Origin of the sequence: Castellaniella sp., from assembly GCF_034007085.1 — a bacterium.
GTDB lineage: Bacteria > Pseudomonadota > Gammaproteobacteria > Burkholderiales > Burkholderiaceae_B > Castellaniella.
The window spans coordinates 1-40,587 of record NZ_JAVERO010000008.1 but is presented as its reverse complement, the minus strand read 5'-3'; the positions used below and the strand labels follow the sequence as shown (position 1 = coordinate 40,587).

General features: G+C 65.2%; 35 protein-coding genes. 24 read left to right on the top strand and 11 right to left on the bottom strand.

Annotation, left to right across the window (positions count from 1 at the left end; translation table 11 throughout):
• Positions 1-1,671 (top strand): AsmA-like C-terminal region-containing protein (locus RBR29_RS01850; protein ID WP_320346650.1); only part of this gene is annotated, 1,671 nt, incomplete at its 5' end.
• A gap of 56 nt (positions 1,672-1,727) precedes the next feature.
• Here the strand turns inward: RBR29_RS01850 and gdhA are convergent.
• The 3 genes from gdhA to trxA all read right to left on the bottom strand — a co-directional run bounded on the left by gdhA (position 1,728) and on the right by trxA (position 4,763).
• Entirely contained in the window at positions 1,728-3,068 is a 1,341-nt protein-coding gene (gene gdhA, locus RBR29_RS01845) for an NADP-specific glutamate dehydrogenase (RefSeq protein ID WP_320346648.1), read from the bottom strand.
• 13 nt (positions 3,069-3,081) lie between these two features.
• Positions 3,082-4,338, bottom strand: coding sequence for a transcription termination factor Rho (rho, locus tag RBR29_RS01840; protein WP_320346646.1), 1,257 nt, complete (start codon positions 4,336-4,338; stop codon positions 3,082-3,084).
• 98 nt (positions 4,339-4,436) lie between these two features.
• The gene (trxA, locus tag RBR29_RS01835) at positions 4,437-4,763 is read right to left on the bottom strand and encodes a thioredoxin TrxA (RefSeq protein ID WP_320346644.1); all 327 of its coding nucleotides are present in this window, start codon (positions 4,761-4,763) and stop codon (positions 4,437-4,439) included.
• 149 nt (positions 4,764-4,912) lie between these two features.
• Between trxA and RBR29_RS01830 the strand changes: the two genes are divergently transcribed.
• The 13 genes from RBR29_RS01830 to RBR29_RS01770 all read left to right on the top strand — a co-directional run bounded on the left by RBR29_RS01830 (position 4,913) and on the right by RBR29_RS01770 (position 21,989).
• Positions 4,913-6,874 carry a DNA topoisomerase IV subunit B gene (locus RBR29_RS01830; RefSeq protein ID WP_320346642.1) on the top strand — a complete coding sequence of 654 codons (1,962 nt, stop codon included), beginning with the start codon at positions 4,913-4,915 and terminating at the stop codon, positions 6,872-6,874.
• 48 nt (positions 6,875-6,922) lie between these two features.
• Complete coding sequence (parC, locus tag RBR29_RS01825) at positions 6,923-9,229, top strand: DNA topoisomerase IV subunit A (protein WP_320346640.1); 2,307 nt, start codon at positions 6,923-6,925, stop codon at positions 9,227-9,229.
• A gap of 79 nt (positions 9,230-9,308) precedes the next feature.
• Positions 9,309-10,355 carry a CDP-6-deoxy-delta-3,4-glucoseen reductase gene (locus tag RBR29_RS01820; protein ID WP_320346638.1) on the top strand — a complete coding sequence of 349 codons (1,047 nt, stop codon included), beginning with the start codon at positions 9,309-9,311 and terminating at the stop codon, positions 10,353-10,355.
• A gap of 112 nt (positions 10,356-10,467) precedes the next feature.
• A complete protein-coding gene (locus RBR29_RS01815) occupies positions 10,468-11,721 on the top strand; it encodes a D-amino acid dehydrogenase (protein WP_320346636.1) in 1,254 nt (417 codons plus the stop codon).
• Between the two features lie 6 nt (positions 11,722-11,727).
• Positions 11,728-13,041 carry an extracellular solute-binding protein gene (locus RBR29_RS01810; RefSeq protein WP_320346634.1) on the top strand — a complete coding sequence of 438 codons (1,314 nt, stop codon included), beginning with the start codon at positions 11,728-11,730 and terminating at the stop codon, positions 13,039-13,041.
• 213 nt (positions 13,042-13,254) lie between these two features.
• On the top strand, positions 13,255-14,124 hold the full coding sequence (locus RBR29_RS01805; RefSeq protein WP_320346633.1) for a TcpQ domain-containing protein: 870 nt from the start codon (positions 13,255-13,257) through the stop codon (positions 14,122-14,124).
• Positions 14,121-15,722: a hypothetical protein gene (locus RBR29_RS01800; RefSeq protein WP_320346631.1), complete on the top strand. Its 1,602-nt coding sequence runs from the start codon at positions 14,121-14,123 to the stop codon at positions 15,720-15,722. Before RBR29_RS01805 ends, RBR29_RS01800 begins: the two co-directional genes overlap by 4 nt.
• Before the next feature lies 1 nt (position 15,723).
• The gene (locus tag RBR29_RS01795) at positions 15,724-16,992 is read left to right on the top strand and encodes a hypothetical protein (RefSeq protein WP_320346629.1); all 1,269 of its coding nucleotides are present in this window, start codon (positions 15,724-15,726) and stop codon (positions 16,990-16,992) included.
• Positions 16,976-17,494, top strand: a complete 519-nt coding sequence (locus RBR29_RS01790) for a hypothetical protein (protein ID WP_320346627.1) — start codon at positions 16,976-16,978, stop codon at positions 17,492-17,494. Before RBR29_RS01795 ends, RBR29_RS01790 begins: the two co-directional genes overlap by 17 nt.
• A complete protein-coding gene (locus tag RBR29_RS01785; protein WP_320346625.1) occupies positions 17,491-19,185 on the top strand; it encodes an ATPase, T2SS/T4P/T4SS family in 1,695 nt (564 codons plus the stop codon). Before RBR29_RS01790 ends, RBR29_RS01785 begins: the two co-directional genes overlap by 4 nt.
• Positions 19,182-20,297: a pilus assembly protein gene (locus RBR29_RS01780; RefSeq protein WP_320346623.1), complete on the top strand. Its 1,116-nt coding sequence runs from the start codon at positions 19,182-19,184 to the stop codon at positions 20,295-20,297. Before RBR29_RS01785 ends, RBR29_RS01780 begins: the two co-directional genes overlap by 4 nt.
• 44 nt (positions 20,298-20,341) lie before the next feature.
• The gene (locus RBR29_RS01775; protein ID WP_320346621.1) at positions 20,342-20,917 is read left to right on the top strand and encodes a type 4 pilus major pilin; all 576 of its coding nucleotides are present in this window, start codon (positions 20,342-20,344) and stop codon (positions 20,915-20,917) included.
• Positions 20,907-21,989 carry a hypothetical protein gene (locus RBR29_RS01770; RefSeq protein WP_320346619.1) on the top strand — a complete coding sequence of 361 codons (1,083 nt, stop codon included), beginning with the start codon at positions 20,907-20,909 and terminating at the stop codon, positions 21,987-21,989. The genes RBR29_RS01775 and RBR29_RS01770 overlap by 11 nt, the downstream gene beginning before the upstream one ends.
• A gap of 76 nt (positions 21,990-22,065) precedes the next feature.
• Here RBR29_RS01770 and RBR29_RS01765 read toward each other — a convergent pair whose 3' ends face one another.
• Together RBR29_RS01765 and uraH are read right to left on the bottom strand one after the other, a co-directional pair.
• Positions 22,066-23,292 (bottom strand): urate hydroxylase PuuD, encoded by a 1,227-nt coding sequence (locus RBR29_RS01765; RefSeq protein WP_320346618.1) that lies wholly within the window; start codon positions 23,290-23,292, stop codon positions 22,066-22,068.
• Positions 23,293-23,348: 56 nt separating this feature from the next.
• The gene (gene uraH, locus RBR29_RS01760; protein WP_320346617.1) at positions 23,349-23,702 is read right to left on the bottom strand and encodes a hydroxyisourate hydrolase; all 354 of its coding nucleotides are present in this window, start codon (positions 23,700-23,702) and stop codon (positions 23,349-23,351) included.
• A gap of 234 nt (positions 23,703-23,936) precedes the next feature.
• Here uraH and RBR29_RS01755 point away from each other — a divergent pair, with 234 nt between their 5' ends.
• From RBR29_RS01755 to RBR29_RS01720, 8 genes are all read left to right on the top strand, one after another.
• Entirely contained in the window at positions 23,937-24,707 is a 771-nt protein-coding gene (locus tag RBR29_RS01755) for a GntR family transcriptional regulator (protein ID WP_320346615.1), read from the top strand.
• 24 nt (positions 24,708-24,731) lie between these two features.
• Complete coding sequence (gene puuE, locus RBR29_RS01750) at positions 24,732-25,661, top strand: allantoinase PuuE (protein ID WP_320346613.1); 930 nt, start codon at positions 24,732-24,734, stop codon at positions 25,659-25,661.
• 112 nt (positions 25,662-25,773) lie between these two features.
• Complete coding sequence (locus tag RBR29_RS01745; protein WP_320346652.1) at positions 25,774-25,959, top strand: SlyX family protein; 186 nt, start codon at positions 25,774-25,776, stop codon at positions 25,957-25,959.
• Positions 25,960-26,111: 152 nt separating this feature from the next.
• Complete coding sequence (yghU, locus tag RBR29_RS01740; protein ID WP_320346611.1) at positions 26,112-26,990, top strand: glutathione-dependent disulfide-bond oxidoreductase; 879 nt, start codon at positions 26,112-26,114, stop codon at positions 26,988-26,990.
• 52 nt (positions 26,991-27,042) lie between these two features.
• On the top strand, positions 27,043-27,942 hold the full coding sequence (locus RBR29_RS01735) for a carbohydrate kinase family protein (protein WP_320346609.1): 900 nt from the start codon (positions 27,043-27,045) through the stop codon (positions 27,940-27,942).
• A gap of 125 nt (positions 27,943-28,067) precedes the next feature.
• On the top strand, positions 28,068-29,006 hold the full coding sequence (locus RBR29_RS01730; RefSeq protein WP_320346607.1) for a sulfurtransferase: 939 nt from the start codon (positions 28,068-28,070) through the stop codon (positions 29,004-29,006).
• A 7-nt stretch (positions 29,007-29,013) separates the two neighbouring features.
• Positions 29,014-30,093: a YeeE/YedE thiosulfate transporter family protein gene (locus RBR29_RS01725; RefSeq protein ID WP_320346605.1), complete on the top strand. Its 1,080-nt coding sequence runs from the start codon at positions 29,014-29,016 to the stop codon at positions 30,091-30,093.
• A gap of 13 nt (positions 30,094-30,106) precedes the next feature.
• Positions 30,107-30,271, top strand: coding sequence for a hypothetical protein (locus RBR29_RS01720; protein ID WP_320346603.1), 165 nt, complete (start codon positions 30,107-30,109; stop codon positions 30,269-30,271).
• 71 nt (positions 30,272-30,342) lie between these two features.
• On the opposite strand, the gene RBR29_RS01715 is transcribed toward RBR29_RS01720, so the two are convergent.
• The 5 genes from RBR29_RS01715 to RBR29_RS01695 form a co-directional block, all read right to left on the bottom strand.
• On the bottom strand, positions 30,343-31,494 hold the full coding sequence (locus tag RBR29_RS01715; RefSeq protein WP_320346601.1) for an FAD-dependent oxidoreductase: 1,152 nt from the start codon (positions 31,492-31,494) through the stop codon (positions 30,343-30,345).
• A 110-nt stretch (positions 31,495-31,604) separates the two neighbouring features.
• On the bottom strand, positions 31,605-33,047 hold the full coding sequence (locus RBR29_RS01710; protein WP_320346599.1) for a TolC family protein: 1,443 nt from the start codon (positions 33,045-33,047) through the stop codon (positions 31,605-31,607).
• Entirely contained in the window at positions 33,047-33,256 is a 210-nt protein-coding gene (locus tag RBR29_RS01705; RefSeq protein ID WP_320346597.1) for a DUF2892 domain-containing protein, read from the bottom strand. Before RBR29_RS01705 ends, RBR29_RS01710 begins: the two co-directional genes overlap by 1 nt.
• Positions 33,253-36,459, bottom strand: a complete 3,207-nt coding sequence (locus RBR29_RS01700) for an efflux RND transporter permease subunit (RefSeq protein ID WP_320346595.1) — start codon at positions 36,457-36,459, stop codon at positions 33,253-33,255. Before RBR29_RS01700 ends, RBR29_RS01705 begins: the two co-directional genes overlap by 4 nt.
• Positions 36,456-37,529, bottom strand: a complete 1,074-nt coding sequence (locus RBR29_RS01695; protein WP_320346593.1) for an efflux RND transporter periplasmic adaptor subunit — start codon at positions 37,527-37,529, stop codon at positions 36,456-36,458. Before RBR29_RS01695 ends, RBR29_RS01700 begins: the two co-directional genes overlap by 4 nt.
• 145 nt (positions 37,530-37,674) lie before the next feature.
• On the opposite strand from RBR29_RS01695, the gene RBR29_RS01690 reads away from it, so the two are divergent.
• Positions 37,675-38,046 (top strand): metalloregulator ArsR/SmtB family transcription factor, encoded by a 372-nt coding sequence (locus RBR29_RS01690; RefSeq protein ID WP_320346591.1) that lies wholly within the window; start codon positions 37,675-37,677, stop codon positions 38,044-38,046.
• Between the two features lie 11 nt (positions 38,047-38,057).
• Positions 38,058-38,255 (top strand): DUF2892 domain-containing protein, encoded by a 198-nt coding sequence (locus RBR29_RS01685; RefSeq protein ID WP_320346589.1) that lies wholly within the window; start codon positions 38,058-38,060, stop codon positions 38,253-38,255.
• A 133-nt stretch (positions 38,256-38,388) separates the two neighbouring features.
• Here the strand turns inward: RBR29_RS01685 and RBR29_RS01680 are convergent.
• The coding region (locus RBR29_RS01680) for a valine--tRNA ligase (protein WP_320346587.1) at positions 38,389-40,587 on the bottom strand (2,199 nt) is incomplete at its 5' end.

Genomic DNA, 40,587 nt, shown 5'->3' with positions numbered 1-40,587 from the left:
CTGGGGGGGGGCCAGGACACCGGGCTGGATTTCCAGGGGCGGATCGGCGCACGGGCGCTGGCCGATTACGTGGGTGTGCCGGGCATGCGGCGGATCACAGGGGCGCTGGACTATCGCGCGTCTCTGCGCATGCAGGGGCGCGCCACGGTCTTTGTCCTGGACTCGGACACCCGGGGGCTGGGGCTGGATTTTCCCGCGCCGCTGGCCAAGCCTGCCGCCCAGGCCCGTTCCCTGCATGTGCAGTGGTCGGATGCCGATCCTGTGGCAGACCGGCTGGATGCCCAGTATGGCGATGCCTTGCGCCTGGCCCTGCGGCATGATCGCAAGCTTCGTAGCGGGCCTTATTTCCGGGGAGCAGCCGTAGGGGCAGGCCGTGCTGCCGATGCCAGTGCGGATGGTTTGCGGGTCGAAGTCGCCTACCCATTGTTCGACCTGGATTTGTGGAATCGTATCGTCGACGAGTTTTCCATCCCGCGGCGGGGTACTGCCGTGCGACAGTCTGCTTCACGGCCGTTGTGGCCGGATCTGAGCCTGTTGAGCGTCCAGGCCGATCAGATGCGGCTCATGGATACGCGCCTGGATCAAGCCGTGCTGCGGGTATCGCGCACCCCGCAAGAGCAGTGGTCGATGAATGTGCGTTCGGAACAGACCAGCGGCACGCTCAAGTGGCAGGAACGTGACGGGCGGGTGTTGGGCCATATGTCGGCGCGTTTTGCCCGCCTGAGCCTGGGCGATGATCCGCGTGATGCCCGGTCCCTGCTGCCCGAGGCCGAACCTGACGAGGACGCCTCGTTCGACGACGATCTGGAAATTCCAGGCATCGTGCTGCAGGCCGATGAACTGCGCTTGTACGGACGTTCAATGGGGGCCTTGACCCTGGAGGGCGTGCGCGATGGCGCCCGCCATGTCTGGGAACTGCACAATCTGCGTCTGGGTGACGAGGATGCCCGGCTGCGCGGGTCGGGCCTTTGGCGGCTGCGAGGGCAGGATCGGGGGCTGGAACTGAATGCCTCGGTACAGGCGGACGATCTGGGCGCCTGGATGGACCGGGCTGGCTGGAAGGACGTGATGTCCGGCGGCAAAGGCACGCTCAAAGGGCGTTTCCAGTGGCACAATCTGCCTTGGACACGTGAAAAAGCGGATCTTCAGGGTACGCTTCACATTGAACTGGACAAGGGCCGGTTCCAGAAGCTGGGCTCGCACACGGCCAAATTGCTGGAATTCCTGTCGCTGCAGTCCATCGCCCGGCTGACGGACCTGGACCGCGGGCTGGCCGGCCTGCCCAAGGACGGCTTCCCTTTCGATCAGTTGCGCGGGGTACTGGACATGGACCGGGGCCAGGTGACGGTTCGCGACTACAAGGTGATCGGCCCCGTGGGCACGATCCTGCTGGATGGCAACACCAATATCGTGAACGAAACCCTGGACCTGCAGGCCGTCATCGTGCCTAACCTGGATGTCAGCGGTGCGGCGTTGGCCGCCGGCATCGCTATCAATCCGGTGGTCGGCCTGGGGGCTTTCGTGACCCAGTGGCTGCTGAAGACGCCGCTGGCCCACAGCATGACGGCACGTTATCGCATCACAGGTTCATGGGACGACCCCAAGGTCCAGGACGTGCCGGTGGACGTCGGCGCCGAACAGGCCACGCAGCCTGCTGCGACGGCGCAATGAAAAAAGCTCCCGAGGGAGCTTTTTTCAGGGATGAGGCCATTGGGCTGGGTGCGTCATCAGTAGACCCCCTGGGCCAGCATGGCATCGGCGACCTTCACGAAACCGGCAATATTGGCGCCGTTCAGGTAGTTGACAGTCTTGTCCACGCGACCGTAGCGCACGCAATTCTGGTGGATGTCGCGCATGATCGCATGCAGCTTGGCGTCGACTTCGTCCCGCGTCCAGGACAGGCGCTGGGCATTCTGGCTCATTTCCAGGCCGGATACCGCCACGCCGCCGGCGTTGCTGGCCTTGCCGGGGGCATACAGCACGCCTGCAGCGATGAAGGCTTCGGCGGCTTCGATGGTCGAAGGCATGTTGGCGCCTTCGGCCACGCAACGCACCCCGTTGGCGATCAGGGTGCGGGCGTCGTCGATTTCCAGTTCGTTTTGCGTCGCGCAGGGCAGAGCCACGTCCACGGGCACGTGCCAGGGGCGCTTGCCAGCTTCATAGGTCAGGCCGAATTGCCTGGCGTATTCCTCGACACGGCCGCGCCTTTCGTTTTTCAGTTCGATCAGGGCTGCCAGTTTTTCTGCCGTGAAGCCTGCGGGATCGACCACACAGCCATGGGAATCGGACACTGTGACGACTTTGGCGCCCAGTTGCAGGCATTTTTCGATGGTGTATTGCGCCACATTGCCCGAACCGGAGACCGAGACCGTGTAGCCTTCGAGCGATTGGCCGGCATGCTTGAGCATTTCTTCGGCGAAGTAGACCGTGCCGTAGCCGGTGGCTTCGGGGCGGATCAGGCTGCCACCGAAGCTCAGGCCCTTGCCGGTGAAGACGCAGGCGCCCTGGTTGGACAGTTTTTTCATCATGCCAGCCATGAAGCCGACTTCGCGGGCCCCCACGCCGATGTCGCCGGCCGGCACGTCCGTGTCAGGCCCCAGGTGTCGATGCAGTTCGATGATCAGTGCCTGGCAGAAGCGCATGACTTCGGCGTCAGACTTGCCCTTGGGGTCGAAATCGGATCCGCCCTTGCCGCCCCCCATGGGCAGGGTGGTCAGCGCGTTCTTGAAGGTCTGCTCGAAGGCCAGGAATTTCAGGATGGAAAGATTCACCGAGGGGTGGAATCGCATGCCGCCCTTGTAGGGGCCGATGGCCGAATTGTGCTGGATGCGGAAACCCCGATTGACCTGGATTCGTCCGGCGTCATCCATCCAGCTGATGCGGAACTGCAGGGCGCGTTCGGGTTCGACCAGGCGTTCGAGCAGGGCCTGGCTGGCGTAGCGCGGGTTCTGCTGGATGAAAGGCCACAGGCTGTGCATGACTTCTTTGACGGCCTGCATGAATTCGGGTTGATGCGGGTCCCGGGCCTGAATCCGGGAGAGAAACTGATCGACGGAAGGAAGTGTCATCAAAGGTGCTCGCTTATTTTTTCATCATGTCAAAAAACTCGGCGTTGTTCTTGGTGGCCCGGATTTTGTCCAGGATGAATTCCATCGCTTCGGCGTCGTCCATATCGTGGATGAATTTGCGCAGGACCCAGATCTTCTGTAGAAGTTCGGGTTTGATCAGGAGCTCTTCGCGGCGGGTGCCGGATTTGTTCAGGTTGATGGCCGGGTAAATGCGTTTTTCGGCCAGCCGGCGTTCGAGGTGGACCTCGGAATTGCCGGTGCCCTTGAATTCTTCGTAGATGACCTCGTCCATGCGGCTGCCGGTCTCGATCAGGGCGGTGCCGATGATCGTCAGGGAACCGCCTTCTTCCAGGTTGCGCGCCGCGCCAAAGAAACGCTTGGGGCGCTGCAGCGCGTTGGCGTCCACGCCCCCGGTCAGGACCTTGCCCGAAGTCGGCACCACGGTGTTGTAGGCACGAGCCAGGCGGGTGATCGAATCCAGGAGAATGACCACGTCCTTTTTCATTTCGACCAGCCGCTTGGCCTTTTCAATGACCATCTCGGCGACCTGGACGTGGCGCGTGGCGGGCTCGTCGAATGTCGAGGCCACGACTTCACCGCGCACGGTGCGCTGCATTTCGGTGACTTCTTCGGGGCGCTCGTCCACCAGCAGCACGATCATCACGGCGTCGGGGTAGTTGGTGGTGATGGCGTGCGCGATATGCTGCATGATCACCGTCTTGCCGGACTTCGGGCTGGCGACCACCAGGGCGCGCTGGCCCTTGCCGATCGGCGCGAAGATGTCCATGATGCGGCCGGTGATGTTTTCCTTGCTCTTGATGTCGCGTTCCAGTACCAGGGGTTCGTCCGGGTGCAGCGGCGTCAGGTTTTCGAACATGATCCGGTGCTTGATGGCTTCCGGGACCGTGCCGTTGACCTTGTCAACTTTGACTAGCGCGAAATAGCGCTCTCCATCCTTGGGGGTGCGGACCTCGCCCTCGATGGAGTCGCCCGTGTGCAGGTTGAAACGCCGGATTTGCGAAGGAGAAATGTAGATGTCGTCGGTGCTGGCCAGGTAGGATGTTTCGGGCGAACGCAGGAAGCCGAAACCATCGGGCAGGACTTCCAGGACGCCGTCGCCGAAGATCTGTTCGCCCTGTTTGGCCCGCCGTTTCATGATGGCAAACATCAGTTCCTGCTTGCGCAGCCGATTGGCGTTTTCGATCTCGAGACCGGCTGCCATTTCGAGCAGCTGCGAAACGTGCAGCGCTTTGAGTTCGTTCAAGTGCATGGGAAAGAGGGAGAGGGAAGAAAAGAGAAGGTCGTCGGATGGCCGGCGAACCCGGAACCGGGTTCGCGCGCGGGATCACAGCGGATGGACGGGATGCGTCAGAGGGCTTCGTCGAGGAAGGCCTGGAGCTGGGCGCGCGACAGGGCGCCGACTTTGGTGGCCACGGCCTTGCCGCCCTTGAACAGCATCAGGGTGGGGATGCCGCGGATGCCGTACTGGGCTGCGCTGCTGGGGTTTTCGTCCACATTGAGCTTGGCGATGGTCACGCGGCCCTGGTATTGGGCTGCGATCTCGTCGAGCAGGGGTGCGATCATTTTGCAGGGGCCACACCATTCAGCCCAGTAGTCGACCAGGACGGGCAGGTCGGATTGGAGCACGTCGCCCGAAAAGGACGCGTCGCTGACGTGCTTGATGGAATCACTCATGTCGTGTGCGCGGATGCGAGGATAAGGGAAGACGGCGGACCGGGATGAAATCGCCCCAGGAAAGGGCGCATCGATCCGATGGAGATAAGCATACCATTAATTCTCCGTAAAATAGGCCTCTTTTGAATCACACAGACGGACGGAAAACGTTGGGCACCACACGCTACGATGAATCGTCGATCCGCGTCCTGAAGGGGCTGGAGCCCGTGCGCCAGCGCCCTGGGATGTACACGCGCACCGACAATCCGCTGCACATCATCCAGGAAGTCGTCGACAATGCCGCCGACGAAGCGTTGGCCGGGCATGCCCGCAGCATCGCGGTCACGCTGCATGCCGATGGCAGTTTGACGGTCGAGGATGACGGGCGCGGCATTCCGGTGGGCGAGCACCCCGAGGAACACGCGCCCGTGGTCGAACTGGTCTTCACTCGCCTGCATGCGGGGGGCAAGTTCAGCAAGGCCGATGGCGGCGCCTATGCGTTTTCAGGCGGTCTGCACGGGGTCGGGGTGTCGGTCACCAACGCCTTGTCCACGCGGCTCGAGGTGACTGTCTGGCGCGACGGCGGCGAATGGCGCATCGTCTTTGCCGGTGGCGAGGTGATCGAACCGCTGGCCCAGGTGGCCACTGTCGGGCGCCGCCGCACCGGCACCCGGGTGCGGGCCTGGCCGGATGCGCGCTACTTTGACCATGCTCAGGTGCCGCTGGGCGAACTGGAACATGCGTTGCGCAGCAAGGCGGTGCTGTTGCCGGGCACGCGGGTGACGCTGGCGCTGGAAAAAACCGGTCAGCGGCGCGAATGGCACTATGAATCCGGGCTGCGCGGGTACCTGGACGAGGCTCTGGGCGGCACGCCGGTCCTGGCGCCACCGTTCGAGGGCAGTCAGTATGCGGACCAGGACGACGAGCAGTACGCGCCCGGCGAAGGCGCCCAGTGGGTCGTGGCCTGGACCGAGGAAGGGCCGGTGGTGCGTGAATCCTATGTCAACCTGATTGCCACGCCGGCCGGAGGCACCCACGAGTCGGGCCTGCGTGAAGGTCTGTTCGGGGCGGTCAAATCGTTCGCGGAACTGCACAATCTGCTGCCCAAGGGTATCCGCCTGCTGCCCGAGGATGTGTACGCGCGTGCCAGTTTCATCCTGTCGGCCAAGATCCTGGACCCGCAGTTCCAGGGCCAGATCAAGGAACGCCTGAACAGCCGCGATGCGGTCCGCCTGGTCGGTGGATTCCTGCGCAATGCGCTGGAACTGTGGCTGCACGCCAACGTCGAACAGGGCAAGAAGATCGCCGAACTGGCCATCGGCCAGGCACAGGCGCGTTCGCGTGCCGCGCGCAAGGTCGAAAAGCGCAAGGGCTCGGGGGTTGCCGTGCTGCCGGGCAAGCTCACCGATTGCGAATCGACCGATGTGAGTCGTACCGAGGTCTTCCTGGTCGAGGGGGATTCGGCCGGCGGTTCGGCCAAGATGGGGCGGGACAAGGAATTCCAGGCGATCCTGCCGCTGCGCGGCAAGATCCTGAATGCCTGGGAAGTCGAGCGCGACCGCCTGTTCGCCAACCAGGAAATACACGATATTTCCGTGGCCATCGGTGTCGATCCGCACGGTCCCGGCCAGCAGGCCGATCTGTCGGGCCTGCGCTATGGCCGTATCTGCATTCTGTCGGATGCCGATGTGGACGGCGCACACATCCAGGTCCTGTTGCTGACCTTGTTCCTGCGCCATTTTCCGCGCCTGATCGAGGCGGGCCACGTCTATATCGCCCGCCCGCCGCTGTTTCGCGTGGACGTGCCGGCAGCCGGCAAGCGGCCGGCGCGCAAGCTCTATTGCCTGGATCAGGTGGAACTGGATACGGTGCTGGAAAAACTGCGCGGCGAAGGACTGCGCGAAGGCGGCTGGCGCATCAGCCGTTTCAAGGGCCTGGGCGAGATGAATGCCGAACAGCTCTGGGACACGACGCTCAATCCCGATACCCGTCGCCTGGCGCGGGTGCGTCATGGGGATGATGGCCTGTCGGCTTCGGAGCGCATGTTCGACCTGCTGATGGCGCGTGGCGAAGCCGCCCAGCGGCGTGGCTGGCTGGAAGAAAAAGGCAATCTGGCCGATGTGGACGTTTAGGTTCCTCAGGGCCTGTTGGACGTTAATCAAGGTGTCGCGAAGACTGGAATGGATCTGAATCAGACTGAATTGCTGGATGGGGGTGACGATAGCCTGGTGCTGGCGCGCTATGCGGAGCAGGCCTATCTGGACTATGCCGTGTCGGTGGTGCGCGGTCGCGCGCTGCCCGAAATATCCGACGGCCAGAAGCCGGTGCAGCGCCGTATCCTGTATGCCATGGATGCGATGGGGCTGGGGCCCCAGGCCCGGCCCGTGAAGTCTGCTCGCGTGGTCGGCGATGTGCTGGGCAAATACCACCCGCACGGCGACCAGGCGGCCTACGATGCCATGGTGCGCATGGCGCAGGACTTCGTGCTGCGCTATCCGCTGATCGATGGGCAGGGCAACTTCGGTTCGCGTGACGGCGACAACGCCGCCGCCATGCGCTACACCGAGGCCCGCCTGACGCCGTTTGCCCGGCTGCTGCTGGACGAACTGGACGAGGGCACGGTCGATTTCACGCCCAACTACGACGGCAGCCAGCAGGAACCCGTCTGTTTGCCGGCGCGCCTGCCGATCATGCTGCTGAACGGCGCTTCGGGCATTGCGGTGGGCATGGCGACCGAAATTCCTTCCCACAATCTGCGCGAGGTCGCGCGCGCCTGCGTGGCGCTGTTGCGCAGGCCGAACCTGCCCGATGAAGAACTGTTCACGTTGGTACCGGGGCCGGATTTTCCCGGCGGCGGTCAGATCATCACGCCAGCCGAGGATATCGCCCAGATCTATGCCTGCGGCCGGGGCACCCTGAAAGCGCGTGCGCGCTGGCATTTCGAGGACATGGCGCGCGGCCAGTGGCAACTGGTGGTGACCGAACTGCCGCCTGGCGTTTCGGCCCAGAAGATCCTGGAAACCATCGAGGATCTGACCAATCCCAAGCCACGCGCCGGCAAGAAATCCCTGTCGGCCGAACAGCAGCAGACCAAGGCGCTGGTGTTGGGCATGTTGGACTCGGTGCGCGACGAATCCGGCAAGCAGGATCCTGTGCGGCTGGTCTTCGAACCCAAGACCAGCCGCATCGATCGTGATGAATTCGTCACCATGCTGCTGGTGCGCACCGGCCTGGAAGGCAATGTGCCGGTCAACCTGGTGTGCATCGACACCGATGGGCGGCCAGGCCAGCGCAGCCTGCGCCAGATCCTGGAATCCTGGCTGGCTTTCCGTGCGCAAACGGTCACGCGGCGCACCCGTCATCGCTTGGACAAGGTGCAGGACCGCATCCACATCCTGGAAGGCCGCAGCATTGTCTACCTGAATGTGGACGAGGTCATCCGCACCATCCGCGAGGCGGATGAGCCCCGTGCGGCGCTGATGGAACGCTTCCGGCTGACTGAACGCCAGGCCGACGACATCCTGGAAATGCGCCTGCGCCAGCTGGCCCGCCTGGAAGGCATCCGCATCGAGCAGGAACTGGCGCAAAAGCGCGAGGAACAATTGGCCCTGCAGGAACTGCTGGACGATCCCGCCGCGTTCAAGCGCCTGATGATTCGCGAGATCGAGGCCGACGCCAAGCAGTACGGGGATGACCGCCGCACGCTGATCGAGACGGCCGAAAGGGCCGTCCTGGAAACGGTAGTGGTCGATGAGCCTGTCACGGTGGTGGTGTCCCAGAAGGGCTGGCTGCGCACCCGCCAGGGCCATGGCCATGATGCATCGCAGTTTGGCTTCAAGACGGGCGATGCCCTGTACGACGCCATCGAATGCCGCAGCACCCAGGAATTGATGGCGCTGTCCAATACCGGCCGATCCTACAGCATCGCGGTTGCCAGCCTGCCCTCGGCGCGTGGCGACGGGCAACCGGTGACTGCGATGATCAGCCTGGAACCCGGCAGCCGCATCGTCCACATGCTGGCCGGCGAGCCCGATCGGCGGGTCCTGCTGGGCGTGGCCTCGGGCTACGGTTTTCTGGCGCGGATCGGTGATCTGTCCACGCGCCAGCATGCCGGCAAGCAGTTCATCACGCTGGACAAGGGCGACAAGCTGCTCAAGCCGCTGTTGTTGCGTCCGGACGACACGGCCGTGGCCCTGCTCAGCCGCAAGGGCAAGTTTCTGGTGGTGGCGCTCGATGAGCTGAAAACCTTGTCCAGCGGTGGGCGCGGCACCATCCTGATGGGGCTGGACGAGGGGGATGGCATCGAGCAGTGGGCCGGGGTGGGCGGCTCGGGCGTGGTGCTGCGCGGCGTGTATCGGGCGCGCGATACGGAACTGGTCCTGACGCCCGATGAACTGGCCCTGTATGCCGGCCGGCGGGCCCGCAAGGGGCGCTTGCTGGACGTCAAGATCAAGCAGCCCAGCCTCTGGCCCGGTGGCGAAAATTGATGTGAACGCAAGACCCAGGACCGGCACGGAGGGCTAGAATAGGACTCTTGCACTGCAACATGCCGATGGAATCCATATCATGAGCTTCAAGGTCACGGTGCTGCCGGCCGGCCGGGAATTCCTGGTCGAACCGGGGCAGACGGTCCTGGATGCCGCCCTGGCGGCGGGCATCGTTCTGCCCTACAGCTGCCGCAATGGGACGTGCTCCACCTGCCAGGGCCGGGTGGTGTCGGGTGAATATGACGCCGGGCAGGCGCCAGCCCGCATCCTCGATGCGGCCGATCTGGCACAGGGGCATACTCTGTTGTGCCAGGCGCGCCCGAACTCCGATCTGCTCATCGAGGCCCGCGAGGTGCGCATGGCCGACGATATCGTGGTGCGCAAGATGCCCGTGCGGGTGCTGTCCCTGGATCCGCTGGCTCCCGACGTGATGGAAATCTCGCTGCAGTTGCCCTCGGCAGAGGCCTTCCGTTTCCAGCCGGGGCAGTATCTGGAATTCATCCTCAAGGACGGTAGCCGGCGCAGCTATTCCATGGCTTGTGGCCAGCTTGAAGACCATCGGCTGCGCCTGCATGTGCGCCACATGCCGGGCGGGCTGTTCACCAGCCGGGTCTTCGGTGTGGGGGCCGAACCGCTCAAGCCGCGCGATATCCTGCGCATCGAGGGGCCGTTGGGTTCGTTCTTCCTGGATCCCGATGACTCCCGGCCCATCGTCTTTCTGGCCAGCGGGACGGGTTTCGCGCCCATTCAGGCCATGGTCGAAGGCATGCTGGCAAGGGGCGATACGCGCCCGGCGACGCTGTACTGGGGGGGGCGCCGTCCCGCCGATCTGTACCGGCAGGATCTGGCGCTCGGATGGCAAGACCGCCTGCCAGGATTCCGTTATGTCCCCGTCCTGTCCGAGGCGGCACCAGACGACGGCTGGGAGGGACGGACCGGGTGGGTGCATCTGGCCGTCATGGCGGATCTGCCCGATCTGTCCGGCCATCAAGTCTATGCGTGCGGCAATCCGGCCATGGTCGAGGCCGCACGCCGGGATTTCATCGAGCAGTGCGGATTGGCGCCCGAGGCGTTTCACGCCGATGCGTTCACTTCGGCGGCGGATCTGGCCAGGGTCGACGCATGAGTTCCATTTGTCATGCTGTGCCTGCGGCGGGCCGTCCATCCGACGGCTGGCATGCCGCTGCAGCTCCGTTTCGGGGCTGTGGACAGAGACCGTGCTGCGGAGCGGCGCCACGATGAAAATCGCCGTTTTCGGCGCGGGCATCATCGGGGTGTCCAGCGCATGGTGGCTGGCGCGTGCCGGCCACGAAGTCGAGGTCATCGAGCGGCGCCCTGGGGCGGCACTGGAAACCAGCCGGGCCAATGGCGGCCAGATCTCCGTCTGCTATGCCGAGCCCTGGGCCAGTGCCCATACGCTGCGCAAAGTCTTGCGCTGGATCGGGCGCTCCGATGCACCGCTGCGCGTGTCGCCGCGCCTGGAACCTCGGCAATGGCTGTGGTGCGCGCGATTCCTGAACGAATGCCGCGCCTCACGCTTCACGGCGAATCTGCGTGCCATGGTCAGCCTGGCGCGCTACAGTCGCGCCACATTGCGTGAAATGCGGGCGGAATTGGGGATCGAATACGACCATCTCGAACGCGGCATCCTGGCCTTCTATCGTGATCCGCAGGCATTCGAACATGCCCAGGTCAGTGCCGCGCAGATGCGCGAACTGGGGGTGGATCGGCGCATCGTCGATGCGGCCGAGGTCTTGCGCATCGAACCGGCGCTGGCGGCGTCCCGGGAGCCGATCATCGGCGGTGATTTCACGGCGGATGACGAATCCGGCGATGTCCATCAGTTCACCCGCGCCCTGGCTGAACGGGCACAAGGCGCGGGGGTGCGCTTTCGCTACGATACTCGGGTCAATCGGCTGATTCCCGTGGAAGGCCGCATTTCCGTGGCCGAACTGATCGGGCCCGATGGGACGTTCCAGTCCCTGCATGCGGACGCCTACGTGCTGGCCCTGGGCAGTTTCACGCCGCAGCTGGCGGCGCCGCTGGGCCTGTCCTGCCCAGTCTGGCCGGCCAAAGGCTATTCCGCGACTTTTCGTCTGCGGGACCCGGCGGCGGCGCCCATGGTCAGCCTGGTGGACCAGGAATCCAAGCTGGTCTTTTCGCGTCTGGGAGATCGGCTGCGCATGGCAGGGACGGCCGAGATCGGCGGCTATTCCCGCGTCCTGGACACTGGCCGTTGCAATCGCCTGGTCGAGCAGGCCCGTGCCCTGTTCCCAAGCGCCCTCGATTTTGCTAACGTTCAGTTCTGGTCCGGCCTGCGGCCCACGACGCCTTCCAACGTCCCCCTCATCGGTCGTACCCGGATACGCAATCTCTACCTGAACACGGGCCATGGCAGCCTTGGCTGGACCATGGGGGCGGGTTCAGGTAGGGTGTTGGCAGACCTGGTGTCCGGTCGGGCACCGGATATCGACTTTCCTTTTTTGGATTGAATCATCATGAATCTTCCTTCTGGCTCCGGCGCGCTGCGTCCAGGGGTGCGCCTTGTCTGGGCGCTGGTGGCGGCTTTCGCAGTCACTCCTGCCTGGGCTGCGACCGAAGTGCCGGTCTGGCATACTCTCAAGGGTCATAATGCCGAAGCTTTCCAGGACCTGATCAAGGCCTACAACCGCAGCCAGTCCGACGTCAAGGTCGTGGCGCGCGCCTTCGATACGCCGGAAGCGCTCGACAAGGCATTGGGTGCGGCGGCTCAGTCCAAGAATCTGCCGGCCTTGGCGCAGATTGGTGACAGCCATACCCTGGAAGACGTCGCTCGGCGCAGTTACGTGCAACCGTTCCACGTGCTGCAGAAATCCTCGGCGATGAAAAACACGCGCTGGTTCGTGTCCTCGGACAATGCCTTCGTCCATGATGCCAAGGGCCAGTTGATGGCCTTTCCGTACATGCTGGAAATCCCCGTCATGTACTACAACCAGGATGCCTTCAAGAAAGCCAATCTGGCGCCTGCCGTGCCGCAGCGCACCTGGATGGAACTGCAGGGGCAACTCGTGACCATGGCCAACAATGGCTCGCGTCAATGTCCGCTGACTTCCGATTTGCCGGTGTCCATCAACCTGGAAAACCTGGCGGCGGTCAACAATCAGTTCTACGCCAGTGCAGACAATGGCCTGAAGGCCAAGGGTCTGCCCAGCTTTTCCTTCGACTCGACCTACGTGCGCCACTTGTCGCTGATGATCAGTTGGGTGCGTTCCCAGATCATGGTGCGCCCGGATGCCGGCATGCATTCCATCGAGCGCTTCTCCAAGGGCGAATGCGCCGTGCTGATGTCCAGTTCAAGCCATATCGGCGAATTCAATGGCCAGCGCAAGCTGAACTACGCAGTCTCCGGCCTGCCGTATTATCCCGAGGTCACGCGCAAGCCCGGCAACCCTTTCGTCAGCGGTTCCGGCCTGTGGGTCATGAAGACCCCCAAACCCGTCACCGATGCCACGGCAGCCTTCCTGGGCTGGCTGTCGCAGCCCGAGCAGGCGTCGCGCTGGTATCAACAGACCGGCTTCCTGCCGCTGACTCAGGCGGCCTTTGACGCCACCCCCGCCAGCTACTACGCCAAACTGGGCCAATGGCGTGATCTGGTGGCGGTCTACAGTGGCAAGGCCGTCCTGACGGCCCAGGGGTTCCGCATCCACAATTATCCGGCCATCCGCTCGCGGTTCCAGCAGATCCTGGATTCTGCACTCAGTGGCCAGCAGCCGGCAGTCACGGCCCTGAACATGGCCTCGACCGAGGCCAACAAGCTGGTGCGCCAGCGCTGACCATGCGGCCGGCGGCGGGATGGTTCCCGCCAGATCGCCGCCGCGCCGCTCGATTTTCCTGATGTCCGCCGCCCCCGGGCGCCCGCCGATCTTACGGCGAGGCACCGGGGGTGGATCTTTTTAGCCGTTCGCATATCTCCGTCTGGCGGGCCAGACCCGGACGCGCCACCATGAGCGCTGTGATTCACGATTGCCGTGTCGCAGGGGAAAAACATGATCAGGCTGTTGGGCGCAGGGTTGTTGCTGGTGGGCTTGGGAGGCTGCGCTGCCACGGGCGATGGCGCCTGGTGGCGTGAATTGACGGGTTGGCCATCTGCGCTCGGCGTCTACCGTTTTGATTGGCATATCGCGGGCGATCCTGCGCTGGCGCCGCTGCAGGTCTTCGACGATGGGCGCGAGACCTGGCTGCAGTATCCCGCCGACCAGCCTGCGCCCGCTGTGTTCGAACGCTCTGCGCGGGGTGATCGGCTGTTGCGGCCCCGGCGTGATCGGGACTATCTGGTTCTGCGGGGCGTGCCGGCGCGTATCGTGCTGCGCGGTGGCCTGTCGCAAGCCGAAGTCTGGCGCGCCGGGGAAATGCCGCCAGGGATGGACGCCGCTCCGCCCGCGCCGCGCTCCTTGGCAAATGACGACGGGCCAAGCACGCATCTGCCGATGCCTGTGCCGCCGCCCCGGCCTGTGCCGTTGCCTATCCCGCCAGCACCACCCAAGCCGCTTGCCAGTGATCCAGCCAAGCCGGGGCCGGCGACGGCCGTGCCGATCGTTCAGCCGGTTGCAAAAAACCGGCTGGCCTCTTTCGATGTATCTCCGGCCGATGGCAACGTCCGTCGGGCGCTGGAACGCTGGGCGCGCGCTGCTGGCTGGACCTTCGAAGCGGAGCACTGGGATGTGGATGCCGACATTCCTCTGGCTGGGTCTGCCGCCTTTGGTGACGAGTTCCGGGAAGCGGTGCGTGGCCTGTTGTCCGCCACCGAACTTGGAGACCGGCCAGTCCAGCCCTGTTTCTATGCGAACCGGGTACTCAGGGTCGTGCCACTGGCGCAGCGCTGCGATCGGACTCAGGTCCCAGGAGACGCGCCATGACGGTTCGTTGCTGGGCGCCTGCCCTTGTCTGTCTGTGCCTGGGTTTGTCCGGCTGCGCCTTTTCTGAACGATTGCGCCAGTTGGCGGACGATTTTCGCCAGGCGGATGCCGCTGCGTCCAGGGAACACGGGCGCTTCGCCCGGGCTGCCGCTGATCCGGAAGCCGGCGCGCGTCGGGTTGCACAGGACATTGACCGGCCCTGGATCGCTGGCCGGGCACAGCCGCTGGCCAGGGAATTGACGCTGCCCGCGCCCCTGCGCGCCAATGTGCGCACAACCCTGTTGTTTGCCGACGGCACCGGGGATTTGCGTCGGATCGCACGACGTATCGCAGCGGTCACGGGGATTCCAGTGCATGTGCGGCCGGATGCCCTGCTGCCGCCTGGTTTTTTTCTGCCGCGCCTGGCGGGTGCGGCCGGGCAGGGTGTCGCACCTTCCGATCCGCCAGAGCCTTTCGATCTGGCTTCGGGGCCGGCGCCGTTGCCGCTCATCCTGGACCGCTTGTGCGCCCATCTGGGCGTGCGCTGGCGCTATGAACGGGACCGCATCGAATTTTTTCGCACTGATACCCGGGTCTTCGATGTCCAGGCGCTGACACTGGATGCACGCGTTCAGGCATCGCTGGGGCAGGGGCGGGATGCTTCGTCCGGGGGCTTCGTCAGTGCGTCCAGCACGCGCTTGAGCAGCGGGGAGCAGGACATGATGAAGGTGGTCCGCGCACGGATCGAGCCGTTTCTTTCACGGGCGGGGGTGCTGGCGGCCGAACCCGGTGCGGGCGCGGCGGTCGTCGTGACCGATACGCCCGATGTCCTGGACCGCATCGCCCGCTACCTGGATCGGGAAAATCGGGCGCTGACACGGCGAGTGCGTCTGGTCATCGAGGAGTTGACCGTGGCCCTGAGCGAACAGGCCCAGGCCGGCATCGACTGGAATCTGGTGTTTTCCGGCGCCCGCCTGGCTGCCGGGCTGGCCGTGCCGGCCCTGGCCAATGGCAAAGGCGGTCAGCTGGGGGTGGATATCGTCCAGGGGCCTTTTTCCGGCAGCGAAGCGGTGATCCGTGCCCTGGGCGAATCCGTTCAACTGGTGCGCCGCAGCAGCGTGCCGATCCTGGGCTTGAATCGCCGGCCAGTTTCGCATGCGGTGCGTACGACATTCTCGTACATCGACCGGATCGAGACCACGCCGATTTCCGGGACCAGTGGCCTGGCGGTGCCGGCCGTGTCTGTCAACCAGAAGTCTGAAACGGTCGGGTCTTTGCTGACTCTCGTTCCCGATGCCCAGGAAGACGGCCAGATCCTGCTGTCGCTGGCCTATGACAACACGGTGGCCCAGCCGCTCAAGACCATTACCCTGGGGGACAAGGATCATCCCTTGCAGTTGCAGCAGCTGACTATCGAGGGCAACGGGACGGTGCAGCAGCTGGCCCTGCAGCCAGGGCAGCCCCTGGTCGTGTCCGGGTTCGACCGGCAGACATCCGAGTCCGCCGAACGGCGCCTGAATCCCGGGATGCCCGCGTTGTTTGGCGGCGGCAATCAGCTCGATGTCCAGCGGCTGACCACAGTCCTGATCATCACCGCACGGGTCGAGGAAGGGCTCTGACATGGCGCGTGCCGCTCGTCTCGTCTGGGTCGGCCGGGTGCCACTGGCTTTCGGGTTGGATTGGATTCCATTGCTGGGTGACCCGGATGCAGCCCGGGCGCGGGCGCGAGGCCTGGGGGCGTCTCATCGCGTGCTGTCGGGTGATCCTCCTGCCGCGCTGGGCCTGGCGCGCGGCTTGCCGACGGGCCTGGTGTGCTGGTCGGCAGCGGATCTGCTGGCGCGTCGCCACCCGCGCGGGACCGTGGCCTGCTTGCTGCCGTACGAATCGGGGGGCTGGCATGTGCTGGCCGTCCACGAGGGTGTCGCGCTGTCGCGGGCCGACCGCAGCTATCCCGACGAGGCGCTGGCCCGCGCGGCTGTCGATGCCCTGCGCCAGGCGCATCCGGCACTGGAATTGCTTGCCGAACCTTCGGGTCCGGATGCGATCAGCCTGCTGCAGGCGCTGGCCGTTCAGGCAGCGGGCAGCCCACCCTTGGAGCCGGTCCGGCGACGTGGCCTGCGGCTGTTCATCCTGGCTGCAATCGCAGGCCTTGGCATCGCTGGCTGGCTGCATTGGGGCGGCGGATCTGATGCCATCGCCACGGTTGAACCCGATGCGCGGGCCCACTGGGATGCCGCATTGGAACGTGTTCTGGCGCATCGCCCGCTTCATGGCGAGGCTGGCACCCAGGCACTGTTGGATGCGCTGTACCGCCAACCGGCGCAGTTGGGTGGCTGGGCCCTGCATGCCCTGCGTTGCCGGCCGCAGCCGGATGGTGCGCACTGGCATTGCATGAGCGAATACCGCCGTCACGAGCGCCTGGCCGATAACCGGGCGCTGCTGCAGGATGCCCCAGCTGGCTGGCAACTGGATTTTCCATCCCTGGACATTGCGCGTGCCGCCTGGACGCTGTCTCTGCCTGGTCGGCAGGCTGATCCGCGCCATTTGCCGCGCGCGGGGTTGCTGGCGCGTGATTGGGCCAGTTCGCTCCAGGCGGTGCTGCCGGCGTTTGCTTCACTGCGGCTGGATACGGCCCGCCCGCTGGCGGTGCCGGCACCGCATGATGCTCAGGGGCGTGAGCTTCCCCGGCCAGAGGATTTTCCCAGCCTGTTCGTGCGCACGTTGCGGGTCGAAGGCCCCCTGCGTTCGGGACCATTGCTGGTGCCGCTGGCGGAATCTGTTTCCTGGCATCAAGCTTCTCTGTCGCTGGCGCCAAGCGCCCGTCCTGGGGTGCGCGCCAGCCGCCTGACCTTACTCCTTGAAGGAACCGTCTATGAAAACCGATCATGAATGCACGCGCCGGGCGGTGGGCCTGGCGTCGGCCTTGATGGCTGTGGGGGTTGCAGTCCAGGCCCAGGAAGTGATGTCGCCCGCTGTCGCCCAGGCCCGCGAGCCGGCACAGGCCAGTCCGGCATTCGAGGATCCGCAAACTCGCTGGGAAACCCAGTCGGTGCGCGAATTGATGCAGCAGGATCTGCGTGATGCGCTGCAGGTCCCGCCCGGTGGGGCCGCCCGCCGTGCGGACGCAGACTCCGGCATGAACGGTGTGCGCCCGGTATTGGAGCCTCGTCTGGTGGCCCTGTATGGCGTTGGCCGGGCCCTGATGGCCGAGGTCCAGGTGGGCCGCCGGGCGTATCTGTATGTGCGCGGCCAGGCATGGCCTGCAGGCCATGCGGGCGATCGGGGCGTTTATCAGCTGCGCGGCATGAACGGAGCCTGCGTCCAGCTCGAGCGCGGTGATGATCGTCATTCCCTGTGCCTGCGCATGCTGCTGGGCGAGGCACGGCCATGAAGCCCTGGTCCTCTGCCGTGTTGCTGGCCGAACCGCCACCGCCGTTCGACCCCGCGCGGGCGGGGGTCATCGACCATCCTGGTCAGCTGACGGCATTGCAGCCGGAGATCCGGCGGGTGCTGGCGCGAGATCTGGGCGTCCAGTCTTTGGCAGACCGGGTCTGCCCGGTGGAGCGGGCCGATGGCAGTGTGACGTTGCTGGCGCGGGCTGAATATGTCGGCAGTGACCAGGCGGATGCCCTGGAACGTCGGTTGCGGGCCGCTGGCCGGGTGCTGTCGGAACCCGCCCGCTACGTGCTGCCAGCTGCGTTATTGCTGGCCCTGTCGCGCGAGGACGGCGTCACGGGTCTGGTGCAGGTGGGGGATCGCACGCCCACAGCCCTGGCCGGGGTGTTTCAGGATCTGGTCGAATGGGGCGTGCGCCAGGGGGCGACGGACCTGCACTTGAATGTCCTCCGTGACGCCGAGGCATCCGAGGTCCGCTACACCGTGGCCGGCCGCTATGTTGCGCCGGAACGTTTCCGCCACATGCCCACCAGCCTGCTGCGCGATGTGCTTGCGGTAGCCTGGATGGACATCCAGGGGGGCAATGGGGCTGTGTTCGATCCCCTCCAGGAACAGCAGGGCAGTCTGCTGCGCCACGTGGATGGCCGGGCCTACACCTTGCGCTGGGCCTCCCTGGCGGCTGACCGGGGGCCCAGTGTGTGTCTGCGGTTTTTGTCGCGGGATGCCGAACCCGCTCCCGTGACGCTGGATGGGCTGGGCTATCGGGCCGACCAGGTTGCTCGTTTCGAACGAGTCCTCAGGTCCGAAGGGGGCGCTTTGGTGTTCTCGGGGACTGTGGGCTCAGGCAAATCGACGACATTGGCAGCCCTGATCCGCAGCTTGCCCGCGCATCGCAAGATCATCACCCTGGAAGAGCCGGTCGAATACCGGATCGATCGGGCCGTGCAGAACACCATTGGCCGTGACCTGGATCAGCAGGCCCACGGCCGCTACGCCGCCAAACTGCGGACCCTGAAACGTTCGGCCATGACTGATGTGTTGTTGGGGGAAATCCGCGATGTCGAAAGTGGGCTCGCGTTCATGGATCTGGCAGGGTCCGGCGTCAATGTCTACACCACCGTGCATGCGCCTTCGGCACGCGCCATCATCGATCGGCTGGCTTCCGATTTCATTGCCGTGCCGCGTGATTTTCTGATGACCCCTGGCATTCTGAAGCTGCTTGTCTACCAGGCATTGTTGCCGCGGCTGTGTCCGGATTGTGCAGTGCCGGCAGTGCCCGCCGAACTTGCGCGCCAGCAGCCAGGCAGTCACATCGCGGACTGGCAGCGGTGGCTGGACTGGATCGGGCTGGCCTGGGATGTCGATCCGGCTGGGCTGCGCCTGCGCCATCCGGCTGGCTGTGCGCGGTGTCGGCGTGTTGCGCTGCCGGAACTGTTCGGCTACGACGGCCGGACCGTTGCTGCGGAATGTCTGGAGCCCGGTTTGCCCGGCATGGAAAAAGGTGATGGTTATGTGCCGGATCCGCACACGAGCGCGATGGCGCACGCCATGGAAAAGGCCTTCTCCGGCCAGGTGGATCCGCGTGATGTCGAGGCGCGGTTCATGGCTTTCGAAACACTGCTGTTGCGTCAGGGGCGGCTGCTGGCTGGTGGCGCTGCGCCGCACCGCAAGGGGGCGCACCGATGATATGGGTCGCGGGGGTGCTGCCGCGCCTGCGCCTGCGCCTGGATGCCTGGCGCTTTTCGGGCCAGCGCGCGGATTACTTCGATTATCTCCAGGCGGTACTGTTGGGCGCGCAAGGCCGTCTGACCGTGCGTGAACTGTTTGACCGGGATGCGCTGCGCCATGGGTCCGGTACGGTGCGCGGCCGCTTGTCGCAGGCCTGGGCTCGGGCCTGCGAGGCCAGCGGCGGTGATCTGCGCGCCACATGGCTGGGCTGCTTTCCTGCCGATGAACTGGCACTCGTGCGAGTGGCCCAGGCTTGGGGCAATGCCCGGCTGCTGGCCTGCTTTCAGGCCTTGTCCAGCCACCTTGCATTGCTGATCCAGGCGCGCCGCATGTTGTGGACCACGCTTGGATCGGCTGCGGCTGCCCTGCTGGTGGCCAGCCTGCTGTTGCTGGCCTTGCCGCAATGGACGGTGCCTGCCTTGAGACAGTCCTTCCAAGGGCTTCCGCCTGCCTACCTGGGGGACTGGTCGCGTGCCCTGTTTGCCGGAGCAGATTGGTTGCGCATCTGGGGTGCCTGGCTGCCGGCCGGGATGGCTGCGCTGCTGGCGGCAGGGCTGTATTCCCTGCCGCGCTGGCGCGGATCGTTGCGCCAGCGCCTGGATCGTTTTGGGCCCTGGCGCTTGTATCGGCAGGTCCAGGCTTTGCGTCTGTTGGCGCTGATCTCGATTCTGCTGCAACCGGGGCACGGCGGGTCGACCCAGTTGCGCCCGGTGGTCCTGCTGTTTCTGGAAGATGCCGCACCTTGGCTGGGCGATCACCTGGAATGCATGGTCGAGCGCATCGATGATGGGCTGGCCGGTGCAGCGGCTTTCGACACGGGGCTGTTGGATCGCGATCTGTATTGGTTCCTGGAGGACATGGCTGCTGCGCGTGGTGTGCAGGCCGGGCTGCAGGCTGTGCATCAGCGGATGGCTGGTCGCTGGCTGGATCGCGTGCGGCACCAGGCTCTGGTGCTGCGCTGGGTGGTCTTGATGCTCGGGGTGATGGTCGTGCTGGGGATCGGTCTGTGGCATTACGCCGCGTTCGACGAATTGCGGCGCGGCTGGATGATGTTTCATGCCGGTTCCTGAGGACCGGCCCATTGGTGAGCCGGACATCCGGCAAAGGAGGCTTCATGCAAGTATTGGCACAATCGCGCGCTGTGCGCCGCCGGACGGGACAGGCGGGGTTTTCCCTGGTCGAAATTTCGATCGTGACCGCCATCGTGCTGTTGATTGCGGTGATCGGCATTCCCGCGATCGGTGGTTATGTGATGGAAAACAAGGTTCCCAAGGTCGGCCAGGAACTGGCTCGCTTCATCATGCATGTGCGCGTCAATGCGGGCACGTCCGGCGACATGCCCTACGAGAACATCGGCACCGCCAATCTGGCGGCCATGGTGGCGGATTCCACCGTGTTGACCCTGACGAATGATGGCTCGGTCTTGCACGGCCTGGGCAGTGGCGGTACGGTCGAAGTCGAGCCGGTGGATGCCGGCGCTGCGTTTCTGTTGCGCCTGAGACAGGTGAATCATGTGGCTTGTCCCTCGATTGCATCGGTGTTGCAACGTGTAGCCGACCGCATCACGGTAGAGGCTCGTGGCGCTGCTGCCCGGACGGTCAAGGACGAGTCCACGACCTACAACGCGCTGGCGGCGGAATCAGCCTGCGCCAAGGGGGACGTCAACCAGTTCGTGTTCCATGTCAGTTGAGCGCCTTCCGGATCGCGGGCACCAGCGCCAGCGCGGTTCGTTGCTGCTCGAATTCATGGTGGTTGCCATTCTTGGATTGGCACTGGCGGTCTGGGCCGGGCAGGAATGGGCGCAGCGCATCCGGGCGCTCCAGGCGCGTTCGCTGGCAGCCTGGATGCAGATCGCCGACGATGCGGCCGAGGGATTCCTGGCGCGTCATGCGGCCGCAATCGCCCTGGCCGAGGCGCCCGATGCGTTGGCGGGCCAGGGTTTTGCCAATTGGGCCGCGCCCAGCTGGGACGAGCTGCAGGCAGCGGGGCTGCTCGCCAGGGGCTGGCAGGCCCAGGGGCCGTTGCACCGGACCCTGGGCCTGAAGGTGATGCGCGACGGCGTATGTCCAGGGACAGCCTGCCGGGTGTGGGCATTGACGCATGCGCGGCCCGCACTGCGCACGGCGGCCGGTGGTGTGGACGAGGCGCTGGTGGCCGAATGGCTGCAGGCTGCCGAGGGGCGCGGGTTGGTGGTCTGGCCGCACCGGCCCGGCGCCCTGAGCGGTGCTGGCTGGCGTGTTCCGGTGCCGACAGAAGGCGGCGACGATTGGCAGCCGGGTGTCGTGGCGCTTGCGGCCCGACCCCTTGCAGGAGAACGCGGAGACCACACGCCTGGAGAGACCGACGCCTTTCTCCGGGTAGGGGACGCTCGGGATCCGGATTTTCAGGGCGTGCTCACGGTGCGGGGGGTGATTCGCAGCGGGACGCACCTGGCCGCGCGCGACAGTCTGCAGTTGGAACGCGGCTGGGGGATCGGTGAATTCTGTGCGCCGGAAGGCGCCTTGGGTCGCGCCCGGGATGGGTTGGGCATGCTGGCCTGCCGACAGGGTCTCTGGTCCTTGCTGGCGCGCCCGGCCGGGGGCGGCTACATGCTCAACAGTCGTCGGGGTTGTCGCAATGCGGCAGGCGATTCTTCGGCCAATCCCGTGACCGGCGCGTGTGCATGTCCGGCTGGCTATGTCATGGTACAGGTGGCCGAAAGCGGTTCCATCATGGCTCCCGAGGGCCTGAGCATGGGTTTCGTGTGTCTGGCGCAGCAATGAAACCGGCTGCTCAGGTTCGGGGCACAGGGCCGCGAGGCGGCCAGGGTCTACCCCTGGTGCAGCCTGTGACGACGTGCTACTTGCCGTTCCAGGCGGCAATCGTGGCGCGCTCTTCGTCGGTCATCTTCGTCAGGTTGGCCAGTGGCATGTACTTGCTGGCGACGACCTGCTTGATCTGCTCGGCGTGCTGCAGGGTCTGCTCGTTGGTGTCCAGCAGGATTCCCGCCGGCGCGGCGGCGAAGCCCGGCTGCGTGGGTTTGGCCGAATGGCATTCCGTGCAGCGGGCAGTCATGATGCCGTGGACCTGCTCCAGCGTAACGGCAGCCTGTGCGCTGCTGGCTTGCACGGCGGGATCGGAGGCACCGGCCGGCGCGGGCGCCGGGGCGGCGATCCAGCCGATGGTCGCCAGCATTGCGATGCCGGCCAGCGGGTAGCGCAGGTCGTTCTTGCCGGTGTGGCGCAGCACGAAATACTGGCGGATCACCGCGCCGGCGAAGATGAACAGGCTCATGATGACCCAGGCGTATTCGTTCGTGTAGGTAAACGAATAATGATTGCTGAGCATCAGGAAAATCACCGGCAGGGTGAAGTAGGTGTTGTGCACCGAACGCTGCTTGCCCAGGGCGCCGTCCAGCGGGTTCGGCTTTTCGCCGGCCTTCAGGGCCTTGACCATGCGACGCTGTCCGGGAATGATCCAGAAGAACACGCTGGCCGACATGCAGGTCGCCATCAGCGCGCCGGTGATCAGGAATGCGGCGCGGCCGGGGAAGATCTGCGTGGTCAGCCAGGCGACTAGTACCATCATCGCGCCCACGGCCACGCTCAGCAGTCCGTCGCGCTCGACGGTGGGGCTGATGATGCGGCACAAGCGCGAGTAGACGTTGTAGCCGATCACCAGAAACGCCACGGCCAGGATACCGGCCTCGGTGCCATTCATGTTGCGCGCCCATTCCCAGGGGCTGTCGGGATTGACCAGATAGATATCGGCGCGCAACAGGTACAGCAGCATGAACAGGCCGAAGCCCGACAGCCAGGTGGTGTAGGACTTCCAGAACGACCAGTGCAGGTCGTCAGGCAGTTCGGCCGGATTGGTCAGGTATTTCTGGTTGTGGTAGAAACCACCGCCGTGTACGGCCCACATTTCGCCGAACACGCCCAGTTGCTTGGCATGCTCGCCCTTGGGCGCACGCAGGCTCAGGTCGAGCATGACGAAATAGACGGATTCACCGATCCAGGCGATGGCGGCAATGACGTGCAGCCAGCGCAGCAACAGGTTGCCGTACTCAAGGAAAAAGCCTTCCATGAGAGTCTCCTCTTGGTTTCTTTGATCGTGGGGCTTGCCGGGTCGGAGCGTGAGGCTCAGCTGCCGCGGTAGGTGGACCAGGTCCACGGGGTCACGACCAGAGGGACGTGGTAGTTTTCGTCCGGGTTGGCGACGCCGAAGCGCAGCACGACCTGATCGACGAAACGGGGTTCGGGCAGCGGCACTCCTTTGCGAGCAAAATAGTCGCCAGCGTGGAAGACCAGTTCATAGATGCCCCGGGTCAGATCGGGGCCACTGAGCAAAGGCGCATCACATCGGCCGTCGTGGTTGGTGGCCGTTTGCGTGAGCAGGATGCGGGAATCGCCTTCGAGGCGATAGAGTTCAAGGGCAACGCCCTGGGCTGGCACACCATGCACGGTGTCCAGGACATGGGTGGAGAGTTTTCCCATGGGATGTCATGCCGGTCAGTATCCTGCCAATAGGCCCCCGGTATGGCCGGTCCCGGCGAGCGATTCGCCGGTTCGCGAAGTGCCGGACAGGCCGGCGGAATTCGGGGCAGGACGGATACGAATGATTGCCGACGAAGAATTGTCAACAATTTGTGTTGACGATTCTGGCGTGATTCCCCAATAATTGTCAACAATTTTTGTTGTCAATCCATCCTGTCGTTTTCACCTATGGCCATGCTCCAACTGAAGCCTGCCCCCGCTGCTCAGGATCTGAAGGCGCCACGCGCCTCGACCCTGCGCGATCCCAAACCGGTCGGGCAGCCGTCGGACGTCGATCGCGTCTATGGGGAAATCTTCGATGCCGCCATGGACCGTCGCTTGCTGCCCGGGGCCAAGCTGACCGAATCCGCGCTGTGCGCGGCTTTCGACTGTTCGCGCGGGACGGTACGGGCGGCGCTGGCGCGGCTGGCGCATGACAAGATCGTGGCGATCGAACCCAATCGCGGCGCCACGGTCTGGCAGGCGACACCCAAGGAAGTATGCGATGTGTTCGCCATGCGCCGTGCGCTGGAATGCATCGTGATCGATCAGCTCACGTCGCTGGACGACGTGGCGGATCGGCTGGCGCCTTTGCATGGCATGGTCGATCGCGAACAGCGCGCCTTCGAGCAGGGCGATCGCATCAGCTGGCTGCGCCTGTCCAACGCCTTTCATGTCGAACTGGCCCGCCTGCTGGACAATCAGGTGCTGACGGAGATGCTGGCCGGCCTGTGCGCCCGGACCACGCTGATCATCGCGCTGGGCGACGCCCCCCGAGACAGCACCTGCTCGTACCTGGAGCATCGGGATATTCTGGATCGTATCGCACGCCGCGACGCGCCGGGTGCGCGCGCCGCCATGGATCACCATCTCAAGGACTGCGAGCAGCGGATGGATGCGGCGGGCAGTGCAGACCTTGACCCCTGGGCGGCATTCCAGCGCCCGAACCTGACCCCATCGATCTGACTTCATTCATCAGGAGAACCTTTCATGGCAGACAAGCATTACCCCCGCGATCTGGCCGGCTATGGCCGCATCCCGCCACAGGCCAATTGGCCGGGCCAGGCACGCGTGGCCGTGCAGTTTGTCATCAACTACGAAGAAGGGGGGGAAAACTGCGTCCTGCATGGCGATCCGGGTTCGGAACAGTTCCTGTCCGAGATCATCGGCGCGGCTGCCTATCCGGCCCGCCACTTGTCGATGGAATCCATTTACGAATACGGTTCGCGCGCCGGTGTCTGGCGCATTCTGCGGGAATTCGAACGTCGCAACCTGCCGCTGACGGTCTTTGGCGTGGGCATGGCGCTGGAGCGCAACCCTGAGGTCGCGCGTGCCTTTGTCGAACTGGGCCATGAAATCGCCTGTCACGGCTATCGCTGGATCCACTATCAGGATGTGCCCGAGGATGTAGAGCACGAGCATTTCCAGCGCTGCGTGGAAGTCGTCTCGAATCTGCTGGGACGCCATCCGGATGGCTGGTATACCGGGCGCGACAGTCCCAATACGCTGCGCATCGTCGCCGAGGAAGGCCAATTCCTGTACGATGCCGATTATTACGGCGATGACCTGCCGTTCTGGACCGAAGTCGATCTGGGCGGCGGCAAGGTCCACCCCCAGCTCATCGTGCCCTATACGCTGGACGCGAATGACATGCGCTTTGCCTCGCCGCAGGGCTTCAACACCGCCGATCATTTCTTCACCTACCTGCGCGATGCCTTCGACGTGCTCTATGCCGAGGGCGAGACTGCACCGAAGATGATGTCGGTTGGCCTGCATTGTCGCCTGATCGGCCGGCCGGGGCGTTTCGCCGGCCTGCAGCGTTTCCTGGACCACATCCAGAAGCACGACCGGGTCTGGATCGCCACTCGCGCCGATATCGCCCGCCACTGGGTGAAGGAACACCCCTATAAACCCGCCTGATCTTTCAATGTCCGGAGCCTATCCCATGGTCTCTTCCAATCTGCCGGCTGGTACCGTCATCGAGGCCCCTGCCGTCGACCCGGAACCCGGCGCTCTGGTGGAAAAACGCCTGATGGACCTGGAGGTCAAGGCGGCCTATGCCGATGACCTGTTGGATCAGCTGAACCGCACCGTTTTCCGGCAACAGCAGCAGATCGAGTCCCTGGCGCGCGAACTGCTGGCCTTGCGACAGCAGTTCGCCGCCAGTGGTGTGCCCGGCACAGGCGGGGCCGCCGACGAGCGCCCGCCGCATTATTGATTTTGCGGCTGCTGCCCTGAGCGGCCTCGGGCCGGGCAGGATGCTCGTCCAGCGGCGTGCAGTGCCTGGAGTCCGGGGTGTTGCAGTTGGTTCACAGTGGCCGCCGATGCTGTTACTGTAGACGTTTTGCTTTTGCCTCAGGAGTATGCAGCATGAGTCAGACGACCGGATACCAGCCGCCCCGGGTCTGGGTCTGGGATCAGCCCAACGGCGGCCGGTTCGCCAGCATCAACCGCCCTGTATCGGGGACCACGCACGAGCGTGAACTGCCGATCGGTCGGCATCCGTTGCAGCTGTATTCCCAGGGTACGCCCAATGGGGCCAAGGTCACGATCCTGCTGGAAGAACTGCTGGCGCGGGGCTGTTCGGGGGCGGAATACGATGCCTGGCTGATTCGCATCGGCGAAGGCGACCAGTTCGGCAGCGGTTTTGTCGCCATCAATCCAAATTCCAAGATTCCGGCGCTGGTGGATCGCAGCGGTCCGGCACCCATCCGGGTCTTCGAGTCCGGGGCGATTCTGACCTACCTGGCGGAAAAATTCGGTGCCTTCCTGCCGACTGAACCCGCCGCCCGGGCTGAATGCCTGTCCTGGCTGTTCTGGCAGGTCGGCAGTGCACCCTATCTGGGCGGCGGATTCGGTCACTTCTACGCCTACGCCCCGGTGAAGATCGAATACGCCATCAATCGCTTCGCGATGGAGACCAAACGCCAGCTGGACGTCCTCGACAAGCGGCTGGCCGAACACGAATTCATTGCCGGCAGTGACTACACCATTGCCGACATGGCGATCTGGCCCTGGTACGGCGGCCTGGTCCTGGACCAGGTCTACGGCGCGGCGGAATTCCTGTCGGCGGGCGACTACCATCACCTGCTGCGTTGGGCACGGGCCATCGGCGAACGTCCGGCAGTGCGGCGCGGGCGGATGGTGAATCGCATGTCGGGCGATCCGGCCGGACAGCTGCGTGAACGCCACGATGCGTCGGATTTCGACACCCGGACCCAGGACCGGCTGCAGGGCAGCCCGTCCTGATCCGGCCAGGGGCCACCCGCATTTTCCAACCCCGTTTCCAGGTAGACGTTCCATGCAATTCACCACGATTGGCGCTGCCATCGTCGATATCGTCGTGTCCCGAGTCCAGCCCATGCATGCCGCCAAGCAGGATGTGGAACATATTGGCCTGTATGCAGGCGGTGGGGCGGTGAATGCCGCCCTGAACGTGGCCGCGCGCGGTGCCCGTGCGACCGTGCATGCCTGTGTGGGCCATGACCTGGAAGGCGACCTGTTGCGGGACATCCTCCGGCGTCACGGCATCCAGACCGCCATTCCCGATCATGCACTGCCTACGGGCAAGGCAGTGGTCATGGTCGACGATCGAGGTGCGGCGCGCGCCTATGCGCAGCGTGGCGCCAGCGCCTGGGTCGGGGAGCAGGGCTTTCCGGGTCTGGAGACGGCGGATGTCGTTTACGTGACGGGCCTGTCGCTGGAATCCCAGTCATGGCTGGAACAGGCCCTGGCGCGTATGGCGGTGTCGCGCCATCGGCTGGTCGTGACGCCAGGGGCACGGCAGTTGGCAGATCCTCAGGCGCTACGCGGTCTCTGGGAACGGGCCGACCTGCTGTGCGTCAATGCCCGCGAAGCTGCCCGCTTGTGTGGGGATGCATCCCTGGACACCGATGCGCCTGCACCGGATGTCGCTCAGGATCTGGCGCGGCGCTTGCTGCGTCGGCCTGGCCAGTCCGTTCTGGTGACGCTGGGGCAGGGAGGCGCCTTGTTCCACGACGGTCAACAGGGCCATTTCCATCCTGCGCGGCTTGTCGTGCCGCAGTCGACCATCGGCGCCGGCGATGCCTTCGCTTCCGCTTTCGTCCATGCCTGGGCAGGCGGGGCAGGGCCGATGGCGGCGCTGGCAGCGGCTACGGATAGCGCCGCCCGGGTGATCCAGGTGATTCCCGCAAACCTGGCCGGTCCGCTGCGGACCTGAGCGCCCCGGTGCGATGGCCGGGAGCCATTGAAACGCATATAACCTTCGGTTTTATGGGTATCGCTTGCCGTGCAATCGAATCTGGGAGAATGAGCGCTCGTTTCTGATCTCCCAAAGGCATTCTCATGAAATCCCTGTCCGCCCTCGTAGGGGCATTTCTTCTGGCTCTCGGTGCATCCCCGGCGGCCTGGGCGGCCCAGCCATTGCTGGCGCCGGCCGAACTGGACGCAGTCCGTCAGCAACCAGCGGTCCGCGTGATCGATATCCGGCCGCCTGATGCGTATGCGGCGGGCCATATTCCCGGCGCGGTGTCGGCGCCTTATGGCCAGTGGCGCGGGCCGGCCGACAATCCCGGCCAGTTGCCGCCGCTGGGCACTCTGACACAACGGGTGCGCGCCCTGGGACTGGATCAGGACACCCATGCGGTGGTGGTGTCCTCGGGGGCTGATAGTACCGACTTCGGTGCTTCGGCGCGGGTGTACTGGACGTTGAAATATCTGGGCCTGAAGGAATTGTCCGTTCTGAATGGCGGGTTCAAAGCCTGGGCCGATGCCGGTTTCACGCAGGACCAGATCGTGCCGCAGGTGGCTGCGTCGGCGTTCGAACCTACGCTGGATGAATCCATCATCGCCACCACCGAGCAAGTGGCCGCGCAGGTCGGCAACGATCAGGTTCAGCTGGTGGATGCCCGGCCGCTGGATTTCTACCTGGGCAAGGTCAAGGCGCCGACGGCCCAGATACCCGGTACGATTCCGGGCGCGGTCAATGTCGAAAACGGCCGCTGGTTCAAACCAGGGACCTCGATCTTCGTCTCGGCCGACGAGGCGCGCAAGATCGCGGCAGAACTCCTGCCCGACACCAAATCCGAGACGATTTCATTCTGCAATACGGGCCATTGGGCGGCGACCGACTGGTTTGCCCTGTCCGAAGTCGTCGGCCAGAAGCACGTGCGCCTGTATCCTGAATCGATGGCCGAATGGTCTCAGGACCCGAATCGGCCGATGGAGCATGTTCCGGGCCGGGGCCGCCAGATCCTGGACAAGCTGAAGGGCCTGTTTGGCTGAGGGACGCATGAAACGACTTCCTCTCGCATTCCTGATCCTTGCGTTCAGCGGTTTTCTGGCCTGGTCGGTGGCCTTGCGCCAGGCGCTGCTGTTTCTTGTCGGCATCGGCCTGGGGGCGGTGCTGGCCGGCGCGCGCTTTGGCTTCACGACTGGCTGGCGGCGGCTGATTGAACAGCGCGACCCGTCCGGCGTGCTGGCGCAACTGGTGCTGCTGGCGCTCGCGGCCGCCGTGTCCATGCCCCTGCTGGCGGCCTATCCGACCGACCTGGGCGCGGCTCTGGGTCCGCCCAGCGTCAGCCTGATCGTGGGGGCCTTTGTTTTCGGCGCCTGCATGCAGGTCGCCGATGGCTGCGGTTCGGGCACCCTGTACAAGGCGGGGCTGGGTATCCCACTGAACATGGCGATCCTGCCATTGTTTGCGATCGGCAGTTTCCTGGGTTCGGCCACGCTGGATCGTTGGCTGGCCCTGGGTGCTTTGCCGCCCTATGGGCTCGTGACGCATTTCGGCGCCCCCGTTGCGCTGCTGCTGACGCTGGCCGGCCTGTTTCTGGTCGGTTTCGGTGTGGTGCGCTGGGCCGGCCGTTCGGCGCCGCTGTGGAATCGCAAGCTGTTGTGGGGAGCAGTGCTGCTGGCGGCCCTGGCGGTGCTGAACCTGGTGATTGCCGGTCAGCCCTGGGGCATTGTCTACGGTTTTGGCCTGTGGGCAGCCAAGATCGCGACCGCTGCGCACCTGTTCGACCCGTCGGCCAATGCCTTCTGGAGCGAACCGGTCAATGCGGCGACCTTGGCGCAGTCGGTCTTCCTGGATGTGACCTCGATCACCAACATCGGTATTTTGGCGGGCGCCTTGTGGATCGCGGCGGGCCAGTCCTCTGCCGCCGCCAAGCCCATGAACGGGCAGCAGTGGCTGGTGGGCCTGGTGGCAGGCCTGCTGCTGGGCTACAGTTCGCGGTTGGCCTTTGGTTGCAACATCGGTGCCATGGTCAGCGGGATTTCCACCGGCAGCGTGCACGGCTGGATCTGGGTGCCCATGGCTTTTCTTGGGTCTCTGATTGGTGTGCGGGTGCGCCGCCGCTATGCGTTCTGAAGGAGTCGGCACCATGTCTTTTCGATTTCTGTCTGCCGTCTTCTGGATCGCCTTCGCAGGTTTTCTTGCCTGGGACTGGGCACACAGCGTGCCGGTCAATGTACGTGCGGAACCGCCGCTGATTGCGGTGGGTTCGGGTGTGGCCCCCAGCGGCGGGCACTGCGCCTCGACATTCTGAAGCGCTGCGCTCTGCAGCATGCGTCACGGCCTTTCAGGCCCAGAGGGGAATGGCCGTGACGCGCCCGGCGCCTATCGGGCTGCACCCTTGCGCAAATTGTCCAGATAATGGGATTCGAACCGTTTCTTGGCCCAGTGGAACAGGCGGGAACCGGGCAGCAGCCATGATTGGCGTGCGCTGCGGTAGACCAGCGTGCCGTTGTCCAGCGCATCGATCACGCACAGGAGTTCAGGCCGGGGCCGGGCGCGTGGCGCCGATCCGGCCAGTTCGGCCAGCAGATTGCGCGCGGCTGCGGTGGCCTGCAGTTCTGCCATGTGGGCCTGCTTGGGCAGCCAGTCGGGGCCGGGATAACTGCCGGCATCCCCGGCCACATAGACCCGTTCCGGACCCTGGATGCGGCAATGGGCGTCAGCCTGGAAAAAACCGCCAGGCGACAGCGGCAGGCCACTGGCCTCGGCCCAGTCGGGCCCGGTCATGCCCGGCATGAACAGAATCATATCGGCAGGAATCGGGCCGCCCGCCGTGTCCACGGCTTTGGGCGTGAAGCCCCGGGGCGGATGGCCCAGGGCGAGGCGGATGCTGCGAGCCCGCATTTCCGCAAGCAGTGCGGTGACGGCCCGTTCACCCAGCCGTTGGCCGGGACGTTCGCTGGCGTGAAAGAAACTCAGATCGAATCGTTCCCGGCAGCCCCGTCGCCGCAGCCAGGTGTCGATCCCGAACAGCAGTTCGAACAAGGGGCCGCCGCGCATGGCTGCCGGTTCGCGGGGATTGGTGCCGAAACCGAATGCCAGACGGCCCTGTTCCATGGCCACCAGCCGTTCGCGGACGGCCTGGACGGCCTCGGTGCCGGCGCATGGAATATGGGCGTGTTCGATGCCGGGCAGCGACCGGATGAAGCGCCCGCCGGTTGCGATGATCAGGCCATCGTTGAGGATGTCGCCTCGGTCGGTCTGCACGCAGCGCCCGCCATCGGCCAGGCCTGTAGCGCGTGCTGCCCGGAAATCCACCCGGTGCCGGCGCAGGAAATCGTCCAGGGGGATGCGCAGGGCATCCGGATCGCGTAGTCCCGTGGGGACCCAGATCAGGCTGGGCAGGTAGACGAATTCCGGCGCCGGGGCCACCAGGGTGATCCGGATGTTCGGCGCACGTCGGCGGATTTCACGGATCGCTTTCAGCGCGGCGAATCCTGCACCCAGGATGACGATGTGAGAATCAGCGGACATCTTCCAGGCTCCTTGAGGGTGTGGCGGATTAGACAGGCTTTAGCGCTGCAGGCGGCTGTGGTTCCAGGCGGACGATGCCGGTGGCCTTGGCGTGGCCTGCTGGTGGCGGTTCATTGGTGCTTTGTTGCAGGGCAGTGCGCGCCGCTCAGGGCGCAGTTGGCCGTGGCCATCGCCTGTTGATCCAGACTGCCGGCCAGTGCCTGCAGTTCCAGTCGGTCGATGACGAGATCGGCCATGGCCTGGTAGAGATCGAATTCGGATTGGGCCAGGGCCTGTTCGGCGTCCAGTTGATCCAGCAATGTGCGTTCGCCGGTCTCGACGCCCAGCCGGGTCGCATCGCGCCGCGACATGCCGGCTTGAAGCGCCTGACGCAGTGCCTGGATGCGGCCCGGTCCGGTCTCCAGGCTCAGCCATGCCGCCTGAGTTCTCAGGTTCAGGCCTTGCTGTGTCGATGCGATCTGGAAACGCGCGCCGTCGCGTTCCGCCAGGGCCTCGCGGTACCGGGCATCACGCATGCCGCCGGTGTACAGGGGGATTCGCAACTCCAGACCCACCGACCATTGTGTGGCCGCATATCCGGCGTCCCCGTATTGTCCGGTGCCGCTCTGGTACGTGCGGCCCGCCGCACCCACCAGGCTGAGCGTAGGCTGGGCGATGGCACGCAGGCCCTCTGCGCGTTCCGAGGCCATCGCGGCCGCTTCCAGCGCCTGGCGCAATTCTGGGCTGGCCTTGGCGACCCGGTCCAGCCAGGCTGCCAGCGGCTGGTCGGGCCGTGCCGTGATCGTGGGGGCGTCTTCCTGCAGCGGCACCAGGCCTTTTGCGGGCAGGCCCGAAGCCTGGGTGAAAGCGGAGCGAGCGAGTTCCAGGCGGGTCGTGGCCAGATCCACCAGGGTGTCGATCTGGCCCAGCCGGGCTTGGGCTTCGTGGGTGTCGAGGATGGATGCGTCGCCGGCCTGGTAGCGGGCCTGCGCCTGCGCCAGCAGTCTTTGGATGGCGCGTTGCTGGGATTGCAGTGTCTCGAGCCGCCGCATGCCCGTCAGGACATCGAAATAGCGTCGGGCAATGCGCAGCGCGGCCTGTTGTTCGGCGATGGTCCAGGCCGCTTCGGCCTGTCTGGCGGCATGGCGCAACTGCTGTGCCTGGGCGTCACGCCCCAGGTCGATCAAGGGTTGGCGCAGTTGGACGCCATATTCCGATCGGGAACCATTGCGGATCGATGTATCAAAGTTGGCGCCGTCCATGGCACCCAGTGCAGGCGCCGAGAAATGCGCACCCCGGGTCTGGCTTTCCTGGGTTGCGCGTCCCACGGAAGCCTGGGCGTCCAGGGTCGGGCGCCAGAGGCTGTCGGCCTGATCGGCACGCGCCTGGCCCGCGCGCAGGTTCTGGCGGGCGGTGGCGAGTTCCGGGTCGTGCGTCTGCGCGGCCTGCCAGGCCTGCAGCAGGTCGGTCGCCCAGGCGTGCGCAGTGCCGCTTAGCGCCAGCACGGTCGCCAGCGCCAGCACAGCGGCGCGTGTGCGCCACTGGCCCGTGGGCCGGTCGGCATGCGCTGTCATCAGTCGCCCCGGCGCGCGCCCAGGCGGTGCATGATGCGCTCCAGCAGGCACCATTTCGTCACGCCGCTTTGCAGGATGTTCAGGCCGACGAATGCCGTGAAGGCCAGCCACCACTGGCTGTGGAACCATGGGCTGGCAGGTGCTCCGAGCAGCAGCGACAGCAGGATGAAGCAGCCGGCGAAGACACGGACGAGTTGCCAGGAAGTCATGAGAGGTCTCCTTGAGGAACGAGGGTGTGGATGCGTTTGTGGAAGGCGCTGAAGAACAGGACCGGGATGACGAGCAGTGTCAGCGCCGTGGAGATGGCGATGCCCGAGATCAGGGCGATCGCCAGGCCATTGAAGATCGGGTCATCCAGGATGAAGAAAGCGCCGAGCATCGCGGCCAGGCCGGTCAGCAGGATCGGTTGGGCGCGAGTGGCGGCGGATTCCACGACGGCCTGGGCGAAATCGGAACCTTCGCGCAGGCGCATCAGGATGAAATCCACCAGCAGGATGGAATTGCGCACGATGATGCCGGCCAGGGCGATCATGCCGATCATGCTGGTGGCCGTGAACTGTTTGCCCAGCAGGGCGTGGCCCGGCATCACGCCGATCAGCGTCAGGGGGATGGGCGCCATGATGATGAGCGGCATCAGATAAGAGCCAAAGTGCGCGACCACCAGCAGGTAGATCAGCAGCAGGCCCACTGCATAGGCCAGCCCCATGTCGCGGAAGGTTTCATAGGTGATCTGCCATTCGCCGTCCCATTTGATGGCGTAGCCGCCATAGGCGTTTTCCGGCTGGCGGGTGAAGAATTCCGCCAGGGGGCGCCCGTCGGGCGTGTCCAGGCTCTGCAGGTCCGCTCGGGCGGCAAACATGCCATACAGTGGGCTGTCGATCTGGCCGGCCATGTCGGCAGTCACGTACTGGACCGGCAGCAGGTCTTTGTGATGGATCGGCTGTTCCCGGGTGGTGTGGATTTCCCGGACCAGTTCACCGATCGGCGTCATCGCGCCGTCTGCCGCACGAACGGGCAAGCGCAGGAGCGCGTCCGGGCTGCCCTGGTAGTCCGGTGGCAGGCCCAGCACGATGGCCGTGGGGCGGGAGTGCTCGTCATGCAGGATGCCGACATGCATGCCGCTCAGTCCGGTCTTCAGGGTCTGGATGATGGATTCCTGGGAAACGCCTGCCTGGGCCGCGCGTTCGCGGTCTACGGCCAGCACGATCCGTGGCGCGGTGGCCATGCGGCTGTCATCGATGTCCACCATGCCTTTGGTCTGTTCGAATACCTGGCGCACCGCACCGGCCAGAAACTGTCTGCCAGCGGGGTCCGGGCCGTAGATTTCCGCCACGATGGGCGCCTGGACCGGGGGGCCGGGCGGGACTTCGACGACCTGGATGTCGGCGCCGAGACGGGCGGCCGCTTCCTGCAGGAGCGGCCGGATGCGCATGGCAATGTCGTGGCTTTGCGCGTCGCGTTTGGATTTGTCCACCAGATTGACCTGGATATCGCCAAGCGCCGGGTCGCGCCGCAGGTCGTATTGGCGGACCAGGCCATTGAAATTGATGGGCGAGGCCGTGCCGGCGTAGGTCTGGATGTCGGTGACTTCGGGTTCGGCCAGGATCCGATCGCCGAGCGCCTGCAGGACTGCGTTGGTTCGCTCCAGTGGGGTGCCAGCGGGCATCCTGACCATGACCTGGAGTTCGGATTTGTTGTCGAACGGCAGCATTTTCAGTTCCACCCAGCCGAGGACAGGCATCAGCATCGACCCGAGGACCAGGCCCAGGATGGCCAGGCCCAGCCAGGCGCGGTTGCGCCTGGCGCGTTGCGTCGCCAGGAAAGGCGTCATCAGGCGCTGGAAGAATTGTGGCGCACGTCCGGGACCCGCATGTGGGCGAGCCGGCGCGCTCATGCGTTTGGCCAGCCAGGGGGTCAGCGTCAGGGCGATGCCCAGCGAGATCAGCATGCCCATACTGGCGTTGATCGGGATCGGGCTCATGTAGGGGCCCATCAGGCCCGTGACGAAGGCCATGGGCAGCAAGGCGGCAATGACGGTGAATGTGGCCAGAATGGTCGGGCCGCCGACCTCGTCCACGGCCCGGGGGATGCGGTATGCCGCAGGACGTTCGGGATGCAGGCCGGCATGCCGGTGGATGTTCTCGACGACGACGATGGCGTCATCCACCAGAATGCCGATGGAGAAGATCAGCGCGAACAGCGAGACCCGGTTCAGGGTGAATCCCCAGGCCCAGGAAGCGAACAGGGTCGTGGCCAGGGTCAGGCCGACGGCCAGGCCGACGATGACGGCCTCGCGCCAGCCCAGGGCCAGCAGAACCAGCAGGACGACCGACAGCGTGGCGAAGATCAGCTTGTGGATCAGGGTCTTGGCCTTGGCGTCGGCGGTCGCGCCATAGTTGCGGGTTTCCGTGACCTGGATGTCGGGCGGGATGACGGTGTTGCGCAGTTCGTCCACGCGCCGCATCAGGGCGTTGGACACATCGATGGCGTTTTCGCCGGGTTTTTTCGTGATGGCGAGCGTCACGGCGGTCTCGGCGTCTGCAGCGCGCCCGGCCGTGCGATGGCCGACGTAGCTGTCGGGAGGCGGCGGGCCTTCTTCGATACGGGCGATTTCCTGCAGGCGTACGGGACGCCCATTGTGGCGGGCCACGATCAGTTCGGCGACATCCTCGCGTGAGCGCAGGAACTGGCCTGCGTCCACTGTCAGGCTCTGGTTGGCGCTGATCCAGTCGCCGGCGTGCAGGCGATGGTTGACGTCACCCAGGACCCGGGCGACGTCCTGGGCGGTCACGCCGGCAGCGGTCATGCGTCCGGCATCCAGGTTGACGCGGATGGTGTGGTCGGCGCCGCCGATCAGCCAGACATCCCGTGTTCCGGGGACCCGTTTCAACTCGGTTTCGATGCTGCGGGCGATCCATTCCAGATCGCGGGGGGATTTGTCTGCGGCGTGCAGCGTCAACGCGACGATGGGGACATCGTCGACCCCGCGGGGCTGGATCACAGGGGGCTGGATGCCAAGCCCGGGCAGCAGCCACGAGGAGTCCTGAGTTCGCAATGTGTCGTGCAGGCGTACCAGCGCTTCGGTGCGCGGGACGCCGACCTTGAACTGGACGGTGAGCACCGCCTGTCCCGGTACGGACATGGATGTGACATGTTCCGTGCCTTCCATGCGGGCCAGGATGCGTTCCCCCGGAGTGGCGATGACCTGCTCGATGTCGGTAGCCGAGGCACCGGGCCAGGCCACCATGATCGTGGCCATGGTGACGTCGATCTGGGGTTCTTCTTCGCGGGGCGTGATGATGAGCGCGAACAGGCCGGCCAGCAGCAGGGCCAGCGCAAGCAAGGGCGTCAGGCGATTGTCCTGGAACAGGGCCGTGATCCGCCCGGCGATGCCCAGCGTCGTGGATTTCATGGCGTCTGGCCTTCCAGGGACAGCTTGCCTGGCTGTGACACGATGGTCTCGCCGGCATCCAGGCCGCTCAGGATTTCGGTCCGATCTCCTTGTTGGGGACCCGGCCGGACCTGACGCAGGCGCGGTGCGCCCTTGGCATCGAGCACGTACACGCCGCGCAGATCGCCGCGCTGGATGATGGCGCTGGTCGGCACCCACAGGTGCGTGCGCGTGGTGCCTTCCAGGTCGATTCCGATGCGCACGGGCGTGCCGGGTGCGGGGCCGGCCACGCCGGTCGGCAGGGCCAGCCGGATGATGCCGGTCAGGCTGGTGCCGTCCCGGGCAGGCAGTACCTGGATGGGCAGGGTGGGCGGCAGATCCGCATAGCCTGGAGGCCATTCAATGGACGCGTGCGAAGGCAGCTGGCTGATGTAGCGCTGCGGAACAGCGGCCTGGATTCGCAGTGCGCCGGGATCGAACAGTGTGGCCAGCGGCTGGCCTGGCATGACCATGTCGCCAGGATGAGCGTCGAGCCGACCGATCAGGCCGTCATGCGGCGCCTTGAGCGTGAAATAGCCCTGGTGGGCCAGGGCGGCGGCGGCCTGGGCGTGCCGGGCGGCCGCTTGCGCCTGAGCCGCTTTCGCCCGGGCCTGGGCCTGCTGGTAGGCCGCCTGGCTGATGTAGTGCTGCGCGTACAGGGCTTCACGGCGGCGCAGTTCGGCCTGCGCCAGGGCAAGTTCTGCATCCGCCTCGCGGATCAGGGCCTGGGCCGCGCGTTGTGTCTGCCCGGCTTCCTGGCTGTCCAGGCGCAGCAGCACCTGATCGGCGTGGACGGCATCGCCTGCCTGGATTTCCACGGTTGTGATCATCCCGGCAACCTGGGCCGCCAGCGTGGCTTCGCGGATGGCCTGGATCGTGCCGTCGAGACTCAGGCGGTCGGCGGCGGGCGTGGCGCTGACCTGAACGGACGGCGCCGGGGAGATGGCCGGGACGGTCAGCGGGATTCCGGCCCACAGCAGGCTGACTCCGACCCGGAGGGCAAGTCGGGAGAGAACGGGCCGGGCGGGCGAGGGCGTGCGGTGAATGAGCATGGCTCTCATGTTGACGGTGGCTGTGCTGGCAGATTGGTGCTATTATTTAACTAATCACGCAAATAGTCAATTAGTTGATTAATTGATCTGCCAAGACCAGCGAGCTACACTCATGGTTCATCCGTCATTCTGTGAGTTGTCAGGAATGGGACATTTGCCTCCCGAAGTGCTCGAGCCGGTTGCGGCCTATTTCCGGGCGCTATCCGAACCGACCCGGCTGCACATCCTGAGCCTGTTGCGCCAGGGCGAATACAACGTAAGCGATCTGGCGCAACAATGCGATTACACGGCGGCCAATATTTCTCGCCACCTGTCCGTGCTGAAAAAACACGGTCTGGTCGTGCGCGAGGCCCGTGGCAACAGCGTCTACTACCGGATTGCCGATTCTTCGGTCAATGCCTTGTGCGATCTCGTCTGTGGCAGCATTCTGCGGCAGATCGAGCAATCGGCTGCCCAGCGCGCAGCCTTTGCATCGCTGCGCGAGGGCCCATCCGATTCTTCCACCGACTTTTCCTGACAGGAGTCCCTATGAAACTCAATATTGGCACGATCGACCGCATCCTGCGCTTGATACTCGGCCTCGTCCTCATCGTGCTGGCCGCCAACGGCACCATCGGCTGGTGGGGCTGGATCGGCCTGGTGGCGGTGGCCACGGCCTTGTTCCGCTTCTGCCCCTTGTATGCCGTGCTGGGCATCAATACCTGCCCGCTGAAATCCCGGGATTGATCGCTGCGGCTCGCCGGTCTCCCGCCCCAGGGGGGGCAGAGCCGGGGAGCGATTGCTCTGGCCTCCCGGCTGCCAACGCAAATATATTGGTGGCCGTCGGGACCACCCGGTCCCGAAGCGAAGGCTGGCGGGTTCAGTCCCCCAGCCGCGCCCGTTGCGCCTGGACCCGTTCCAGGGTTTCGCCGAACTGAGCCAGGCGGGCTTTTTCCTGTTCGACTACTGCCGCCGGGGCGCGCTCGACGAAGCTGGCGTTCGACAGCTTGCCGGAAGCCTTGGCGATTTCCTTGTTCAGGCGATCGATTTCCTTGTCCAGGCGGGCACGTTCCGTGTCCAGATCGATTTCCACGTGCAGCATCAGCTGCGTGGTGCCAACCACCTGGACGGGGGCGCCCATGTCTGGTAGCTGATCCACCGCCTGGACGTTTTCCAGGCGGGCCAGCGCCACCAGATAGGGCGTCAGTTCGTCCAGTCCGGCCTCGGCGCCCTGGATCAGCAGGGGTACGCGCTGGCCTGGCGCCAGGCTCATTTCTCCGCGCAGGGCGCGGATTGCATCGGTCAGTGATTTCAGGGTGGCCATGCGCCCGGCGGCATTCGCGTCGCGCAGGTCGTCGCGGGCGGTCGGCCAGGGCTGGACGCTGATGCTGGCGGGGGTGTCCCCGGTGCGCACGCCGGCCGCCACCGAGACTTTCTGCCACAGTTCTTCGGTGATGAAAGGCATGATGGGGTGGACCAGACGCAGCAGGGTTTCCAGTACGTGGATCAGGGTGCGGCGTGTGGCGGCCTGTTGCACGGCGTTGCCTGCCTGCAGGCGGACTTTGGCCAGCTCAACGTACCAGTCGCAGTATTCGTCCCAGATGAAGTGATACAGGCGGTCGGCGATCTGGTCGAAGCGATACTGGCCAAAGCCGGCGTCCACCTCGTCGATCAGCCGCTGCAGGCCGTCGATGATCCAGCGGTCGGCAAAGGACAGATCGTCCGGGGCTGGCTGGCCCAGATCATGGCCTTCTACGTTCATCAGCACGAAACGCGTGGCGTTCCAGAGCTTGTTGCAGAAATTGCGATAGCCTTCGCAGCGTTTCAGGTCGAAATTGATGTTGCGCCCCAGCGTGGCGTAGGCCGCCATGGTAAAGCGCAGCGCGTCGGCGCCATAGGCCGGAATACCGTCGGGGTAGTCCTTGCGGGTGCGCTTGCGGATGGCGTCGGCCTGCTTCGGGTTCATCAGGCCGGCCGTGCGCTTGGCGATCATCGGGTCCAGGGCAATGCCGTCGATCAGATCCACTGGATCGATGGTATTGCCCTTGGACTTGGACATTTTCTTGCCTTCCATGTCGCAGACCAGGCCGTGGACATAGACCGTGCGGAAGGGCACTTCGCCGGTATGGTGCATGCTCATCATGATCATGCGTGCCACCCAGAAGAAAATGATATCGAAGCCCGTGACCAGCACACTGGACGGCAGGTAGCGCGCCAGGTCGGGTGTTTCGTCGGGCCAGCCCAGGTCGGTGAACGGCACCAGGGCCGATGAGAACCAGGTGTCGAGCACGTCCGGATCGCGCGTCAGCGGCCCGTCGATGCCTGCGGCGCGCGCCTGGCGTTCGGCGTCCTCGGCCGAGCGGGCGACGAAAATACGGCCGTCGGGCGCATGCCAGGCGGGGATCTGGTGGCCCCACCAGAGTTGGCGTGAAATGCACCAGTCCTGGATGTTTTCCAGCCACTGGTTGTAGGTGGTCGTCCAGTTTTCGGGGACGAACTTGACGCGGCCGTCGGCCACCACGTCCAGGGCCACCTGTGTGATGCTCTTGCCGGGGTGCAGGCTGCCTTCGGGGGCGGGCTTGCTCATGGCCACGAACCACTGGTCGGTGAGCATGGGCTCGATCACGCTGTTGGTGCGGTCGCCGCGCGGCACCATGAGCTTGTGGGGACGCACCTGTTGCAGCAGGCCCTGGGCCTGCAGGTCGGCGACCACGCGTTCACGGGCTGCGAATCGATCCAGGCCGCGATAGGCCTCGGGGGCGGTGTCGCTGATCTTGGCGTCCAGCGTCAACACGCTGATCATGTCCAGGTCGTGGCGCTGGCCAACGGCGTAGTCGTTGAAATCGTGCGCCGGCGTGACCTTGACCACGCCTGTGCCGAATTCGCGGTCCACGTAGTCATCGGCGATGACGGGAATCCTGCGGCCGACCAGGGGCAGGATGACGTGACGGCCGATCAGGTGGGCGTAGCGCTCGTCTTCGGGGTGCACCATCACGGCCACGTCGCCCAGCATGGTTTCCGGGCGGGTGGTGGCCACCACCAGATGGCTCAGGCCGTCCACGGGTTCGGCCAGCGGATA

Coding starts and splice junctions, on each gene's coding strand:
- RBR29_RS01705 (WP_320346597.1), bottom strand. CDS start 33,256: ATGACTTCCTGGCAACTCGTCCGTGTCTTCGCCGGCTGCTTCATCCTG.
- RBR29_RS01700 (WP_320346595.1), bottom strand. CDS start 36,459: ATGAAATCCACGACGCTGGGCATCGCCGGGCGGATCACGGCCCTGTTC.
- yghU (WP_320346611.1), top strand. CDS start 26,112: ATGAGTCAGACGACCGGATACCAGCCGCCCCGGGTCTGGGTCTGGGAT.
- RBR29_RS01710 (WP_320346599.1), bottom strand. CDS start 33,047: ATGACAGCGCATGCCGACCGGCCCACGGGCCAGTGGCGCACACGCGCC.
- RBR29_RS01795 (WP_320346629.1), top strand. CDS start 15,724: ATGGCGCGTGCCGCTCGTCTCGTCTGGGTCGGCCGGGTGCCACTGGCT.
- RBR29_RS01745 (WP_320346652.1), top strand. CDS start 25,774: ATGGACCTGGAGGTCAAGGCGGCCTATGCCGATGACCTGTTGGATCAG.
- RBR29_RS01695 (WP_320346593.1), bottom strand. CDS start 37,529: ATGCTCATTCACCGCACGCCCTCGCCCGCCCGGCCCGTTCTCTCCCGA.
- parC (WP_320346640.1), top strand. CDS start 6,923: ATGGATCTGAATCAGACTGAATTGCTGGATGGGGGTGACGATAGCCTG.
- rho (WP_320346646.1), bottom strand. CDS start 4,338: ATGCACTTGAACGAACTCAAAGCGCTGCACGTTTCGCAGCTGCTCGAA.
- RBR29_RS01765 (WP_320346618.1), bottom strand. CDS start 23,292: ATGGAAGGCTTTTTCCTTGAGTACGGCAACCTGTTGCTGCGCTGGCTG.
- RBR29_RS01820 (WP_320346638.1), top strand. CDS start 9,309: ATGAGCTTCAAGGTCACGGTGCTGCCGGCCGGCCGGGAATTCCTGGTC.
- uraH (WP_320346617.1), bottom strand. CDS start 23,702: ATGGGAAAACTCTCCACCCATGTCCTGGACACCGTGCATGGTGTGCCA.
- RBR29_RS01800 (WP_320346631.1), top strand. CDS start 14,121: ATGACGGTTCGTTGCTGGGCGCCTGCCCTTGTCTGTCTGTGCCTGGGT.
- RBR29_RS01775 (WP_320346621.1), top strand. CDS start 20,342: ATGCAAGTATTGGCACAATCGCGCGCTGTGCGCCGCCGGACGGGACAG.
- RBR29_RS01790 (WP_320346627.1), top strand. CDS start 16,976: ATGAAAACCGATCATGAATGCACGCGCCGGGCGGTGGGCCTGGCGTCG.
- RBR29_RS01690 (WP_320346591.1), top strand. CDS start 37,675: ATGGGACATTTGCCTCCCGAAGTGCTCGAGCCGGTTGCGGCCTATTTC.
- RBR29_RS01730 (WP_320346607.1), top strand. CDS start 28,068: ATGAAATCCCTGTCCGCCCTCGTAGGGGCATTTCTTCTGGCTCTCGGT.
- RBR29_RS01725 (WP_320346605.1), top strand. CDS start 29,014: ATGAAACGACTTCCTCTCGCATTCCTGATCCTTGCGTTCAGCGGTTTT.
- RBR29_RS01755 (WP_320346615.1), top strand. CDS start 23,937: ATGCTCCAACTGAAGCCTGCCCCCGCTGCTCAGGATCTGAAGGCGCCA.
- RBR29_RS01715 (WP_320346601.1), bottom strand. CDS start 31,494: ATGTCCGCTGATTCTCACATCGTCATCCTGGGTGCAGGATTCGCCGCG.
- gdhA (WP_320346648.1), bottom strand. CDS start 3,068: ATGACACTTCCTTCCGTCGATCAGTTTCTCTCCCGGATTCAGGCCCGG.
- puuE (WP_320346613.1), top strand. CDS start 24,732: ATGGCAGACAAGCATTACCCCCGCGATCTGGCCGGCTATGGCCGCATC.
- trxA (WP_320346644.1), bottom strand. CDS start 4,763: ATGAGTGATTCCATCAAGCACGTCAGCGACGCGTCCTTTTCGGGCGAC.
- RBR29_RS01815 (WP_320346636.1), top strand. CDS start 10,468: ATGAAAATCGCCGTTTTCGGCGCGGGCATCATCGGGGTGTCCAGCGCA.
- RBR29_RS01805 (WP_320346633.1), top strand. CDS start 13,255: ATGATCAGGCTGTTGGGCGCAGGGTTGTTGCTGGTGGGCTTGGGAGGC.
- RBR29_RS01770 (WP_320346619.1), top strand. CDS start 20,907: ATGTCAGTTGAGCGCCTTCCGGATCGCGGGCACCAGCGCCAGCGCGGT.
- RBR29_RS01685 (WP_320346589.1), top strand. CDS start 38,058: ATGAAACTCAATATTGGCACGATCGACCGCATCCTGCGCTTGATACTC.
- RBR29_RS01720 (WP_320346603.1), top strand. CDS start 30,107: ATGTCTTTTCGATTTCTGTCTGCCGTCTTCTGGATCGCCTTCGCAGGT.
- RBR29_RS01735 (WP_320346609.1), top strand. CDS start 27,043: ATGCAATTCACCACGATTGGCGCTGCCATCGTCGATATCGTCGTGTCC.
- RBR29_RS01810 (WP_320346634.1), top strand. CDS start 11,728: ATGAATCTTCCTTCTGGCTCCGGCGCGCTGCGTCCAGGGGTGCGCCTT.
- RBR29_RS01785 (WP_320346625.1), top strand. CDS start 17,491: ATGAAGCCCTGGTCCTCTGCCGTGTTGCTGGCCGAACCGCCACCGCCG.
- RBR29_RS01780 (WP_320346623.1), top strand. CDS start 19,182: ATGATATGGGTCGCGGGGGTGCTGCCGCGCCTGCGCCTGCGCCTGGAT.